General features: G+C 43.6%; 45 protein-coding genes and 6 pseudogenes (2 of these 51 only partly in view). 25 read left to right on the top strand and 26 right to left on the bottom strand.

What is annotated here, in order from left to right; all coding sequences use genetic code 11:
- The 4 genes in view from RAM70_RS16055 to RAM70_RS16040 are tightly spaced (at most 58 nt apart) and all read right to left on the bottom strand, a layout consistent with a single transcriptional unit that may run on beyond the window.
- Positions 1–3,294, bottom strand: partial view of a polyketide synthase gene (locus RAM70_RS16055; RefSeq protein WP_312674613.1) — the 5' portion only. The gene continues 2,619 nt to the left of window position 1, outside the view; 3,294 of the gene's 5,913 nt are visible here — the first part of the coding sequence; the start codon lies at positions 3,292–3,294; the stop codon falls past the left edge of the window.
- 23 nt (positions 3,295–3,317) lie between these two features.
- Positions 3,318–4,271 (bottom strand): CobW family GTP-binding protein, encoded by a 954-nt coding sequence (locus RAM70_RS16050; protein ID WP_045357535.1) that lies wholly within the window; start codon positions 4,269–4,271, stop codon positions 3,318–3,320.
- Positions 4,272–4,329: 58 nt separating this feature from the next.
- On the bottom strand, positions 4,330–5,214 hold the full coding sequence (locus RAM70_RS16045; RefSeq protein WP_045357532.1) for a class I SAM-dependent methyltransferase: 885 nt from the start codon (positions 5,212–5,214) through the stop codon (positions 4,330–4,332).
- Between the two features lie 27 nt (positions 5,215–5,241).
- Complete coding sequence (locus RAM70_RS16040) at positions 5,242–6,066, bottom strand: sulfatase-like hydrolase/transferase (RefSeq protein WP_242017260.1); 825 nt, start codon at positions 6,064–6,066, stop codon at positions 5,242–5,244.
- Between the two features lie 311 nt (positions 6,067–6,377).
- Between RAM70_RS16040 and RAM70_RS16035 the strand changes: the two genes are divergently transcribed.
- The 3 genes from RAM70_RS16035 (at position 6,378) to RAM70_RS16025 (ending at position 9,451) form a co-directional block, all read left to right on the top strand.
- Positions 6,378–7,310: a tetratricopeptide repeat protein gene (locus tag RAM70_RS16035; protein ID WP_045357528.1), complete on the top strand. Its 933-nt coding sequence runs from the start codon at positions 6,378–6,380 to the stop codon at positions 7,308–7,310.
- Between the two features lie 129 nt (positions 7,311–7,439).
- Positions 7,440–8,258, top strand: a complete 819-nt coding sequence (locus RAM70_RS16030; protein WP_190380233.1) for a hypothetical protein — start codon at positions 7,440–7,442, stop codon at positions 8,256–8,258.
- Positions 8,259–8,347: 89 nt separating this feature from the next.
- Positions 8,348–9,451 (top strand): aromatic ring-hydroxylating oxygenase subunit alpha, encoded by a 1,104-nt coding sequence (locus RAM70_RS16025; RefSeq protein ID WP_287998305.1) that lies wholly within the window; start codon positions 8,348–8,350, stop codon positions 9,449–9,451.
- Between the two features lie 226 nt (positions 9,452–9,677).
- Here the strand turns inward: RAM70_RS16025 and ureC are convergent, their stop codons facing one another.
- The 5 genes from ureC to acnB all read right to left on the bottom strand — a co-directional run bounded on the left by ureC (position 9,678) and on the right by acnB (position 17,173).
- Positions 9,678–11,387 (bottom strand): urease subunit alpha, encoded by a 1,710-nt coding sequence (gene ureC, locus RAM70_RS16020; protein ID WP_045357522.1) that lies wholly within the window; start codon positions 11,385–11,387, stop codon positions 9,678–9,680.
- A gap of 81 nt (positions 11,388–11,468) precedes the next feature.
- A complete protein-coding gene (locus RAM70_RS16015) occupies positions 11,469–12,365 on the bottom strand; it encodes a polyphosphate kinase 2 family protein (protein WP_045357519.1) in 897 nt (298 codons plus the stop codon).
- 200 nt (positions 12,366–12,565) lie between these two features.
- A complete protein-coding gene (locus RAM70_RS16010; RefSeq protein ID WP_312674604.1) occupies positions 12,566–13,279 on the bottom strand; it encodes a TOPRIM nucleotidyl transferase/hydrolase domain-containing protein in 714 nt (237 codons plus the stop codon).
- Entirely contained in the window at positions 13,279–14,493 is a 1,215-nt protein-coding gene (locus RAM70_RS16005) for an AAA family ATPase (RefSeq protein ID WP_312674602.1), read from the bottom strand. The genes RAM70_RS16010 and RAM70_RS16005 overlap by 1 nt, the downstream gene beginning before the upstream one ends.
- A gap of 70 nt (positions 14,494–14,563) precedes the next feature.
- The gene (acnB, locus tag RAM70_RS16000) at positions 14,564–17,173 is read right to left on the bottom strand and encodes a bifunctional aconitate hydratase 2/2-methylisocitrate dehydratase (protein WP_312674600.1); all 2,610 of its coding nucleotides are present in this window, start codon (positions 17,171–17,173) and stop codon (positions 14,564–14,566) included.
- 159 nt (positions 17,174–17,332) lie between these two features.
- Here acnB and deoC point away from each other — a divergent pair, with 159 nt between their 5' ends.
- The 3 genes from deoC (at position 17,333) to hisG (ending at position 19,861) form a co-directional block, all read left to right on the top strand.
- Positions 17,333–18,010 (top strand): deoxyribose-phosphate aldolase, encoded by a 678-nt coding sequence (deoC, locus tag RAM70_RS15995; protein ID WP_002797255.1) that lies wholly within the window; start codon positions 17,333–17,335, stop codon positions 18,008–18,010.
- A 220-nt stretch (positions 18,011–18,230) separates the two neighbouring features.
- Positions 18,231–19,007 carry an HAD family hydrolase gene (locus tag RAM70_RS15990; protein ID WP_045357501.1) on the top strand — a complete coding sequence of 259 codons (777 nt, stop codon included), beginning with the start codon at positions 18,231–18,233 and terminating at the stop codon, positions 19,005–19,007.
- Positions 19,008–19,213: 206 nt separating this feature from the next.
- Positions 19,214–19,861 (top strand): ATP phosphoribosyltransferase, encoded by a 648-nt coding sequence (gene hisG / locus RAM70_RS15985; protein WP_046661518.1) that lies wholly within the window; start codon positions 19,214–19,216, stop codon positions 19,859–19,861.
- Positions 19,862–20,137: 276 nt separating this feature from the next.
- Here hisG and chrA read toward each other — a convergent pair whose 3' ends face one another.
- Positions 20,138–21,295, bottom strand: a complete 1,158-nt coding sequence (gene chrA, locus RAM70_RS15980; protein ID WP_312674599.1) for a chromate efflux transporter — start codon at positions 21,293–21,295, stop codon at positions 20,138–20,140.
- Positions 21,296–21,660: 365 nt separating this feature from the next.
- On the opposite strand from chrA, the gene RAM70_RS15975 reads away from it, so the two are divergent.
- The 5 genes from RAM70_RS15975 to RAM70_RS15955 all read left to right on the top strand — a co-directional run bounded on the left by RAM70_RS15975 (position 21,661) and on the right by RAM70_RS15955 (position 28,518).
- Positions 21,661–22,776 (top strand): TIGR03032 family protein, encoded by a 1,116-nt coding sequence (locus RAM70_RS15975; protein ID WP_045357495.1) that lies wholly within the window; start codon positions 21,661–21,663, stop codon positions 22,774–22,776.
- An 85-nt stretch (positions 22,777–22,861) separates the two neighbouring features.
- Positions 22,862–24,130 carry an IS701 family transposase gene (locus RAM70_RS15970; RefSeq protein WP_312674597.1) on the top strand — a complete coding sequence of 423 codons (1,269 nt, stop codon included), beginning with the start codon at positions 22,862–22,864 and terminating at the stop codon, positions 24,128–24,130.
- A gap of 153 nt (positions 24,131–24,283) precedes the next feature.
- On the top strand, positions 24,284–27,673 hold the full coding sequence (locus RAM70_RS15965) for an ELWxxDGT repeat protein (protein ID WP_312674595.1): 3,390 nt from the start codon (positions 24,284–24,286) through the stop codon (positions 27,671–27,673).
- Positions 27,674–27,775: 102 nt separating this feature from the next.
- On the top strand, positions 27,776–28,195 hold the full coding sequence (locus tag RAM70_RS15960; RefSeq protein WP_045357470.1) for an element excision factor XisH family protein: 420 nt from the start codon (positions 27,776–27,778) through the stop codon (positions 28,193–28,195).
- Positions 28,180–28,518 carry a XisI protein gene (locus tag RAM70_RS15955; RefSeq protein WP_012268251.1) on the top strand — a complete coding sequence of 113 codons (339 nt, stop codon included), beginning with the start codon at positions 28,180–28,182 and terminating at the stop codon, positions 28,516–28,518. The genes RAM70_RS15960 and RAM70_RS15955 overlap by 16 nt, the downstream gene beginning before the upstream one ends.
- Positions 28,519–28,643: 125 nt before the next feature.
- On the opposite strand, the gene RAM70_RS15950 is transcribed toward RAM70_RS15955, so the two are convergent.
- The 7 genes from RAM70_RS15950 to RAM70_RS15920 form a co-directional block, all read right to left on the bottom strand.
- Positions 28,644–28,970: an HNH endonuclease gene (locus RAM70_RS15950; RefSeq protein ID WP_274518322.1), complete on the bottom strand. Its 327-nt coding sequence runs from the start codon at positions 28,968–28,970 to the stop codon at positions 28,644–28,646.
- A gap of 174 nt (positions 28,971–29,144) precedes the next feature.
- Positions 29,145–29,987 (bottom strand): BsaWI family type II restriction enzyme, encoded by an 843-nt coding sequence (locus RAM70_RS15945; RefSeq protein ID WP_045357464.1) that lies wholly within the window; start codon positions 29,985–29,987, stop codon positions 29,145–29,147.
- 12 nt (positions 29,988–29,999) lie between these two features.
- The gene (gene dcm, locus RAM70_RS15940; protein WP_045357462.1) at positions 30,000–31,016 is read right to left on the bottom strand and encodes a DNA (cytosine-5-)-methyltransferase; all 1,017 of its coding nucleotides are present in this window, start codon (positions 31,014–31,016) and stop codon (positions 30,000–30,002) included.
- A 161-nt stretch (positions 31,017–31,177) separates the two neighbouring features.
- Positions 31,178–32,263, bottom strand: a complete 1,086-nt coding sequence (gene ald, locus RAM70_RS15935) for an alanine dehydrogenase (RefSeq protein ID WP_288002706.1) — start codon at positions 32,261–32,263, stop codon at positions 31,178–31,180.
- Positions 32,264–32,475: 212 nt separating this feature from the next.
- Positions 32,476–32,778, bottom strand: a complete 303-nt coding sequence (locus tag RAM70_RS15930; RefSeq protein ID WP_002761852.1) for a DUF3181 family protein — start codon at positions 32,776–32,778, stop codon at positions 32,476–32,478.
- A complete protein-coding gene (locus RAM70_RS15925) occupies positions 32,771–33,025 on the bottom strand; it encodes a hypothetical protein (protein ID WP_002761850.1) in 255 nt (84 codons plus the stop codon). The genes RAM70_RS15930 and RAM70_RS15925 overlap by 8 nt, the downstream gene beginning before the upstream one ends.
- Positions 33,026–33,134: 109 nt before the next feature.
- The gene (locus tag RAM70_RS15920) at positions 33,135–35,003 is read right to left on the bottom strand and encodes a cation:proton antiporter (protein ID WP_045357460.1); all 1,869 of its coding nucleotides are present in this window, start codon (positions 35,001–35,003) and stop codon (positions 33,135–33,137) included.
- 254 nt (positions 35,004–35,257) lie between these two features.
- On the opposite strand from RAM70_RS15920, the pseudogene RAM70_RS15915 reads away from it, so the two are divergent.
- The 4 genes and pseudogenes from RAM70_RS15915 (at position 35,258) to RAM70_RS15900 (ending at position 37,891) form a co-directional block, all read left to right on the top strand.
- Positions 35,258–36,135 (top strand): annotated as a pseudogene (locus tag RAM70_RS15915) (IS630 transposase-related protein).
- Between the two features lie 354 nt (positions 36,136–36,489).
- Positions 36,490–36,945, top strand: coding sequence for a DUF2996 domain-containing protein (locus tag RAM70_RS15910; RefSeq protein ID WP_045357455.1), 456 nt, complete (start codon positions 36,490–36,492; stop codon positions 36,943–36,945).
- A gap of 79 nt (positions 36,946–37,024) precedes the next feature.
- Positions 37,025–37,381, top strand: a complete 357-nt coding sequence (locus RAM70_RS15905) for a DUF3110 domain-containing protein (protein ID WP_045357452.1) — start codon at positions 37,025–37,027, stop codon at positions 37,379–37,381.
- Between the two features lie 90 nt (positions 37,382–37,471).
- Positions 37,472–37,891, top strand: coding sequence for a YraN family protein (locus RAM70_RS15900; protein ID WP_312674589.1), 420 nt, complete (start codon positions 37,472–37,474; stop codon positions 37,889–37,891).
- A gap of 442 nt (positions 37,892–38,333) precedes the next feature.
- Here the strand turns inward: RAM70_RS15900 and RAM70_RS15895 are convergent, their stop codons facing one another.
- Positions 38,334–39,134: a tetratricopeptide repeat protein gene (locus RAM70_RS15895; RefSeq protein ID WP_045357448.1), complete on the bottom strand. Its 801-nt coding sequence runs from the start codon at positions 39,132–39,134 to the stop codon at positions 38,334–38,336.
- A gap of 274 nt (positions 39,135–39,408) precedes the next feature.
- Between RAM70_RS15895 and patR the strand changes: the two genes are divergently transcribed.
- The gene (patR, locus tag RAM70_RS15890; RefSeq protein ID WP_045357446.1) at positions 39,409–40,281 is read left to right on the top strand and encodes a heterocyst master regulator PatR; all 873 of its coding nucleotides are present in this window, start codon (positions 39,409–39,411) and stop codon (positions 40,279–40,281) included.
- Between the two features lie 37 nt (positions 40,282–40,318).
- On the opposite strand, the gene RAM70_RS15885 is transcribed toward patR, so the two are convergent.
- Positions 40,319–40,831 carry a hypothetical protein gene (locus tag RAM70_RS15885; protein WP_190381163.1) on the bottom strand — a complete coding sequence of 171 codons (513 nt, stop codon included), beginning with the start codon at positions 40,829–40,831 and terminating at the stop codon, positions 40,319–40,321.
- Between the two features lie 598 nt (positions 40,832–41,429).
- Here RAM70_RS15885 and RAM70_RS15880 point away from each other — a divergent pair.
- Positions 41,430–41,684, top strand: a pseudogene (locus RAM70_RS15880) (hypothetical protein); the annotation flags it as partial.
- Between the two features lie 2 nt (positions 41,685–41,686).
- Here RAM70_RS15880 and RAM70_RS15875 read toward each other — a convergent pair.
- Positions 41,687–42,034 (bottom strand): annotated as a pseudogene (locus RAM70_RS15875) (hypothetical protein); the annotation flags it as partial.
- A gap of 38 nt (positions 42,035–42,072) precedes the next feature.
- Between RAM70_RS15875 and RAM70_RS15870 the strand changes: the two are divergent.
- From RAM70_RS15870 to RAM70_RS15855, 4 genes and pseudogenes are all read left to right on the top strand, one after another.
- A pseudogene (locus RAM70_RS15870) lies at positions 42,073–42,465 on the top strand (hypothetical protein); the annotation flags it as partial.
- Between the two features lie 198 nt (positions 42,466–42,663).
- Positions 42,664–42,864, top strand: a pseudogene (locus RAM70_RS15865) (hypothetical protein); the annotation flags it as partial.
- A gap of 91 nt (positions 42,865–42,955) precedes the next feature.
- Entirely contained in the window at positions 42,956–43,972 is a 1,017-nt protein-coding gene (locus RAM70_RS15860; RefSeq protein ID WP_288016859.1) for an IS4 family transposase, read from the top strand.
- 55 nt (positions 43,973–44,027) lie between these two features.
- A pseudogene (locus RAM70_RS15855) lies at positions 44,028–44,378 on the top strand (lysylphosphatidylglycerol synthase domain-containing protein); the annotation flags it as partial.
- A 66-nt stretch (positions 44,379–44,444) separates the two neighbouring features.
- On the opposite strand, the gene RAM70_RS15850 reads toward RAM70_RS15855, so the two are convergent.
- Positions 44,445–44,681 (bottom strand): hypothetical protein, encoded by a 237-nt coding sequence (locus tag RAM70_RS15850; protein ID WP_080603301.1) that lies wholly within the window; start codon positions 44,679–44,681, stop codon positions 44,445–44,447.
- A 117-nt stretch (positions 44,682–44,798) separates the two neighbouring features.
- The gene (locus RAM70_RS15845) at positions 44,799–45,155 is read right to left on the bottom strand and encodes a hypothetical protein (RefSeq protein ID WP_045357439.1); all 357 of its coding nucleotides are present in this window, start codon (positions 45,153–45,155) and stop codon (positions 44,799–44,801) included.
- Between the two features lie 114 nt (positions 45,156–45,269).
- On the opposite strand from RAM70_RS15845, the gene RAM70_RS15840 reads away from it, so the two are divergent.
- Positions 45,270–48,593 (top strand): WD40 domain-containing protein, encoded by a 3,324-nt coding sequence (locus RAM70_RS15840; RefSeq protein ID WP_190381165.1) that lies wholly within the window; start codon positions 45,270–45,272, stop codon positions 48,591–48,593.
- Between the two features lie 120 nt (positions 48,594–48,713).
- Here RAM70_RS15840 and RAM70_RS15835 read toward each other — a convergent pair whose 3' ends face one another.
- The gene (locus RAM70_RS15835) at positions 48,714–49,544 is read right to left on the bottom strand and encodes a Ycf66 family protein (RefSeq protein WP_312674579.1); all 831 of its coding nucleotides are present in this window, start codon (positions 49,542–49,544) and stop codon (positions 48,714–48,716) included.
- A 486-nt stretch (positions 49,545–50,030) separates the two neighbouring features.
- Positions 50,031–50,981, bottom strand: coding sequence for an SGNH/GDSL hydrolase family protein (locus tag RAM70_RS15830; protein WP_045357432.1), 951 nt, complete (start codon positions 50,979–50,981; stop codon positions 50,031–50,033).
- Between the two features lie 266 nt (positions 50,982–51,247).
- Here RAM70_RS15830 and holA point away from each other — a divergent pair, with 266 nt between their 5' ends.
- Both holA and RAM70_RS15820 read left to right on the top strand, forming a co-directional pair.
- Positions 51,248–52,231, top strand: coding sequence for a DNA polymerase III subunit delta (holA, locus tag RAM70_RS15825; protein ID WP_045357429.1), 984 nt, complete (start codon positions 51,248–51,250; stop codon positions 52,229–52,231).
- A 63-nt stretch (positions 52,232–52,294) separates the two neighbouring features.
- The gene (locus RAM70_RS15820; protein WP_045357427.1) at positions 52,295–53,953 is read left to right on the top strand and encodes a CHAT domain-containing protein; all 1,659 of its coding nucleotides are present in this window, start codon (positions 52,295–52,297) and stop codon (positions 53,951–53,953) included.
- 254 nt (positions 53,954–54,207) lie between these two features.
- Here RAM70_RS15820 and corA read toward each other — a convergent pair whose 3' ends face one another.
- Positions 54,208–55,365: a magnesium/cobalt transporter CorA gene (gene corA, locus RAM70_RS15815; protein ID WP_312674572.1), complete on the bottom strand. Its 1,158-nt coding sequence runs from the start codon at positions 55,363–55,365 to the stop codon at positions 54,208–54,210.
- 114 nt (positions 55,366–55,479) lie between these two features.
- Positions 55,480–56,814: an RNA-guided endonuclease InsQ/TnpB family protein gene (locus RAM70_RS15810; RefSeq protein WP_312674570.1), complete on the bottom strand. Its 1,335-nt coding sequence runs from the start codon at positions 56,812–56,814 to the stop codon at positions 55,480–55,482.
- 257 nt (positions 56,815–57,071) lie between these two features.
- On the opposite strand from RAM70_RS15810, the gene pdxA reads away from it, so the two are divergent.
- Positions 57,072–57,671, top strand: the 5' portion of a protein-coding gene (gene pdxA, locus RAM70_RS15805; protein ID WP_312674568.1) for a 4-hydroxythreonine-4-phosphate dehydrogenase PdxA. Its footprint extends 429 nt past the window's final position; 600 of the gene's 1,029 nt are visible here — the first part of the coding sequence; its start codon is at positions 57,072–57,074; the stop codon falls past the right edge of the window.

The following is a 57,671-nucleotide window of genomic DNA, read 5'->3' as shown; positions in this document are numbered from 1 at the left end:
TGGATCCACAATCGGGTCTAAGGGTGTCTCAACCCCAAAGTGAGCGGGTAGGACTTTGTGATGTAGGGAGAGGGCTACTTTCATTAGTCCAACGACCCCAGCGGCACTTTTAGTATGTCCGAGCAAGGTTTTAATTGAGCCAATAGCGCAGGATTTTTGCTCTGCCCCAGAGGCTTGTAGAGAACTGGTAATTGTTTCTAATTCTGCTCGATCGCCGGCCACCGTCCCCGTGCCGTGGGCTTCATAGAGTCCTAGACTAGCGGGAGAAAATCCGGCTTTGTCGTAAGCTCTCTGTAGCGCTCGCTTTTGTCCTGCTGGCAGGGGAGCAGTTAAACCCAAGGCCTTACCGTCGCTGGAACCAGCGACCGCTTTGATAACTGCATAAATTCGGTCTCCATCCCGTTCCGCATCTGCCAGACGCTTGAGAACAACGATGGCAATACCTTCGCTGATGACAATCCCGTCGGCAGCTTTATCGAAGGAGCGGGGTTGACCTTGGGCAGAGAGGGCATGGGTCTTGCTAAAGCAAAAATAAGCAAAAGGGCTTTGCCCTGTGTCAATGCCCCCTGCAATACAGAGATTGCTTCGTCCCGTTTCCAATTCTGTCACTGCTAGGTCAATAGCAGCCAAGGAAGAAGCACAGGCCGCATCAACAGTGAAGTTAGAGCCTCCACAGTTAAAACGGTTGGCCACCCTGCCAGCTGCCACATTCAACAGTAAACCTGGAAAAGTTTCTTCCGTCCATTCTGGTAGACGATCCCAGATCTGTGGGGAGGGATTTTCAACCACCCTCGGCACTTCTGCTCGCGCTGCATACTGCCCGCCCAGATCTCCTATCCCTCCGCCCGCACCCAAGATGACTGAGGTACGTTCTCGGTCGAAATCTCCTCCCCCGTAACCCGCATCTTCTAAGGCTCTTCGCACAGCCTCCAAAGTCAATAGCTGTAGTGGTTCGATGGACTTGAGAGATACGGGAGGAATCCCAAAGCGCAGAGGATCGAAGGGAACCTCATCGATGAAACCACCCCATTTGGAATAGACCTTATCTCGTGTTTGTGGGTCAGCATCGTAGTACAAACGCCAGTCCCAACGGTGAGCGGGAATTTCGCCAATAGCTTTTACCCGGGAGAGGATGTTTTTCCAAAAAGTCTCCGGTGCGTCTGCTTTAGGAACGAGGGTCGCCATGCCAACGATGGCAATATCTGAGGGTCGGGTTGGAGCGGGGACTTTCTCTTCACCTGCTGGGGAAAGAGAAGTCAGGAGTTGGCCGCTGCCTTCAGCTACTTCTTGGTGCAAGCTACTGACGCTGATCACTTGATGGCGCATGGTTGCCACCTGACCGATCATGTACATCCCTTCGCTAACCTGTTGCTCTTGGTTGACCGAGACTATTTGGCCTGTCTCATTGCGCCGCAAACCTTTGGTAGCTATCCGTAACCGTCCTAGAGTCAGGTCTTCCAAAACGTTCTTAATTTCTTCGGCAGAACTGCCCCGGGCTGCCATTTGCCGGCGGGTGTCGTAGAATTCGCGGGCAAATGGGGTGACAGCGCAACGGCTGGCATGGCCCGGTCCGGTTTCTAAGTTGATGGTCGATTGGCAACTGAGGGCTTGGGCTTGAAACTCTGGCAGGATTGCTCCACAAGCCACTGCTTCCTCAGTAAAGAGGTAGGCACTGCCCATTAACACGCCAATTTTCATGCCCCTTACTGCCAAAGGAGTGGCCATGGCACTGATCATAGCGGCCGAGAGAGCGTCATGAATCCCACCGGCGAAGATGGCGTGAATTTGCTGCTCTGCTCCAGCTGGTACTTTCTCTAACAGGGTAGCGATCATGCTTTCCCAGAGGACAAAACTGCTCAGTGGCCCCACGTGTCCTCCGCATTCTCGCCCTTCAAAAATAAACCGCCGCGCCCCCTGTTCGAGGAACATTTTCAGGAGTGCTGGCACGGGAACATGGAGGTAGGTGGCAATTCCTTGGGCTTCCAACCTCGCTGCCTGATCCGGCCTGCCCCCGGCAATCAAGGCAAAAGGCGGCTTAATTTTCTGGACTTCTTGCAGTTGTTCTTCCCTAATTGCCTGTGGAACAAAGCCAAGGATGCCAATACCCCAAGGTAGCTCTCCGAGAAGGGCTTGGGTTTTCTGCAACAGTTCCCCGACCTGTTTTCCCCGCATCAGAGCCAAAGCCAAGAGGGGCAGTCCGCCTGAGCGAGCAACTGCATGGGCAAATTCTGCCGTATCGCTGACTCTAGTCATTGGCCCCTGGACAATAGGATATTTGGTGCCGTGGGAAACTGCCAAGGGAGTTTCCGCTTGTAGAGGTTTTAGCTCCTGGGCTGTCTGCACCTGTTCCTGACTGCCCTTGAGCAGGGCTTGCACAAATTTACCCGTGGTCTGGTAACGCTTGCGGAAATCAGCCGCTAACCCGCTCGCTTGTCCCATTGGCCAAGCTTGAGTAGCAGGATTTTCCCAGCCAATCAGGGAGGTGGCTCGTTGCTGCCAGATCTGGCCAGAAACTGAGGCTTCTTCTTGAATCTCTATCTGTCCCGCCATTTCTTGCAACTTGGCAACGGCAGCAAAACCGGGACGGGACAATACACGACAAGCGCGCCCCAACCTCTCGCCGATGGCGCTCGCTTCTTGCCCGTTTAAGTAACGTAAGTATTCTTGCCATTCTCCAGGCAGAGGAGATTCGGGCATCAGCCATAATTGATCGTCTAAGACGACGCCCGCCGCACCGGCAGCCCGACAGGCGGACGCGGTATGAATACCGATTCCTCCTTGCACATAGATGGGCAGGGAGGAGGTTTTCAATAATTTCTGAGTGAGGATGAAAGCGGGATCTTCCCCTACCCAACCGCCACTTTCCTGTCCTTTGGCTACCAATCCAGCCAGGAAAGGAAACAGAGAAGCTAAGAGAGGCAGTTGATTGGCATCGGTTATTTCCAGCAAAATTAGGCGATTTTCCCCAGAAAGAAGCTGTAATTTCTCTCTGAGCGTTTCAGCAGTTGCCTCTTGCCAGCCACTGAGAATCAACCAGTGAGATTCCAGTTCCAATCTAGCCAAAAGTTGGCTGCTCTGCTCGATCTGTGTTAAATTCAGTCTCAGTCCGGCTGCTCTAGGAGCATTTTTTAAAGCTAAAACCTGCTCTAGATTACTAATTGCTCGCTCTAGATTTTCTGGTTGACAAAATTCTCGATCGAGTATCCCGATTCCCCCAGCCCGAATGCTGGCGATGGCTAAACCAGGGTGTTCTAGCTCAATGGGACTCAGAGAAAAGCAGTTGAATTTATCCATCATAACCTCTAATTTTGATTAATTTAACTATCTTGACAAGCCTGTAATTGCTGGATGATAGCTGTTTGCTCTTGTTCTAAGTTGCGACCGATAAAAACCGCTTGCGTTGGCATTTTTCCGCAGATATCGGGGGCCACAACCTGAAAATCAAAACGACCGCAAATAAAATTAAACAGACAGGATGTTGCTCTATCATCTAAATTGAGAATTCCTTTGGCACGGTAAACTTTTGGGGAAAGTTCTCCGAGAAATTGCTTGAATTTATCCAAGTTCACCAATCGTTCTGTCTGATAAGAAAAAGAGGAAAAATCTTGATGGCTGTCGCGGAAACCATGAGCAGATTTGGTTACTTGAGTTTCCAGTAGCTTTGATTGCCTTCTGTAAAGATTAGCTCCTAGGGCGAACAATAATTTGGGATCGATATTGCTGTGAGTAGTTTTAAATAAGGGGGCTCTTTGATTCAATTGACGGAGATGGCTTTCGACTCGCTCAATTTCTAGTTCTGTCACTAAATCTGTCTTATTCAAGATCAGAAAATCTGCCGCCCTTACCTGCTCGTTGAGTACTTCTTCTTCGGCTGCCAACCGCAAAAACTCTGAAGCATCTACTAAGGTGATTACTGAATCGAGAATGACATCGAGATAATGGAGGCGCTGGATCAGGGGAAAGGGATTTGCCAGTCCAGTGGTTTCTATGACTATTAAATCGGGCTTTATTTGTTCTTGAATTTCCCGAAAGGCGTTGTGTAAAGAGAAGATGTCAACACTACAGCAGACGCAACCACTGTTCAATTCTACTACTTTATCTATACTTTCAAATCCTGATACTACTTTACCATCAATTCCCAAGTCGCCAATTTCATTCATGATAATCGCCACGCGCTTCTCTTGAAAGACTTTTTCTAGGGAATTTCTTAAAAGTGTAGTTTTGCCACTGCCTAAAAAGCCGGCGATTGCGTTGCAAGGTGTTTTAAGCATAAACCAATTTTCATAAATATCTAAGGTTATTAATAGTCAAAAATCACCTCTAGAAAGTTCAGTTTTTCACGGCTACTATCTCCAACCAAAGTCGGGGAATTTCTTTGATTTGTAGATTGTTTAAAGTAACTGCCGCCGCTTCTTGCAAAGCTTCACTAGCTATCTCTACCGGATAGCCACTTAAGGCGACTTCAGCAAACCCTGCATAGGCGCCAATGGTTTCCAAACTTCGCTGGGTCAGCATGACAGTACGCTGCTTATCCTGAATAATCTCTAAATGGTGACTATTGAGCAAATCCCGCCATTGAAGTGGAGAGAACCATTCATTGCCAAAAGCTCGATTCCCCTTACCGCGCTTTCTGCGAATGCCTTCTTGACCAGCTTGCTGCAATTGGAGCAGTTTCTCGGAGACGATAGCTAAGGCTTCTTTCATCCATTCAGTATAGATCGATTCTGTTCCCTCGGGATAGGTGCCGATAAAAAAGCAAGAATTAAAGGCAAAAATTCCGCCAGGACGCAAGACTCGACTGATACTTTGGATTAATTTCTCTTTGTCGGGAAGTAAATGGATGGCATTGCCCATCAGGACGAGATCCATGCTTGCCGGTTCTAAGTCAAAATCATCAGCACTACCGACTTTTAGAAGCACAGCACTTTGCCCGGATTTTAAAGCTGAATTAAGCGCGTCATGGTCTTGAACGAGCATCTTTTTTTCTTTAAATAATTCCCGCGCAATCTCGAGAGATTCTGTCGAAATATCTATGCCAACAATCCCTACCTCTGGTTTGATTTCTAGGAGCAATTCACTGAGAGTTCCTGTACCGCAAGCAAGATCGAGAACCTGGCTGACATTTTCTAAGGGCAAACTGTGTAGAAATTCTCGGTTTGCTTCTAGGTATTCGGGTTGCAGGGAAAATGGTTCATAAGAAGTAATGACTGGCATATAACAATTCCTTGTCTTGGTTTTATTTTAAATTTGGGGACATAATCCTTCTAAGAAGGGAACTTCAAAGCATTTTTCGTGCATCACAGGCCCGTGTCCGAAATAACCGTCTTCTCCAAACAACTCTCCATGATCTGCAGTGACAATAATGTGAGTGTTAGCAGGACATTTACGAAATAGCTCACCTAGCAAACCATCGACATACTCAACACAACGAATTTGCTGTTTGTGTAGCTGCTCCATTTCTGCTGAATTGAAAAATGACTTTTCGGCTTTTTTTTCTGTCTCGGTTTCAGTTTGCAGCAGATCGTCCATTCTCTTAAAAACTCCATGCACTCCAGATATATGGGGCAGTTCATCCTCTTCCAGCATATAAGGATAGTGGGTTTCTCCTAAGTTAAAAAAGTAAAACTGAGGTTGTTCGTCGGGAAATTCTACTTCCTCAACCATTTTGGCAAATTCATTGTGAGTGGGCATTAGTCGATAGTCATCAAAGTACTTATTAATACTCGTAAATTGGTTGAGAACAGGTAGAGAAACTCGGCCAATAGTTTTATAACCTTGGTTTTTTAAGACTTTCGGTAAGGAGAGTTGGGGAATAAAGGTTTTAAAGGACAAGTCTGGGATTCCTAAACGATCTACCCATTTAGCAAATTCTTGTTTATAAACTTCAGAGGCAAACACGCCCCGAGGACTTTTGTGAGGAACCATGCCCATCAACATAGCATAGTGGGAAGGGGATGTCCAAGAAGCATAGCTATACCGGCGTTCAGCCTTACCCAGCCGATCCATATTGGGAGTTGATGCCGCAGAGTAGCTGTCATGACGGCAGCTATCCATAACAATATACATGAGATGGTTAATCATGTGTATCTATATACAAAATGTTCCCCACCAATGTAGTTAAAAAATCCCGCAATGTCAAGAGATAACGGTTAGGCTTACCCTAAGCCTAACCTATTTAGTCGATTGTTGCTTAACAACTGAGATGGCAAATTCTCCTCAAATATGCCTGAATTCTGGGTAGGCAACTTACATCACATAAAGTTCATTTTGTTAATAATTGTTAAGATGCGATGACCTTGTTAATCTTGGGTATTGCATTACTCGGAAAAGAAGCGGTATAATCGGAAGGGAAATATTTGATGTGGAGGAATCCTTCAATGTCGTTTACGCCGCAAGTCAAGCGAGTTACCAAGCCTACTCAAAAAAGCCCATCAATTAAAACAGCGTCTCAACTAATGAAGGAAAAGCGCTATGATGAAGCTCGGGAGGCTTTTGAAGAAATCCTTGAAAAAGACCCAGGCTCTAAGCAAGCTCATCTTGGTATAGGCAGCATCTGTTTAAAACAAAAAGATTATGAAGGAGCTTTGATCCACTTCGGGTCGGCGAGGAGAATTGACCCAATGATGGCTAAAGCTGCTCTTGCCGTTGGCAATGTTTACTACAAGCAAAATGAACTGGACTCGGCCATTGAAGCTTTTAAAGATGCCCTTAATATCGACCCTACTACCCCTGCTGGTTATCTGGGGATGGGGAGGGTTTTATTAAAGCAAAAGAAATACCCTCAAGCTAAAGAGCAAGTTCAAAAAGCACTGGTCTTTAACCCTCAGTTAACTCCAGGGCGCTTGCTCATGTCTCAGATTTACCAAGAACAAGGAAATACAAAGGCAGCAATTGATGAAATCGAGTCTGCACTGAGGATGAATCCAACAGCTTGGAGTGCTTATCAAGCCCTAGGAAATATCTACCTAAAACAAAAACAATATAACCTCGCCCGCAAAAATTTTGAAGGTGCTCAGCAATTAAATCCTAAAATTCCTGTCGTTGCCAAAATGGGTTATATAGAGGCTTTAATTGCAAGCAATGCTCTCGATGAAGCAGCCGAGATTTTACGCGATCTGCCGAACAAAAAACCCATAGAAGCCAAAAAACAAAAATTATGGGGGGATCTTTATACTCGTCAAGGATTTACCAAAGAAGCGGCAGAAGCCTATCGAGCAGCCAATTTACTGGCGGCAGAACAAGGAGAGGTCGCCAGCGAACTTTCCACTTTAGATATGCTGATAGAAGAAGATGACGATAAATTAGGATAAATCCTCGAGACCTACAAAGAAAAAGCAACTCAGCAAATTGCCCAAACCCAATTTAGTAAAAATCCCTAAATCCCCAGACAGTATAGTCTTTAAAGACTATACTGTTAGTTCCCGCAAAAAAGCCAAATAATGTTTCTTGATTTTCAGAGAGCTTCTCTCAAAAAACAACAGATATTGATAGCTATTATCGTTACTTTATCTGTCTTTATAGCCGTGTTTCTAGCAATTCATGCCTCGCTCCAACTTCAGCAGCAGTCTAGTAATCTTCTCCCATCCCAACTGCCGTGGCAGATTTTCCTAGCGTTCCTTGTGGCTATTCTTGTAGGAGGATTTACTTTTGCTTTGGAATTAATAACAATTAATCAAATGGAGCGGGGTTTCAATCAGATTCAGCTTGAGTTGAGGGCATTAGGGAGTGGAGATTTTAATCCTTCCACTCATCTAGAGTCACTAGCTTTGCCCAAAGAGATGAGGGAAGTAGGGAGCTATTTCCCTCATCTGAAGTTAGCTCTCTCAACAAGCTTGAGCGAGCTACAACAAAAACTTGAGGAGCAAGGAACAATCCGAGAAAGCTTGCAAGCTGAACTGACGGGACTTGAGAATACTCTTGCAGAGCAGAAGCTCTCCAACGAAGGTTTGCAATCTCGACTAATTCGGATACAACAAGCACTTGAAGAGGCTCTCGAAGAAAATCAAGCACTAGCAAGAAAAGTGAGTCAAAAGAGAGCAGAAGTCGAGCAACCCGAAGGGGAAGTCGGAGATTTTATCGCTCAGATGCAAGGCGAATTTCAACAGGCACCTAAGTCGGTTGCTTCTCTGACTTCCAGTTCCCTAGAAGAGATTGTCCAGTATAAGGAGGAGCTTGAATATCGCATTACTTGGCTGCGGACGCTACTTGAAGATGCAGAAAAAGAACTCAAACTAATTTGTATTACCTATGAATTATAAAAACAAGCTTAATTTTTTCAGACTTGAGAAAGTCCATAAAGATTGAGGTTTATAATTAAAAACTAGAATCTTGAAGAGGAGAATTAACAATGAAAACCCTTGTGCCGATTTCTTGGTATTCCGATCCCGAGATTTTCAAGAAAGAGCAAATAGTTCTCTTTCAAAACCTTTGGAACTTTGTCGGATTGACCACCGATTTAGAAAATCATAATGACTATATTGCTAAAGATCTAGGAGGACAAGCTATTTTTGTCCAGAATTTTCGTGGAGAATTACGAGCGTTTGATAATATCTGTTCCCATCGTTTTAGTAAGATTCATCAAGAGGAAAAGGGGAATGGGCCAGTTAGATGTCCCTACCACGGATGGATTTATGACAGTGCTGGCATCCCGATTAACATTCCCTTACAGTCCCGCTTCGATTTTTCCGATTGTACACCGGAATCTTTCCAATTGAAACAATGGTTAGTTGATACTTGTGGCTCCTTTGTTTTTGTGAAAAAAAATGATGATGGTCTGACCCTCAAAGAGTATTTAGGAGGGATGTATAGTCGGTTATTAGATTTTTCAGAGTCAATGGGTGAGAAAGTTGACTGTCAAGAAATGATCATTAAAGCCAACTGGAAAATTATCGTTGAAAATACTTTAGATAGCTACCACATCTGGGATGTCCATCCCAACTCTCTGGGCAAGTATGGAGCAGTTGATGGGTATTATTGGAATGACGACTTCCATTCGACTTACCTCAGTAAAGCGAAAAAGCTAGATGCAAAAGTCAGAAAGTTTACCACAGCTTTTGCAGATCGAAAACTGAAGATAGATGGCTACCAGCATTATTTGATTTTCCCACTTTTAACCTTGTCCACTCTGTTTGGGATGTCTTTAAATATGCACGTTTTCACGCCTCTTAGTTCTACAGAAACCAAGGTTACCAACTATACCTTTATGGGAAAACTTGATAATGCCAGTCTGGAGAAAATTCTATTTGATATGAGTAGCAAAGCCTCAGCTAACTTAGTTACTCAAGTTTGGGATGAAGACAAACCTGTCTGCGAATCAGTCCAGCTAGGAATGGTTTCAATCGATAACTCAAGGGATTATAAGCAGGGAATTCTTAGCAGTGACGAGCGCCGTCTTCATACTTTTCAACAACCTTATCTTAAGCTGATGAATTTGGTGCCATCCGCTGCCTGAAAAATGTGACATCTTCCCACGTCATACGTCATAATTTTGATTTGGCGTGGGTTTCTTGCTCTTGACTTCGATTTTGAACGTTTTTGGCACAGTTTAAGATCAAATATGATAGTCTCGCCATTATAGTTCTCATTCAAGCAGAAGCCAAGACGGATTTTAACCGCCTATCCTCTTGCCTCCTGCATTCCAAAACGCCAAAAAAATAGGGTTTTAAAAAAACCAGAATTCAAAATAAGAAATAGCGTTGGGCCATGGGTAAAACCGTAGCAGGTTCACAGATTAATAATTCCCCGTCAGCACGCACTTCGTAGGTTTCGGGATTAACTTCCATGCGCGGTAAAGCGTCATTCAGCTTCATACTGGCCTTACTGATATTGCGCGTATTCGACACGGCCACGGCGGTTTTTTTCAGCTTTAACTTCTCAGGAATGCCCGCTTTCATAGCATATTTAGAAACAAATGTCAAGGAAGTTTTGGCGATCGCACCACCAAAAGAGGCAAACATGGGACGCATATAAACCGGTTGGGGTGTGGGAATACTGGCATTAGCGTCGCCCATTTGCGCCCAGGCGATTAAACCGCCTTTCAGGACAATTTCCGGTTTTACGCCAAAAAATGCCGGTTTCCAGAGAACCAAATCGGCTAATTTGCCCACCTCGATGGAACCGACATGATCGGATATACCATGAGTAATAGCAGGATTAATCGTATATTTAGCAATATATCGTCTTGCCCGCAGATTATCATTCTCTCCCGTTTCCCCGGTCAGTCTGCCCCGTTGTACCCGCATTTTGTGGGCAGTTTGCCAAGTGCGGATAATTACTTCTCCCACTCGTCCCATCGCTTGAGAATCGGAGGAAATGATGCTAAAAGCCCCTAAATCGTGGAGAATATCCTCGGCGGCAATAGTTTCGCGGCGGATGCGGGATTCAGCAAAAGCCACATCTTCGGGAATACTCCGGTCTAAATGATGACAAACCATCAACATATCGAGGTGTTCCTCTAAGGTATTCGTCGTATAGGGACGGGTGGGATTAGTAGAGGAGGGTAAAACGTTCATTTCCCCGCAAACCCTGATAATATCGGGAGCATGACCACCGCCGGCCCCTTCCGTGTGGTAGGTGTGAATGACGCGATTTTTAAAAGCGGCGATAGTGGCCTCGACAAAACCGGCCTCATTGAGAGTATCCGTATGAATCGCCACCTGCACATCGTACTTATCGGCCACGCTTAAACAGGTATCAATGGCTGCCGGAGTGGTTCCCCAATCTTCATGGAGTTTTAAGCCAATTACCCCCGCTTTTACCTGTTCCGCTAGTCCTTCCGGCTGACTGCTATTGCCTTTACCCAAAAAACCCAAATTCATCGGGAAAGCTTCGGCCGCCTCTAGCATTCGATAGATGTTCCATTCTCCCGGGGTGCAGGTGGTGGCATTAGTTCCCGTCGCAGGTCCGGTCCCGCCACCAATCATTGTGGTAATCCCAGACGCAATCGCTGTCTCAATTTGTTGGGGACAGATAAAATGAATATGGGCATCAATCCCCCCTGCCGTCAAAATCATCCCTTCCCCGGCTAATGCCTCGGTGGCAGGACCGATAATAATATCGACATTATCTTGAATGTGGGGATTGCCCGCTTTACCGATTTTATAAATTTTGCCGTCTTTAATGCCCACATCGGCTTTAACGATGCCCCACCAGTCGAGAATTAAGGCATTAGTAATCACTAGATCTACCGCCCCATCTTCCCTAGAAATGGGGGATTGGCCCATACCATCGCGAATTACTTTACCGCCGCCGAATTTTACCTCATCGCCGTAGCTGGTGAAATCTTTTTCGACTTCGATAAATAATTCCGTGTCTGCTAGGCGAACTTTATCTCCGACGGTGGGGCCGTAGGTTTCTGCATAGGTGCGGCGATCGATGCGATAATTCATAGGGGTAATTCTTGAAAATCGAGATTGATTATACGATCGATTTTCCGGCAATTATCGCTTTTTCGGGATTTTCTTCCATTTTTAATCTGGCTCATTTTCGAGGATTTCTTTGGCTTTCAGTAAAGCTTGGCGATGTTCTTCGGTGACGGTGGGATATCGTAAACCGAGGGATTCCAGGGTGTGATAAATAACCGCCCCCACAGCTAAACGGGTAAACCATTTGCGATCAGCCGGGATAATATACCAGGGGGCCCATTCGGTACTGGTATGATTGAATACCTCCTCGTAGGCTTTCATGTAATCACCCCAAAAAGCTCTTTCTTTGACATCATTTTCGGAAAACTTCCAGTTTTTTTCTGGGCGATCAATTCTTTCCAAAAATCGTTTTTTCTGTTCTCCTTTAGAAACATTGAGAAAGAATTTTAGGACAATAACCCCATTATTAACCAGATATTTTTCAAAATTATTAATCTCCTCAAAACGTCGCTGCCAAACTTTCTTGGTTCTATCTTCCGGGGGGAGTTTTTGCCGTTCCAATAAATTTTGATGGACGCGCACGACTAATAATTCTTCGTAGTAAGAACGATTAAAAATACCGATACGACCCCGCTCCGGTAAGGCTTTATAATATCGCCAGAGATAATCGTGATCTAGTTCTTCGGCCGAGGGAACTTTAAAGCTAAATACCTGACAGCCTTGGGGATTTAAACCCGACATAACGTGCCTGATCGTACCATCTTTACCCGCCGCATCCATGGCTTGCAGATTAATTAACAGGGCATAGGTATCCTGAGCATAAAGTTTATCTTGAAACTCGGCCATTTTTTCGATCCCCTGTTGCAGCAGCAGCGTGGCATCTTCTTTGGTAATGTAGTCTGGCTTAAACCCGGGATCGTAGTCTTTGTGCAGAGAAATTTCTTTACCCGGTGGCACGATTAAGGATTGTAAAAATGCTTGGCGATCAATTTTGCTGACCATGCTCTTCTCCTTGATTGTTTTGAACCCTAAGATTACATTGTAGCACTTTTGCTCGGAAAATATCTAAACCTTGAACTGGCGAGCCAGGGATGAAGTGGCAAAAGTATATTTAAATAGCTGTCAGTCCCTAAGCAAAATTAATTACACATCTAAGCTGTCAACCGTCTATCAGTTTTATGAGAAATGCTGTAGATGTATTTTTACTGTAAAAAAAGGTTAATTGCATCAATAAGCTGCTTGAGTTGTTTAATCTTTTCAACTAGATGCAAATATATAAACTCATAATTTAGGATACTAGCTATTTCTTCCACAGTCGTTTCGCTTTTATCATAGCTTCGTTGTATTAATTGATAAATACTGTCCAGCACTTGACTAGGATGTGGTATTTGTTCTACATCTAGGGCATTTAGATCGAAACCTAAATTGTCTAGAATAAACTTAGATGTTAAACAACTATCTATTTTAGTCAGAAAACTGTATTCACCTAAAAACCAAGCTTCAATTTCCATAATCACTAAAATCATCGAAATGGGAATTCCCTTGTTCTGAAGTAAAGGTTTTAAAAATCCTTTAATGCCATTTTCTACCTTAGTTCTATTTTCTAGAGTTTCGGGATATAAATCTCGTAAACCTAAAATTTTTTCATAACCATTATTAGTTAAACTAACATATTGTTTTTTTATATCGGAAAGTACATGAGAACCACATCCGCAATCATACAAAAGAATAAAGAAAGGAGCAACTTCGATAGAATTTGATTTTAGCTGTTGAATTTTGCGATTAGCTTTATCCCCGCGCACTTGATAAACTTCCACAGAAACTTTTTTGTATCCTGCAATTTCTTGAAGTAACCTGGTTATCAATATTCTTTCGGTCTGTCCTTCCACAAAAATCGCTAGTTTTTTCTGTAACATCAATCTATCACTTCCTCTGAATTAGGTTCCTGCAAGTAGTATTCACTAGCAAAAAAATCAAAGTTATTCAGTCCAATATGTTTAAACTGTTCAAATTGTTCGGGAGAATTAGCATAGTTATGTAATTTAGCGACTCCCGGTTGTCGTTCGATAACTGACCAATACTCAAGAGGAACACCATTCATGATATTCTCATCATTAGTGGTCATGATAAGTTGCACTAAGCCTGTTTTCGCCTTCTCAATTAAAAGTTTAATTATAGCTGAAGATCGTTGAAAATCCAAACCCTCCCCGATATCATCAATAATAATACAACTAGGCTGATCTGACAAAATAGCGTAATTAATCTGAATAAATAATGATAAAGCTCTGAACATTCCTTGAGATATTTCCGATTGTTCCGTGACAGACTTTAACCCATCTTCTTGCACATACAAAAACTTTGGTAAATTGTATGAATCCTCGTCTAAATTTTCAGGAGGCGAAATATTAGACTTGAAAAAACTCGGTACTTTAGTTTCTATCTTTGCAATTTGATAACCGATTCTATTCATATCGTCAATAATTCTTTGAGTGAATTCACTATGTTCTCGTTTTCCCAGCACAAATATTCCAACAACATAATCAGAATCTTTAGTATCTGTTTTAGCTTTTAATAATTCTGTTGTTGGCGGCAATTTAGCTAGGGTATATTTTCCCAGTTGTGTTCCAAATTCATAGAATCTTAGAGAGCTAGACCATTTATAAATATCTTCCAAGAAAGGATGCTGGATAGTATCTCGACGCTTGACTACTGCTAATTCTGTTTTAGGTGTTTGAAAGCGCATATACTGATTAAGTTCTTGGGCAAAAATTCTACCTTCTCCCGACTCATTTCTTTCTAAAAGTTGCTCGCTACCAATAATTAGCTTTTCTTGGAGAACTTCTCCATTTTCTAATTCTAGAAAATATTCTGTTTCACAATTTGTGGTGCGATCAAAAAATAAATGCCATGTATCCTTTCTAAACAGCCATGTATCCTTTCTAAACAATTGATCGATTTTGTCACTTCCAGATAATAGTTCTGATAGCTTATATATACTTTTGACAATTCTTGATTTTCCACTGGCATTTTTACCAACGATTAAATTAATATTGCCTAACTGACATCCATCAATAAGCCATTCATTAGGTTCGCCTCGGTTAGAAATATATTCAAACTGGTCTAATTTCATGATTTTAATCTCCTTGGTCACAAAAATCGTCAATAAGGTGAGCTTTTCATAGCTCACCCTCAACTTCATACTAACTCAAAACACCGGAAGGAATACCTAATATATCCTCAATTTTAGGTAAATCTTCTAGGGGAATTACCCGGCCTTCATCCTCAAAACCAGCGATTTCATTAAAGTTCAAATAGCGGTATAAATCGCTGGCAAAAGGATTAATTTTCTCGGTGACAATTGCCAGGTATTCCTCGACGGTGGGAATGCGTCCCAGCAGCGCACAAACCGCCGCTAATTCTGCGGAACCGAGATAGACTCGCGCATCTTTTCCCATGCGATTATTGAAGTTACGAGTCGAGGTTGAAAATACCGTCGCTCTGTCTTCAACCCGCGCTTGATTACCCATACAAAGGGAACATCCCGGCATCTCGGTACGCGCCCCAGAAGCGGCAAAAATGCCGTACATTCCCTCATCGCGCAATTGTTTTTCATCCATGCGGGTGGGGGGACAAATCCACAGTTTAGCCTTAGCAACTCCTGCTCCTTCTAATATCTTAGCGGCGGCGCGATAATGACCGATATTAGTCATACAAGAACCGATGAACACCTCATCAATTGTATCCCCGGCGCATTCCGACATTAACTTGATATTATCGGGGTCATTGGGTGCAGCAACAATTGGTTCTTTAATCTCGTTTAAGTTGACGGTGATAATATCCGCATATTCGGCATCCTTATCCGCCTCCATCAGGACAGGATTAGCTAACCATTGTTCCATTTTTGCTACCCGACGTAGGATAGTTTTGGCATCACTATAACCCCGGGCCGCCATATTTTTTAACAGGGCCACATTAGAGCGCAAATATTCCGCCACTGTCTCGGTACTTAACTTAATCGTACAACCGGCACAGGAACGTTCCGCCGTGGCATCGGTTAACTCAAAAGCCTGTTCTAATTTCAAATCCGGCAGCCCTTCCATCTCCATAATGCGACCGTTAAAAACATTTTTTTTGTTCTGTTTTTCCACGGTTAATTTGCCTTCTTGGATGGCAACGTAGGGAATAGCATTAACAATATCGCGCAGAGTTACACCGGGTTGTAATTCCCCCGTAAAACGCACTAAAACCGATTCCGGCATATCCAAAGGCATTACTCCCAAAGCGGCCGCAAATGCCACTAAACCCGACCCCGCAGGAAAGGAAATTCCCAGGGGAAAACGAGTATGAGAATCGCCTCCAGTCCCCACCGTATCCGGCAATAACATCCGATTTAACCAGGAGTGAATAATGCCATCTCCCGGACGTAAAGCGACCCCACCCCGGGTAGAGAAAAAGTCGGGTAATTGGTGATGAGTTTGAATATCAACCGGTTTCGGATAGGCTGCCGTGTGACAGAAACTCTGCATGACTAAATCGGCGCTAAAACCTAAACAGGCTAACTCTTTTAACTCGTCCCTGGTCATCGGGCCGGTGGTATCCTGAGACCCTACCGTAGTCATAATTGGGTCACAGGAAGTACCCGGCCGCACCCCGGGTAAACCGCAAGCTTTGCCGACCATTTTTTGCGCTAGGGTGTAACCTTTACCCGTGTCACTAGGCATAGTTGGACGAGTAAATAGGGTACTAGCCTCAAGTCCCAAGGCGTGACGGGTTTTATCGGTGAGACTGCGACCGATTAAGAGGGGAATACGACCGCCGGCCCGCACTTCATCCAGAATTGTCTCAGGTTTGAGGCTAAAGGTGCTAATAGTTGCGCCCGCTTCGTTGGTGATTTTGCCTTCGTAGGGATAGATTTTAATCACATCCCCCGTGTTCATTTGGCTAACATCGCATTCAAGCGGTAAAGCGCCGGAATCCTCAGCAGTGTTAAAGAAGATAGGGGCGATTTTACTGCCTAAAATATAGCCACCAGCACGTTTATTAGGCACAAAGGGAATATCATCGCCAATATGCCAGAGAACCGAGTTAATCGCCGATTTTCGGCTGGAACCAGTCCCGACCACATCCCCCACATAGGCGACCGGATGGCCTAATTTTTTCAATTCGGCAATGGTTTCTAAAGACCCCGGTTGACGGGTTTCTAACATTACCAAGGCATGGAGGGGAATATCGGGCCGGGTGGTGGCATGGGGAGCGGGAGATAGGTCATCTGTATTGGTTTCCCCGGGTACTTTGAAAACGGTGACGGTAATTTCTTTAGCAAGTTTCGGTTTAGCGATAAACCAAGCGCCATTGGCCCAAGCATCGATAACCTGTTTAGCATAGGGATTGGTGTCGGATAATTCCAAAACCTCGTTAAATGCGTCGAATACCAGCAGGGTTTTACTTAAAGCGCTGGCAGCAGCGGCGGCGATATTAATATCTCTGGATTTCAGCAGTTCAATCAGAGAATGAACGTTATAACCACCGACCATGGTTCCCAGTAAGCTAACCGCACCCTGGGGGGAGATAACGTTAGATTTTATTTCACCTTTGGCAATTCCTGTTAAAAATCCCGCTTTAACGTAGGCCGCTTCGTCAACTCCGGGGGGAACACGGTCACGCAGCAGGGTCAGCAATTCTCCCCTGAGTTCTTCGGGCGGATTTTTGAGTATTTCGCATAATTCCGCCGTTTGTTGGGCGTTGAGGGGAAGGGGAGGGATACCTAATTTCGCTCGGTCGGCAACGTGCTGATGATAGGCTTCTAACATAGGTCTATTGTCTCCTAGTCTTCACTTGTGACGGTTTCTTCCTAGGTTACTGGATTTTTGCTAGTCTCGGAATTTCTAGGTTAGCGAGAGATGACTTTGCTGTGTGACTTCCATAAAATGAGAAAATAGCGATCGATTGACTATATTGAGGCGTAGATAATGGCTATCACCGATTCTGATCTAGATTTAGCACAATATATCGACCATTCTCTCCTCATCCCCACCGCCACCAGTGAACAATTAGAGGCTTACTGTCAACAGGCCGAACAATATCGTTTTCCCACCGTCTGCGTTTATCCCGCTGCCGTTAAGCAAGCGGTGCAGTTACTCCACGGCAAAAAAACTTTAGTTTCTACCGTGATTGGTTTTCCCGCAGGGGCCACTACCTCCGCAGTTAAACGTTATGAGGCTTTAGAAGCCGTAGATAATGGTGCCAAGGAGTTAGATGTGGTTATTAATCTCGGTTGGCTAAAAGATGGGAAATCTGAGCAATTATTCCAAGAAATTGCTAGTATTTGTCAGGAAACCGGCCAGACGGTGAAAGCGATTCTGGAAACCTCGCAACTGACGGACACCGAGAAACGTTTAGCGGCGGAAATTTGCATGGATGCAGGAGTTAGTTATCTAAAAACCAGTACCGGCTGGTTTGGAGGTGCAACGGTTAGCGATGTGAAGTTTCTCAAGGAAATTAGCAAAGGCCGGGTAGGAATTAAAGCATCCGGCGGAATTCGCACCCTAGAACAAGCGATCGCTCTTATCCGGGCCGGGGCCACCCGTCTGGGAACTTCCCGCGGTGTCGATTTAGTCCGTCAGCAAAAAGCCGCTTTTGAGGAGTAATACTAAATCCTGTTTAAAAGGTATAGGAAAGTGGGGTGTGGGGTGTGGGGAAGTGGGGTGTGGGGTGTAGGGTGTAGGGTGTAGGGTGTGGGGTGTGGGGTGTGGGGTGTAGGGTGTGGGAAGTAGGGAAGTGGGAAGTAGGGAAGTGGGGGGATGGGGAGAATAAATAGAAATAATCTCCTGTCTCCTGAATCCTGTCTCCTTAATCCTGAAAGCTAAAATGATGACTGACAATATAGGTAAAAATAAGGAGGTTTATTTGCCGATAATTCGCTGTGGTAATCGAGAATTTAGAGATATTCAAGGGATTGTTTTTGATAAGGACGGTACGCTAGAGGATTCGCGAGCTTTCTGGTACGATCGAGCTATAGCCCGGATACAAGCCATTGAATCGCAAATCCCTGGTTTAGAGTCTTTATTAACTAAAACTTTCGGTATTGGGGCAAATAGTCTCAATCCTGCTGGTTTAATGGCAGTGGGCAGCCGCAGAGATAATCATATCGCCGCTGCCGGTTGTATTGCTTCCACCGGTCGGGATTGGTTAACGGCAATGGCGATCGCAAAAGTAGCCTTTCAAGCGGCCGATGAAAAGGTTCCCCCCCGCTTCAATCCCCTCTATCCCCAATGTTTAGAAGTAATTCGTTATCTGCACGCGGCCGGTTTACAATTGGCGATTCTTTCCTCCGATACCACAGCACGAGTTGAGCAATTTGTCAAGGAAAATCACCTATTAAATTATATTAAAATTGCCCGGGGATGCGATCGAGGTTTAAGTAAACCCGATCCCCTATTATTGCAAGAAACCTGTCAAGCTTTGGGGACCGCAGTGGACAAAACCCTGATGGTGGGGGACACTAGGGCCGATTGGGAAATGGCTAAACAGGCAAAATCAGCGGCGGCGATCGCAATTAGTTGGCAACCGGAAACCCATCAAGATTTACAATTAGCTGATGTGGTCATTAGAGAACTTACTGCCATCTCGGTTATCAGCTTCTGAAGGCAAGAGGCAACAGGCACTCATGCAACAGCAAGAATCTGGCAATTCTCCTACCTAAAAAGATGGATAGTTATCAGTTATGATTTTAGCTGTCGGGAGACTCCGAGACAGGTTTTAGGTGTTGGGGTTTTGGCGTTTTGGGGTTTTAGTTCAATTTCCCCACTACCCAATTCATAATTCATAATTCATAATTCATAATTCCCTCTATGCTAACAATTGCCTTACCGAAGGGTGCTTTACTAAACGAAAGTATCCAAATATTTCAGAAAATTGGCTTAGATTTTAGTGCCTTTCTTGACTCAAAAAATCGCCAATTACAGATTACCGACCCCACTAACCAAGCGAAAGCCTTATTAGTCAGAGCCACAGATGTCCCCGTTTATGTAGAATACGGTCAGGCACAATTAGGCATCGCCGGTTATGATGTTTTATTGGAAAAATCTCCCGATGTGGCTAATTTAATTGACTTAAAATTTGGTTACTGTCGGATGTCGGTAGCTGTCCCTGCTGATAGTCCCTATCAAAGTCCCTTAGATATTCCCCATCACGGTAAAGTCGCCTCAAAATTTGTCAATTGTGCTAAGGATTATTTTCGTCGTTTAGATATTCCGGTCGAGATTATACCTCTCTACGGTTCCGTAGAATTAGGCCCGATTACGGGGATGTCAGAAGCGATAGTTGACCTAGTTTCCACCGGTCGAACTTTACGCGAAAATGGTTTAGTAGAAATTGCCGAATTATTTGCTAGTAGCGCTCGATTAATCGCCCATCCCCTCAGCTATCGACTAAATCGCGATCAGATTTATAACTGGGTAGAAAAGCTCAGTTTAACAAATCAGCACCCCCCTTATTAAGGGGGGATCAAGGGTAGGGTTGATTCATGAATCAACCCTACCTTGAATCAACCCTACCTTGAATCAACCCTACCTTAAATCAACCCTACTTTAAATCAACCCTACTTTAAATCAACCCTACTTTAAATCAACCCTACTTTAAATCAACCCTACTTTAAATCAACCCTACCTTGAATCAACCCTACCTTAAATCAACCCTACCTTGAATCAACCCTAGGGATCAAGGGGGGAGCAAAGGCAAAATCTATTTAATTATAACCATTTACTTATTTCCCCCTAACCTAATTGTTTCAATAGCAAACCAATAAGCGCACCAGCAAGAATTAACCAAGTAGAATTAACCTGAAAACGTAGTAAAAGAATAGCGGAGATAAGAGATAGAATGATAGCCAATAAATTAAAAGGTAAATTACCGTAGGGTTGTAACCAAGTAGCCAGGGATAAATTAAAAATTACTGCCACCATTAAAGCCACGGCACTAGCATTAATCGCGTCTAAAAAAGCCCCTGCCCAAGCCGATTCTCTCAATTTAGGAATAAGAGGATTAAGTAATAAAACAAAGATAAAAGAAGGAAAAAAAATCGCTAGAGTTGCCACAATTGCCCCCGATACTCCTAATATTTGATAACCGATAAAAGTGGCTGTAGATAACACTGGACCGGGGGTAAATTGACCCACAGCAATAGCATCTAATAATTGTTGCTGGGTTAACCATCCTCTCCCCTGCACTAAATCCCCCTCTAAAAAGGCAACTAACACATAACCACTACCAAATAAAACACTACCCACCTTGAGGAAAAATAGCCCTAATCCTGTTAATGTCGGTGGGATATTGCTAGGAGTAGCAACCGCCGTCGCACCGCCTATTCCTGCCACAATCAGGGGAAAAGTAGCGAATTTTTTTAGGATAAACATCCCGATAATTCCGCCTAACAGTAAAGCGATAATTTCATTTAAACCTAAAATTAATAATCCGATAACTCCCAATCCGATGAAGAGTAATTGACGGGTTTTCAGTGCCTTTTTGCCTAAGCGCCAGAGTGCCTGAAAAATCACCGCAATTACTACCGGTTTAATGCCGGCAAAAATCGGGGCCACATCGGGTAAAGTCCCGTAGGTAGTATAAATCCAAGCTAGAAAACCCGTAATTAACACCGCAGGAGTAATAAAACAAACCCCCGTGATTATTAAACCCGCTAAACCACCAAAAATATAACCGATATGAATAGCCATTTCCGTGGAATTAGGACCAGGAATCAGATTAGTGGCCCCCACCAAATCGAGAAATCGCTCCTTAGTCATCCAACCGCGACGCTTAACCACTTCTTCCTCCATTAAAGCGATATGGGCAGCCGGACCACCAAAACCGATAATGCCGATTTTGAGAAATAAAAGGGCAAGTTGCGAGAGATTGGGAGGCGATGAAGTCAGCATTTTCTGATTACCAATAGTTTTTCCAGAATCAAGTTTATATCCAAAAGAATAAGCTTAAGCTAAATTCTTGGCTAGATCTGGTCAATTCCATAATTGCAAAAGTGTTTTACACAAACTCAATCATAAGTATTTAATGCTCCCGTTCAAGTAAATTTGATACAAAAAAAGTTAAGAAAACTTTACAAGTAATATTGATTAGTTTGTTTATAATGAACCCCATTAATACCAACTGAAACCCATCACCACCCCCCTTATTAAGGGGGGCAAGGGGGGCAAGGGGGGATTAATTAGAACCCCTTAGTCAACAAATCATAAACAATAATCAATTATCACCATCGACTCTAATCTATAGCCAAAAAAACTCTATGGACAGCTTGCCGCCCAAGACTAACCAGTTTTCAGATACTCAAGAGCCAGCAGCGAGTCCAACTCAGCGCCAAGCGGTGCCGGTCAATTATGAGTACAGCCTCAATCTGCCGGAATTACTCAACCAGCTTGACTTGTCGGTGTTGATTTCCACCTACCAAGCGGGAAGAGTGGCCAGCATTGGCACTTATCAAGGACAAATGCGGGTGAGTTTCGCCCATTTTGACCAAGCGATGGGTTTAACCCGAACTGCTACCGGAATTGCTGTGGGCGCTCGTCAGGCAATTTGGCATTTACCCGCTAATCGAGAGATTGCCCCCCAGATTAAACCAGAAGGAGAACAGGATATCGCTTTTTTAGCTCGTTCCTCTCACCTCACCGGCCCGATTATGGGTCATGATTTGGCCTTTGGCAGTAATCGCCTTTGGGTGGTCAATACCTTATTTAACTGTCTGGCAACCATCGAAGGAAATTGGAGTTTTCTCCCCCAGTGGAAACCGCCTTTTATTACCGAGTTAGTCCCCGGAGACCGATGTCACCTCAATGGCTTGGCTATGGCTGAAAATAGCGGCACTCCCGTATATGTGACGGCATTGGGGGAAACCAACGAGGAAAGCCTCTGGCGAGAGAATAAAGCTCAAGGGGGATGCTTAATTGATGTGCCGAGGGGAGAGGTGATTCTCCGGGGTTTAGCCATGCCCCATTCTCCCCGTCTTTACCAGGGTAATCTCTATTTCCTCAATTCCGGTTATGGAACCTTGAACCGTTGGCATCCCCAAACTGGCAGCACGGAAATCGTGGCGGAATTGCCCGGTTTTACCCGGGGTTTGGACTGTTGGGAAGGTCACGCCTTTGTCGGGTTGTCCCAAATTCGGGAAACGGCAATTTTTGGCGGTTTACCCCTGGATGAGCGACGCAATCAATTGCGGTGCGGGTTGGCTATTATCAATCTAGCTACCGGTCAACTGGTGGCAACTTTTTGGTTTAATAGCGGCGTGGAGGAGGTTTTCGCCGTCTCCGTCCTCCCGGGCTACCGCAACCCAGCGCTAATTGGACCAGATACCGACCTCGACGGCACTCAATCGGTGTGGATGGTGCCTTCTTTGCCAGCTTAAGTACCTAATGGGACTTAAACGCTCAACAAAGGTTTAATCGAGTATAATCGTTACAGAATAAGCACTTTACGTTGAAAAATCAGCGATGAAAGAGACAACCCCAGCCGCGATGCCCCCGTGCTTTGACCGATGGTGTCGGCGGTTTGACAATTGCTTCAAAAACGAAGCGCAAAAAAACGGCTTCAGACAATATTTAGGAGGATTATTAGGGGAAAGTGAGAGGAAAAACCTGACTCAAATGGCCAATAATGCCGTCGGAGTAGTTTATAACCGATTACATCACTTTTTGACCGAATCGCCCTGGTCAGACCGTCAGGTAAATGAATGTCGCTTGCAAGTGATGAACCAATGCCGCCAGACGCAAATCCCCCGAGGATTTACGCTGATTGTCGATGACTCAGGACATCGAAAAAGTGGCAATCTGACCGCCGGAGTTGGGAGGCAGTACTCGGGAGAAATTGGCAAGACAGACAACGGAATAGTCGCCGTCACTACTCATCTCTACGACGGCAAAAAAAGTGTCCCCCTAGACATTGAAATTTATCAACCGGCTAGTTCCTTAGCCGAGGGGAAAGAAGACAAAGAATTTAAGAAGAAACCAGAGATAGCGATAGATTTAATTGACCGGAGCTTAACCAGAGGCTATCGACCGAAAATCGGGTTAATAGATGCTGGTTATGGCAATAACACGAGTTTTCTAAAAGCCCTGGAAGAAAGAAAGCTAAAATACTTAGGAGGAGTAGCCAAAAATCGAAAAGTAATTATTGAAAAAGAAGGGGGTGTGGAAGAAACAATCCAGCTTGAGCAACTAGCAAAAAGCTTATCAGAAGGGGATTTTGAGAAAATAACTATTCAGCTAGAGCGAGAAAAAACGGTTTGGGTAGCAGTATTCAGTGCGAAAATATCTAGCCGAGAAGGAGAAAGGAACTTTGCTATCGTCATCAAGGCAAGTTCAATTGAAAAAGCTACAGAGGTGGACTATTTCATGACCAATGTAGTTGAGGCAGATACAGTAACAGCGTCGTGGATAGTGAGGACTTACACCGAAAGAAATTGGGTGGAAGTATTCTACCGAGAAGCCAAAGGATGGTTAGGGTTAAGAGAATATCAAGTCAGGGATAAACGAAGCTTACTTCGTCATTTTATCTTGGGGTTTTGTGCCTATACATTTATCTTGTGGCATAAGTTAACTGGGGGATTGCAAAGGCGGTGGGCGAATCGACCTTTAAACACTTTTGTGGAAGCCTTGGAAGCTTTTCGGACAGCGATGTCTTTCCGTTTCTTTGAGTGGCTGACCGAGAATCGGGATGTGTTTGCCGCTTACAAAGCCAGTTTAGGCTTTGTTTGGGCTTGAAATTTGTTTAAGTCCCACTAAGCAAAATTAATTACACAAATCTAACCCCCCCCTTGCCTCTTGCCTCTTGCATGAGTGCCTTTCTTCACTAGGAAATTTATTTTGCACGACTACTTAACTGTTTAATTTTCACCCTTTATTGAGGAAAAAATCATGTCAACTCCTTTTTTAGTTAAGGATATCTTCCCCGGTTTCTATAGCTCCTTCCCCCAAAATCTAACGGCGGTGGGCAATACCCTGTTCTTCAATGCCTTTGACGGCGTGAACGGTCTTGAATTATGGAAAAGCGACGGCACGGCGGCCGGTAGGGTTCTGGTGGCCGACATCCGCTTCGGCGCCTCTGGCTCCTACCCCCGCAATCTGACGGTGGTGGACAGCACCCTGTACTTCCGGGCCAATGACGGCGTGAACAATGATGAATTGTGGGCCTTAAATGTGAGTACGCTCGCAATTCCCACCCTCGCCATTGCCGCCACCAGTGCCAACCAAACCGAGGGCAACAGTGGCAGTAAAGCCTTCACCTTCACCGTCACTCGTGCGGTTAATACCACCGGAAGCAATAACGTCAACTGGGCAGTTACCGGCAGCGGAACCAATCCCGCCAATGCCACTGATTTTGTCGGGTCCGTGTTACCCAGTGGGGTAGTGAGTTTTGCGGCGGGGGAAACCTCAAAAGTAATTACCGTTAACGTCCAGGGAGATACAACGGTAGAACTGAACGAAACCTTTACTGTCACCCTCTCTAATCCCACCAACGGCGCTACTATTACCACCGCTACTGCTACGGGAACTATTCAAAATGATGATGTAGCAATTCCCACCCTCGCCATTGCCGCCACCAGTGCCAACCAAACCGAGGGCAACAGTGGCAGTAAAGCCTTCACCTTCACCGTCACTCGTGCGGTTAATACCACCGGAAGCAATAACGTCAACTGGGCAGTTACCGGCAGCGGAACCAATCCCGCCAATGCCACTGATTTTGTCGGGTCCGTGTTACCCAGTGGGGTAGTGAGTTTTGCGGCGGGGGAAACCTCAAAAGTAATTACCGTTAACGTCCAGGGAGATACAACGGTAGAACTGAACGAAACCTTTACTGTCACCCTCTCTAATCCCACCAACGGCGCTACTCTCGGCACTCCATCTACGGCAACCGTGACTATTGTTGACGACGACTCCGTTCCTTTTTTAGTTAAAGATATCTTCCCCGGTTTATCTGGTTCCTCCCCCGGCTATCTAACGGTGGTGGGCAACACCCTGTTCTTTCGGGCCAATGACGGCGTTAACGGCACTGAACTGTGGAAGAGCGACGGCACGGCGGCGGGTACGGTTTTGGTCAAAGACATCCGCCTCGGTTCGGGGGGCTCCGACCCCGGCTTTCTGACGGCAGTGGGCAACACCCTGTTCTTCCGGTCCTTGGACGGCGTGAACGGTCAGGAATTATGGAAGAGCGACGGCACGGCGGCGGGTACGGTTTTGGTCAAAGACATCCGCCTCGGTTCGGGGGGCTCCAGCCCCTACTATCTAACGGCGGTGGGCAACACCCTGTTCTTCCGGTCCTTGGACGGCTTTAACGGTCAGGAATTATGGAAGAGCGACGGCACGGCGGCCGGTACGGTTCTGGTCAAAGATATCCGCCCCGGTTCGGGGGGCTCCGACCCCGGCTTTCTGACGGCAGTGGGCAACACCCTGTTCTTCCGGTCCTTGGACGGCGTGAACGGTCAGGAATTATGGAAGAGCGACGGCACGGCGGCCGGTACGGTTCTGGTCAAAGATATCCGCCCCGGTTCGGGGGGCTCCTACCCCCGCTATCTAACGGCAGTGGGCAACACCCTGTTCTTCCGGTCCTTGGACGGCGTTAACGGCACTGAACTGTGGAAGAGCGACGGCACGGCGGCCGGTACGGTTCTGGTCAAAGATATCCGCCCCGGTTCGGGGGGCTCCTACCCCCGCTATCTAACGGCAGCGGGCAACACCCTCTTCTTCCGGGCCAATGACGGCGTGAACGGTTATGAATTGTGGAAAAGCGACGGCACGGCGGCCGGTACGGTTCTGGTCAAAGATATCCGCCCCGGTGCCTCTAGCTCCAACCTCCGCAATCTGACGGCGGTGGGCAACACCCTGTACTTCACTGCCGATGACGGCGTGAACGGTTATGAATTGTGGAAAAGCGACGGCACGGCGGCCGGTACGGTTCTGGTCAAAGATATCCGCCCCGGTGCCTCTAGCTCCAACCCCCAAAACCTGAGAGTAGTGGGCAGCACCCTGTACTTCACTGCCGATGACGGCGTGAACGGTGAGGAATTGTGGAAGAGCGACGGCACGGCGGCCGGTACGGTTCTGGTCAAAGATATCCGCCCCGGTGCCTCTAGCTCCAACCCCCAAAACCTGAGAGTAGTGGGCAGCACCCTGTACTTCACTGCCGATGACGGCGTGAACGGTCGGGAGTTATGGGCCGTGAGTACCCCCGCAATCCCCACCCTCGCCATTGCCGCCACCAATGCCAACCAAACCGAGGGCAACAGTGGCAGTAAAGCCTTCACCTTCACCGTCACTCGTGCGGATAACACCACCGGAAGCAATAACGTCAACTGGGCAGTTACCGGCAGCGGAACCAATCCCGCCAATGCCACTGATTTTGTCGGAGGAGTGTTACCATCAGGAACCGTGAGTTTTGCAGCGGGGGAAACCTCAAAAGTAATTACTGTTAACGTTCAGGGAGATACAACGGTAGAACTGAACGAAACCTTTACTGTCACCCTCTCCAATGCCACCAACGGCGCTACTATTACCACCGCTACTGCTACGGGAACTATCAATAATGATGACTTTATCGGTATTTCTGGTCCGGACACCCTTGCGGGAACCTCTGGAGCAGATGCCCTGACTGGATTAGATGGTAACGATACTTATACGGTAAATGATGCCGGGGATTTGGTCATTGAAGCTCTCAACCAGGGAACCGATACCGTGCAAGCTTCCATTTCCTATACCCTTCCTGACAACGTGGAAAATCTCCTTCTCACTGGTACTGGTAATTTTAATGGCACGGGTAATGGCTTAAATAACCAGATTACAGGGAATAGTGGCAATAATAGCCTCAATGGTGCTGCTGGAATCGATACTTTAACCGGTGGGGTGGGGACAGACATCTTCATCTTCCAATTTAGTCAGTCCACCTCGACAGCCCTAGACCGAGTTACGGATTTTGCCATTGGTACTGATAAAATTGACCTGCTTAGTCAAGCTGGTGCGGCCATTAATGCCCCGGTCGCTTTTACCCGGGCCGCAGATAGCACCACGACCAATATTAACACCATTGTTACTAACGTCTTTACCGATGCTAATGGGGCAACAGCCGGAAATCAAGCTCTCGGAATTAACAGTGCTGTTTTAGTGCGGGACAATAGTTCTTCTACTTACCTAATTATCAACGACGGTACGGCGGGTTTCCAAAGTGCTAATGATTTGGTGATTAATCTGACTGGGTTAACGGGTACTTTCCCGGCGCTCGGCACTATTGCGGTCAATAGTTTCTTTGTCTAAATTAATGGGGGGGGATTAATTCTCCCCTTTTAATATTTTTCTCTGTTTAGAACAGAAAAATTGGCTATACTGGTGATGAGAGTATTTATCGTCTGAATTTTTGTGTCTGCAAGAGATATTTACCACGACACTGTAAAACTTGCTTTAGAGAAGGACGGGTGGGCAATCACTCACGATCCTTTTCCACTTCAAATTGGCAAGAAGCGTTTATCCGCTGATTTGGGAGCAGAACGCTTAATCAGTGCGGAGAAAGAATTGCGGAAAATTGTCGTTGAAGTGAAAAGCTTTGTAGGACAGTCTGACGTAAAGGATTTACAGCAAGCTTTAGGGCAGTACGTCTTGTATCGTCAAATCCTTAACGAGATGAAGGTTGAGCGAGTTCTTTATCTGGCCATATCTCAGCCAACTTTTAACAGTGTTTTTAGTATAGAATTAGGGCAGGTATTGCTAAAGAACCAGATTGTGAAACTAATTGTCTTTGATGATGAAAGTGAGGTAATCATGCAATGGATACCCGATTAAAATATCAAGGTATTATTAAGACTGTTCTCCAGAATCATGCTAACTATCGTGCTACCTTACCTGATGGCTACACTTCTCAGGTTATATTTGATGATGAACGAGGACATTATCTAGTTTTAGATTTCGGTTGGAGTGGTAATAAGTATCTCCATGCAACACCAATTCACCTTAGCTTGGTTGTCGATAAAGTCTGGATTCAATGTGATGAAACGGAGGAAGGTATAGCTACTGATTTGATGGAGGCAGGTATTCCCAAAGAAGATATAGTACTCGGCTTTCGTTATCCTAAAGTACGCAAATATACGGGATTTGCTGTGGCTTAGTGACCAGAAATGTTGAATCTGTACATAAAACTTTATACACAAGCTGAAATTGCAAAAGTGGTTTAGACAAACTCAATTATAAACAAAGTAATTCAATTGATAATTTAATTGACCTTATACTATTTTTAGCCCTGAAATATATGATAGCGATGATAGTTTTTAAAATCCAAATCTGGTGAAAAGCGAGCGGGAACATTTAAAGTTTTACCGCGATAGTTGATAAAATTTAGTTCTAACGTCTCGCTACCTTGATCCTGAGCCTTTTTTTCGATCTCATGGCCAATAATTAATCTTAAATCCTCATCGAAACTAATTAAACCTCGATCGAAAGCAGTATCATGAGTACGAGCTAGGCACAAGCCATTATGAGGGTTTAAACGCTGTTCAGGAAATTGACTCCAGGGTAATATATGACTAGCTGTTAGTAAGAGAGGAATGGGATTTCCTGTAATACAGCAACGATAGTTATATAGGGCTAAAATTGTCTTTCTAAAAAAGTTTTGTCCGATTCTAACTTTTCTGATTGCCTCAGTTTCTGTTTTGATCTTTTCCGAAAAATCAAGTCTAGTAAAATCCTCTTGCTGCTCGTTGATAACTCCTAAAATAACCTGTAATTTTTCCTGACTTTACAGTTTAAAAAAGTCCCTAACAAAATCTACTAATTCTGATAAAGGACTAATAAAATCTTGGGATTTTTGTCTGTTTAAATCTGTCTCTTTTTCATTATCTAGTTTTTTGGCCAAAAATGCTTTATCAAAAAATTTTAACATTCCTCGTTGCTGAGGATTGTTAATTTCGTTGTAAAAATTAACTGTAACAAAACAGATAAGAGGAATTTCTGGAACATTATAGTTAATGCCGTATTTTTCCTTAATTTTAGAGCCATGATCATTAGCTATTTCTAACAAAAGTTTCCATTTATAGGTTTGCGATGCTCTTTCTCGCAAAGAAGTTTTTAAGGATAAAATTATACATTTAGGATAGGGTATTTCTTGATTATTACCATCACTTATCTTTGCAGAAGTATGGTAAGAATAAATGATCAAATCACAATCTGGTTTTTGTTGTTCTCCATCACCCAATTTAATAGTGGATATATTTTCAAATCCTCGAACAGCAGATTTTTTATTAGTTATATAAATATGTTGATCAATATTATTAATTTCCTTATTTTTGAGAAAAATATAGATAACCGCATAGGGAAATATGTTTCCTACCACAGCTTTGGCAGTTTGTTTTTCATCTTTTATCAATCCCTGAAGCTTTCTTTGTTTAATAATTTTTTCTACTTCATCTTTTGAGCCTTGAATAACTTCATAGAGATAATTGAAAGCATTTTGATATATCTCTACATCTTGAATTGCTAAAATAGCGTCTATTTTCGAGATCACCGGTTGCATATAATAAGCATTCTTAATTGTCTCGATTAATTCATTTTCCTGAGCATTAAAACTATAGATATCACTCATAAATCTTTAGGACTAAAAAACTAGGGCAAGTTCTAATTGTTTGATCATTGGATTTTTGCGAGATGAATCAAGCAAATTTTTCTGATCTAAAATAGGATTATTCAGACTTAGCAATATCTCCCTTCCTATTGCCTCTACTACAGGAGGTACAACCGCATTACCAAACTGTTTATAAGCTTGATTATCAGATACAGGAATAATGAATTTTTCAGGAAATCCCATCAATCTTGCACATTCTCTTGGTGTTAGACGACGGGGATTTTTTCCCTGTTGAGGGATCAAAATTTCGGAACCATCTTTATAATATCTAGCACTCAAAGTTCTGGCAATACCCTCTAAATTAACCAATCCATAACCGAAACCATTCCCTTTTTCTTTATGTTTATCAGCATACTTCTGTAAGTAATCCCAGAGATGATCTGTTAAAGTATATTTACTATCAACTTCCCCTTCAAGAATATCTTTAATTTTAGGATGAATATCTGGTATTTCTGGAAACATAAATCGGCTAGGTTTCTCAAACCCAACAATAAAAATTCTTTTTCTGTTCTGGGGAACAAGAGAACGAGCATCTATGACCTGATAATAAATATGATAATTTAAATCCTCTGATAGGGTATTTTTAATCACTTCAAATGTTTTACCCTTGTCATGACTCTGTAAATTTTTGACATTTTCTAAAATGAATGCTTTCGGTCTTTTTTCTCGAATAATTCTGACAACCTCGAAAAAAAGTGTTCCTTGAGTGGGATGATCAAATCCATGGCGAGTACCTAACGCATTGTGTTTAGTTACTCCAGCTATGCTAAAAGGCTGACAGGGAAACCCAGCCGTCAATATATCATGATCTGGTATTGTTAAAGCGGGAATTAAAGTAATATCTCCTTCGGGACTATCGTTAAAATTAGCTTCATAGGTTTTTTGAGAAAATTTATTCCACTCCGATGAAAAAACACACTGACAACCCAGATTTTCAAAAGCTATTCTAAAGCCTCCAATGCCGGCAAATAAATCGATAAATTTGACCATTTTACCTTAATATTTTCCTAGGGATGATATTCCCTGATTATAACCAACAAGATAGCTAAAGTACAAGTGAATTAACCACCTTAATCCTGTTTTAATTGTTAAGATAGATACGACTGATTTTCCTAGCAGCCCAAAATAATTCAGTCGCACCTTTTTGACATTCAAATCAAATCGGGAAAAACTTCGCGCACTGCTGGATGAATTAACCGATGATTGGCGACATTTAACCCCTTAGCGAGGGAAACATCTTGATCCAAGGCTTTTAACCCATGGTCGGCTAATTTAATAACGTAGGGTAGGGTACTATTATTTAAAGCTTGGGTTGCCGTCCAGGGTACTGCTCCAGGCATATTAGGCACTCCATAATGTACTACTCCCGACTCCAGGTAAGTCGGTTGACTGTGGGAAGTGGCCCGCAGAGTTTCCACGCAGCCCCCTTGGTCCACTGCCACATCGACAATTACGGAACCAGGGTTCATTTTGGCGACTAAAGAGCGAGAAACTAGAGTTGGCGCTCGTTTTCCTAAGACTAACACCGCTCCAATCAATAAATCGGCCTTAGGAACCACATTTTCTAATTGTGCCGGGCTACTATAAAGCAATTCTACCCGCGAACCGAATAAAGTTTCTAAATAGGCCAAGCGCTCGACGTTAATATCTAAAATAGTTACTTTTGCCCCCATACCGATGGCAATTCTGGCCGCTTCCGTACCCACCACACCACCGCCAAGGATAACCACTTGTCCAGGACTCACCCCGGGGAAACCCCCCAGTAAAACTCCCCTACCTCCCTGTTGTTTTTCCAGATAGCGGGCCCCAAATTGCACCGAAAGACGACCGGCAATAACACTCATGGGAGTTAAGAGAGGCAAGCGACCATCGGCAAGCTCGACCGTTTCATAAGCGATCGCAGTTGTTCCCGACTCGATTAATGCTTCCGTTAAATAGCGCTCGGCCGCTAGGTGTAAATAGGTGAATAGGAGAGCTTCCTTGTTTAAAAAGCCGTATTCTGCCTTAAGCGGCTCTTTTACCTTAACAATTAGCGGTTTATCCCAAACTTGGGCCGCTTTTTCCACAATTTTGCCCCCGGCTTTTTGGTAATCCTCATCGCTGAATCCGGCGCCCAACCCGGCGGCCGTTTCCACAAATACCCTATGACCGCGATCATTGAGTACACGCACACTACTAGGACTCAAACCGACGCGAAACTCCTGATCTTTAATCTCTTTGGGGACACCTATTTCCATGGTTTGCTTCTGGGGGACTATTTCTAATACCATTTTTCTTTATTCTTGGCAGGTATCTTCTACCCTTGCCCCCCGATGTCGGGGGGTTGGGGGGGTGGGGGGTTAGGGGTGAGGGCGATTAACCATCTCTGCCATTACTTATGAAAAATGGTATAACTACTTTAGCCTGTTAGTCCTAGTCTGCGAGTTATCAGGCATAGTATTGGGGAATTTTAGCGACTTTTTTGGTATTCTTCCAGCAAATCGATTAAATCTATCTGACATTTGCTGGGTAACAAATCCGCTAGAGAAACTTGCAGATGACCTCCTCCGAGGGTGACTTTAATCTCCCGCAGGATAGACATGACTGCATTCTCGCTTAAGCTGTCGTTTTCGAGCAAAGGGAAGACTTTTTCGGCAACGACGCTGTGTAAATGTGCTTCCCGGAGATAGAGATGCCATTTAGCCACGTCAATGTAGATATTGTCGCCGATTTGGGCCGCCAGATTTTCGATGTCCTGAGTTGTGTTAGCCATGGGATGTTACCGAGTAGTTAGCGATCGCCGCTATATAAATCAAATGTCCCACCAATAGAATAGCCCAAATTCCCGTGAACAGATTTAACCAAGTCCAATCGGAAAATTTAATGATATGAAAAAACCACAACCCTGAATTAATCGCTAAAAAACCCGCTACATGAACGGCGAAATTCATGCGATCATCTAAACGTCGGAAAGCGGGATCGTTTTTGCGATCGGGTTGACGGGGCCAACGGGGAGGCATAAGCAGTGATCAGTTGTCAATTATCAGTTATCAGTGTACCGTTTTTTTTGGCTAAGTTTAAGTTGCCAGAGTGCCTATCCTCACCAAGAAGTTAATTTTGTCCTATCACTTATCTACTGGTGGCGATTTCCACTTCGGGTAAGATTTCTAAAGATAAACGGGTTCTGACAGTGCCGGAAAGACGTTTAAGCAGTTGTGGGCGTAAATCGCGCAGAATATAGATTAATTCGTCTCCTGTGCGCCATTCTTCCCTTTCTGTGACTACCTGTAGGGAATTATCGCGACGCAATAGTAGGGGCAGCAGTTCGCCATTTTCAATTAATTTAGTCAATCTGGTTTGTTGTTCGCTCAAATCATCGGCTTTAAAGATAGTTTTACCCAATTTAATCTGATTATCGTCTAAATACTGATTCCATTCCTTGACCGAAAAACTAGGGAGAAAAACCTGATTAACCTTATTTTTATCTGGGTTAGGGGTTCCCGCAAAGGCAGCCAACAACCGGGGAGGATGAAATTCCTCGCTGGCTCTTTGGGCTAAAACCAGATTAACCTCGCTATTATTAGTCAAAACCAGAAAAGTCCCCATGGATTCGATGCCCGCTTCTTGCAGTATTTTTGTATCAAGTGCGCTACTCTGCAGCACCGTCAAACCGTCTTCTTTTGCTTGCTGACAGGCCCTGGCATCCGTATCGATTAAAACCACGTTTTCTCCTTGTTCTTGGAATAAACAGCCGATTAAGCGACCTAGGGGATTACAACCGACGATTACTGCCCCTGTTGCCGCAGAAGAAGTGATTTTTAGCCCTTTTGCCACCCACCGCGCCGTTAATCCCTGAATAAAAACGGTCATTAAAATTGTTAAAAAGACTAAAGCTTTGATCGCTTCACCGCCATTAATACCGGCACGGGTGAGTAAAATGGCAAATAAAGAAGCTACGGAGGCAGAGACGATTCCTCTAGGGGCAACCCAAGCGATAAATAGCTTATGTCGCCAATTTAGGTCACTTTTTAGGGTACACAGAGCCACACTCAGGGGACGTACCACCAGCATCAAGACTAACACCGTCAGGACGCTGCCCCAACCCAAAGCGATCACACTGGCGATCGAAAGATCCGCCGCTAGTAAAATAAACAGTACCGACACGCAAAGAGTCGTTAATTGACCCTTAAAACGTCTTAATAACCGCTCATCGGGAACTGCCGCCGCTTTTAGCACAATTCCCGCCATTACCACCGCCATTAACCCCGATTCACTGCGACTAAATTGCGATAAACCAAATAACCCCCAGACTCCCGCTAAAACCACGAGATTCTTTAACTCAAAAGTCAAAAAATTGCAAGTTTTTATAATAAAACTTAACAATCCGCCTCCAGCAATGCCGATCGCCGCCCCGATGCCTAAACGTAGGGTTAAACCGGTGATAATTTCCATGGGGCGGGCATGACTATCAATAATCGTATTTAGCACCACTACGGCTAAAATTGCGCCCACAGGGTCGATTAATACCCCTTCCCCTTCCAGAAGCGTCGCCACCCGTCGATCTACGGCGACTTGCTTCAGCAAAGGCCCGATCACCGTCGGACCGGTTACTACCACTAAAGAAGCGTAAAGAAAAGCGATCGGCCAGGGAAATTCCCCCAACCAGTGGGCTGCCATACCGCCACCGATGAGAGTGATGGAAGTACCGAGGGTGACAAGATTGCGTAAACTGCCAGAAACTCGCCCTAATTCTCGTCCGCTTAAGCTTAAACCGCCTTCAAATAGGATAATCGCCACAGAGAGAGCAACAAGGACTTCTAAGCCAATTCCCAGACTTTGGGGCTGTAAAATTTCCCAACCATCGGACCCTAAAGCAATCCCAAAAATGAGCAGGAAAACAATACTGGGAACTTTCAGGTATTCGGCGATGACTTGGGCTGTAATCCCCGCCACCACAGTGATGACAATTTGCAGAGTAAGGGCGAAAGATGGATCCATGTTTAGCGATCGGTTATCGGCTATCGAGGCGGGGTTATGGTTGGGGTTTAATGATTCTAATTATAGTTTTGATTCCCGCTCCGGCCCGGTCGGGAGGAAATACCCGCTCAATCTTGTAGAGTATTGACATCCTCACCGCGCTCTCTGCGGCGGTGATTCCGGGTAGATCAAACAAGCTATAATCATTTCAAATAAGTATGATACAAGTAAAAAATAGGGTAAAATAAGGAGAAACAAGCAACCCATACAGAAAAATGTCCTATAGCCTAGACTTGAGAAAAAAAAGTAATTGATTATGTAGAGAATGGAGGAAGCATAACCAAAGCCGCCGCTCTATTTAATATAGGAAGAGCCACAATATATAGATGGCGTTCGTAGCGAAAAACTGGAAGCAACAAAGGTAAAACACCGTCAGAGAAAGCTGGACTGGAAAGCACTGTCAAAAGATGTCCAAGAAAATCCCGATGCAAGATTAAGAGACAGAGCCGAGAAGTTTGGAGTCAGACCAAGGGCTATTTGCTAGGCCTTAAAGAAAATGAAAGTCACCAGAAAAAAGAAGTAACTTCGTTATAGAGAAAGAAACTGAGAAGAAAGAATAAAATACTACAGATTGCTGAGGAAATTGATTAAAATATATGGAAGTGAAAGCCTTGTATTTATTGATGAGTCAGGGTTTGAAGGATTTCAAGCCTGTTTTTATGCCCGATGCACAAAAATGGAAGAAAGTCTGGGGAGATAGACAAGGAAAACGAGGAAAAAGAGAGAACCTTGTCGCTGGGAGAAGAAAGGGAAAAAAAGACTTTATTGCACCGATGGTATTGACGAGAAGCCTGAATGCCGAAGGTTTTGAAGGGTGGTTATCTTTATATTTATTGCCCTCTCGCGCCCATAACATCAGTATTAATTATGGATAAGGCACCAATTCATCGGAAGACAGTCATTAGACAACGGCTCGGCTGATCTCGCCGAACGCCTGGTAGAGGAAGCAGGTCATCAGGTAGTGTTTTTGCCAAAATATTCTCCTGATTTAAATGATATCGAACATGATTTTAGTGCATTAAAGAGAGCCAGAATCTATGCTCCTTTGGGTACACCCCTTGATGAAATTATTCGTACTTATTGTGTTACTTAGTGTCTCGTTCTTATTTGAAATAACTAGATCAAGATCTGGGGGCAGATTATTACGAACAACAGTATCGTCAACGGCTAATCAACAATCTCTCGAACAAGGCGCAAGCTCTTGGTTTTCAACTGGTTGAGGCTTCCTCAGCCTGAGTTTAGATTCGGTTGAGTTATCAGTGAGGGATTGGTTGGAGAGATGGGTGTTAGGGGTTAGGGGTTGGGGGTTGGGGTTGGGGAGAAGGGAGAGGGGAGAAAAAAGCGTTCGACAAAAGCTCACGCCGAAGTCTGACGGCTAAAAAGCTGATAACTGATAACCCACGAGAAAATATAATTGTAGCTACCTACCCATTCCTGATTAATTCCTATGGCAGAAGAAACCACCACCCCCGCAACTCCAGCAGCAGCAAAACCGGCTCAACCTGCGGCTGCTAAAAAACCCAAGGAGCCTACCGTCGAGGAAAAACCCTTTGCTGAATTTATTGAGCAGCATTTTCAGCCGGCACTGGCGGCAGCTTTGCAAAAGCTGGGTATAACTGATATAAAGCTGTCCTTTAAACAGGATAAAATTTCCGTGCAGGGCTTTTCTAGCTCTCCCTGTTGGCAGTTAACTGGCAATTGGCTCGATGGAATGCGTCAATTTAGCATTTATTTTTGGGAAGAAGACATCAATGGTAAAAAGGCTTTTTCGCAAGCTGAGGGCGGCGCTCAACCTAGTACCCTTGAATCATTTATGATCGATGAAAGGAAAGTTAGTCTTGATTTACTGTTGTTTTACACCCTGCAACGGCTTAACGGTCAAAAGTGGTTGACGAGAAACTAAAATTGCTGAGGATTAGCGATCGAGAAGGGGGGTAAAATGAGTATAGACGACCACCGCTTATCGATCGCTAATAGTAATTATGCGTGTATTTGTACTACTTTTTAACGCAGGCACAGAAAACGAAGGTATCCACACGATTCAAATGGGAGCTATCAATAAGGTGTTGATGTTTGAATCAGAAGATGATGCCACCCGCTATGCGCTGCTGTTAGAGGCACAGGATTTTCCGACTCCCACGGTAGAGAAAATTGATTCCGAGGAAGTGGCAGAATTTTGTCGCGGAGCCGGCTATCAAGCGGAAATGATTGAAGCGGGTATGTTGGTAATTCCCCCCGAAAGCAATGCCGAGGAGTTGGATTGGCAAAAAGAGGAGTTTTCCGAGATTCCCGATGCGGAGTTAGACAGCATCCGTCGTCGTCTAGAAGGACTTTTGTAATCCAGTGATTCAGTGAACAGTAATCAGTAGTTTGGAGTCAGAAGACAGGATAGTAAATCAATATTGTTCACTGATAACTGATAACTGAATATGACAACCGTGGGGGAATTGGGCGAAAATTTGGTGGCGGATTGGTTGCAATTACAGCAATGGCATATCCTCCAGCGTCGTTGGCGTAGTGCTGGCGGTGAAATCGATTTAATCGTCTTGTCTAAATCCCAAGCGACTCTCGCTTTCGTCGAGGTGAAAACCCGCAGTGCTGGCAATTGGGATTTAGGGGGCAAATTAGCGATCGATGACCGTAAACAAGGGAAAATTTACGGAGCTGCCCAGATATTTCTCGCCTTTTATCCCCAATGGTCTGATTTAAGCTGTCGCTTCGATGTGGCGTTAGTTAGTTGTCAAAAAAGTTCTCTATTAGCTTTACCTGAGTTTTCCCTTGATTATCCCTGTCAGCTACGGGCAGGTTATCAATTGCAGTTACAGGAATATCTCGTGGCGGTTTTCTAAAAACACAATAGGCCCGCCTAGGGAGGCGGGCTTCATCTTGTACAAACGATATGGACTCCTAAAAAATTAACGGACTCAATATAATAGAGGTTTACGGAACCCACAACAGTCTATCTGTCAACTATCAAGATTTCTCAGTTTACCGACTCAGGTGCTGATTACGGATCACTCCATCTGTCCTATATCGAGCAACAGAGGCGAAACCATACTTTACTTTACAAACTTCGAGAATCTGCGTCCGATTTAGCTGTTGCGTTGAGCTAGAGCAGGTGGCACAGGCTCTAGGTCTTTTTGCCTGAAAGGAAGTTGAGTCGCTTCCCTTGTGCCTTATGTTTTTAATATAACACCTTTGTCGGGACTCGATCGAGCTTGTGATTAAAGTTTACACTTATTGATTTTTAGTAAAAATTGCCGTTACAAAACTATGGGGTGTGGGGTGTGATTACTGATTACTGATTAGGGACTGAATTTCCTCTTTGTAGGCAAAAGGAGCGCGACTGAGAGCATCTTGAAAGAGGGGTTGAGCCTCTTGATTTTTACCCTGTTCTTTCAGTACGATCGCCGCCGCTAAAATCGGTCGGAAATCGTTCACATCCATCTGTTGAGCTTGTTTATAGGCTTTTAAAGCTTCCGGATAATTTTGCTGCTCGAAATAGATTTTGCCTAAAAGTAACTGAACGGAAACGATATCGATTAAACTAGCAGGATTATTAGGATCGGCAGCAGCTTTTAAAGCGCGATCAATCGTGTCTTTGACCAGACTAATCGCCTCGATATGGCGGTTTTGGCTGAGAAATAAATTAGTTAATCCAGTTAAGGCCCGTAGATCTTGGGGATGGGAGGCTAAAAGGGCGCGATAACTGCCCGTGGCTCCTGAATAATCCTCTATTTGCTGTTTCGCTTCTGCCAAAAGTAGTAGATAATCGGATTGTTGGGGGTTAAGTTGCGCTAATTTTTCTAAAGGTTCGATCGCTTGCTTTAAATCGCCCTGCTGTAAGCGAGTATCTAATAATCCCCGCAAAGCCGTCTGATTATCGGGTTCACGCTCTAAAACCATCTGATAACCCAGGGCTTGACTGGCTAATTTCTCTTGTTCCACTGCGGACAGATGACTCTGGTCCGAGGAGTGCTGACTCTGGAGAATAGAAGTCAATAGCGGCATGATCGAGAAAGACAGCAAAGCAAATAACATCAGGACGAGACCGATGGACAGCCAACGACGTTGAGAGAGAGAAGCTTTCATAGACTGGGGTGCGAGGGGACAGACAGGAAAATGTTATGGAAATCTAGAGATTTGATTAGGGGATCGATCGAATTCGCCGCTCTTTATTGAGTACAATGGGCAAACAGTCAAGACTCAAAAGGGTTTTGACTAGGTTGACAGTCAAAAGATCATGGTTCTTAATATATTAGATGCCAGTAGAGTCGCCCTAGAGGGTTATTGTAACCCCCCAGATCGCGCTTTTGACTTGCTTGATTACTAATTTACTATGTGTCTCCGCCGCTAGGAGTGTGATATGAATCGTACTGGGAATCGGTTTACCGAATCACCGAAAACCCCCCCGACTCCTGAAGTGGAAATTCAGGAAGTCCCCCTTGAATCCCCCCATACTGAGGCTGATTTAGCCGTAGAGTCAGCCACCCCCGCAGAAGTCAAACGTCAACAACCGATCCCCCCTCCCAGTCATCTGCGGCAGTATCGGGCGATCGGTCTCGTCTATGGCCATTATCAGCGATCGGAGGAACAATTAACTAAAGGCAATATTTTAACTGCCGATGGTACTCTGATCGATTCTGTGATTCTCGGTCGGGTGATCAGTTTGGTCAAAAATCATCTCGATCTGGAAAAACCCCATCTGTGGGTGGTTTATCCGCGCACCCGTCAGGAAAATGATGCCCTTCATGTTCAGATTGTCGGTGTTTGGGAGCCAGCAACCCTGAAAAAAGAGGATGATCGAGAGATAGAACCTCTCCTCGCTTCTACCCCAGGTTATTTCTCGATTCGAGGCGAAGTCATCTTTACCGAACGGGAAAATCAAGCGGTAGTGGTCAAAATCCGACAAATGCCTAAAACTGAAGCGGAAAAACCCAAGTTTTTTAAACTAAAATTGCGCGGTACTTTACCCAGTAAACCGGTCAGTCGTTTTTGGGATTTTCAGGTACAACTTAAAGGGGATGCCTTAACTATTTTGGAAGGTTTAGACCTAGGTTTTGCCAGCAAGAAAAAACCGACGGGTAAGGGAGGTTTTAAAAAGCCTTTTGATAAAAATCGTCGTCCCTCGGCCGATAGATATTCTCGACCGGAAGGGGAAGGAGAAAAGCGACCTTTTCCCCCCGGACAATCCCCTATCCCTCGGCCTTCCCGACCCAAACCCGTATCGGAAAACTAATTTTTTTCTAAGGATGGGTGAGAAACCCATCCCTAGTCTAGGACTTGGTTTTGGGAGTTACTTGATAGTTAGTATTGGGAATATAAGCGCGAATGTTATAACTATAATCTGTTCCCAAAATCTCGGCGATAAAAACCGCTAACTCAGTGCCTAAAATCGCTTCATCGGCAGAATTGAAAGATTTATAATCTTCTATTAACCATTCTTGACCACCATTAACTAAAGTACATCTAAATGTACCAAGAGATTCGGCAATTTCTGGATTTTCTGTATAGTTTCTCGTTTTTACTTTCCCCGCACTATCTGCCCTCAAACACAATTGATTAAGTTCTGCATAAAATTTGGCAGGAATTTTGTCTAAATCACCCCCTTTAGTCACCCAACGCATAAAAAGATGGAAAGACCAAGGAAGATTGAGGTAAACTAGATAAGATAAATAAGATAAACCCAGAATAATTGTTAAATATAAGGAGGAAATCAGGAATTTATTATATTTCTTTTTTTGGTAGCGATTTAAATGTTTAGCTAAATCTAGCTTTGATTTTCTCATGAATTTTAATTAGGGTTTGCTGAAAAAGTTTGTTGGTGGGGTTAGGAGTCAGGCTTCGGCCGTGAGACTTCGGACGTTCGGCGAGACTTCGGACGTTCGGCGAGCTCAGTCGAGCCGCGTGAGCTTTTGTCGAACGCTCAGTCGAGCGGACGGTGAGGCTTCGACGGTGAGACTTCGGACGTTCGGCGAGCTCAGTCGAGCCGCGTGAGCTTTTGTCGAACGCTCAGGCTTCGACGGTGAGACTTCGGACGTTCGGCGAGCTCAGTCGAGCCGCGTGAGCTTTTGTCGAACGCTCAGGCTTCGACGGTGAGATCAGCCGAACCGCCGAACCGCCGAACCGCCTGTCGAACCGCCGCGTGAGCTTTTGTCGGGCGCTCAGGCGAACGGGGTCGGTCGTCAGGAGTCGGTCGTCAGGAGGGGAAGTCAGAATAACAGAATGGCCTCGCGCACTGGTATCTGGAAAGTGCAAGGGTTTTGAGTCTCTATTTCGATTTCTCAACGTTTGTTTCTTGCACTTTTTGGGCTAAAAAAGTCCCAAAACCGTTTTCTATTAAGGCTTCCAGTAATTTTCAGTCAGAAGTAATTCGTCAAGAATAAGATGTATAAAAAAATCCTGCGTTTTGCTCCGATTGTCCTGTCCTTGAGTTTGTTTATTCTAGCGGTCTGGGCAATTAGTCAAGAATTTAAACACTACACTTTTGCCCAACTGTTGGCTAGTTTAAATCATCTTACCACAAGTCATAAGCTAGAAGCTATTTTTTGGATGGCTTTGGGTTATTTGTCGATGACGGGTTATGATCGCCTAGGTTTTTATTATATCAATCATCTCTTAGCTTTAGGCACTATTATCCGCATTTCTATTAACCATTCTTGACCACCATTAATCAATGTACATTTAAATGGACCAAGAGATTCAGCAATTTCTGTATGGTTTCTCGTTTTTACGTCCCCCGCACTATCAGCCACCAAACATAATTGATTAAGTTCTGAATAAAATGTGGCAGGAATTTTGTCTATGTCCACATCACCCCCTTTAGTCACCCAAGGGATAAAAAGACGGAAAGTCCAAGGAAGATTGGTGTAAACTAGATAAGATAAACCCAGAATAATTGTTAAAGATAAGGAGGGGATCAGGAATTTATTATATTTTCTTTTTGGGGATCGGTTTAAATGTTTAGCTAAATCTAGTTTTGATTTTCTCATTAATTTTAATTAGTCAGAAGTAATTCGTAAAAAGTAAGATGTATAAAAAAATCTGGCGTTTTGTTCCGATTATCCTGTCCTTGAGTTTATTTATTCTAGCGGTCTGGGCAATTAGTCAAGAATTTAAACACTACACTTTTGCCCAACTCTTGGCTAGTTTGGATCATATTACCACAAGTCGTAAGCTAGAAGCTATTTTTTGGATGGCTTTGGGTTATTTGTCGATGACGGGTTATGATCGCCTAGGTTTTTATTATATCAAGCATCCCTTAGCTTTAGGCACTATTATCCGCACTGCTTTTATCAGTTATGCCCTTGGTAATACCATTGGTTTAACCTTATTTTCTGGGACGGCGATCCGTTATCGTTTCTATACTCCTGCGGGGGTGGGGGTGGTGGACATTGCCAAAGTTATTACTTTTACCCATTTATAGCGGTAAGCGCTTGAGTGAGATACAGACCAAGCTTTGCCTAGCATGGTTTATAGCTTGTGACACTGTACCTAATACGACTGCACACCGCTATAAGCTAGTGAGGTACACATATTTTTCTTCCCTTTTGACTTTTGCCTCTTGCCTTTTGCCTAAAACCCATAACTTTTGTACCTCAGCAGACTGAAAAACGCTATAAGCTTTTGGTTAGGAATGTTAGGGATTGGTGGTTTAAGTTTCCTCCTCGATCCCCAAAGGATTCCTCAACTGTTAAAATTACCTTTTTTAAGTACCAAACCTTTAGGAGTAATTTTTTTATTGCTGGTTACGGGATATTTTTTGTTGACTATCACCTATAAAAAATCCATAAGAATCGGCAAAGAAAATATCTATTTACCCAGAAGTGTTGAACGTTGAGAAAAGTCAGAAAAAAAATGCTATTATAGATAGAATCTAGACAACTTATTCCCCTCACAATAGGGAGTTTGCCCTGATGACGAATTTTTCAAAACTCATAAAAGAGCTTCTCAAACCACTGCCTAAAAATGACTACCCCGCTTTAGATACTTTTACATTTTTGTCCTGTTGGATTGGTTTTGCTTTAGATAAAAGCATCGTCAGTATGAGGGACTTATGCAGTAGAATGGTACTTCAAGGAATTAATGTAAATTTATCCACATTTTCTAAGGCAAGCAAAATTAGAGAAACAAGTCCATTTGAGAAAGTCATTGTCGAATTAAATAAGCGTTTAGTTGCCAAAAAAGGAATAGAGAATGCGCGAGCTTTATTTCCTATTGACTCAACAATAATTAGCTTAACCAGTAAATTACTATGGTCCCAGGGATGGCATCAAGTAAAACTATTCTCTGGTCTTAATAGTATCACAACAGAGGTGGTCGGAATACTCATCCATTTTGGTCAAGGTCATGACTCAAAAGAAGGAGGAAAAACGATAGAAGCAATTCCTGTAAATGGAGTTGGAGCAATGGATAGAGGATTTGCGTCTAATCAAAGAATCACCGAATTATTAGAGAGTAGTGACAAGCATTTTGTCTTGAGAGTGAAAAATAATATTAGCCTAGAGATGCTCGAAAATGGCAAGTGTAAACTCGGAAAAGATAAAAGACAAATAGAAGTAAGAGTAGTCGCTTTTTGCGACCTAGAAAGTCAAACAGAATTTCGGCTGGCGACAGATTTACCTCTAGAAGGAGAAGGAGCAGTTAGTAATGAAGAAGTTGCCGAAATTTACATCCAAAGATGGCAAATAGAACTGCTGTGGAAATTTTTAAAAATGCATCTAAAGTTGGATAATCTAATCACTAAAAACGAGAACGGAATCCGCCTACAGATCTATAGTTGCATTATCGCTTATCTGATTCTACAGCTAATAGATATTGAAGAAGGATTTGGGAAAAGCTTATTAGACAAACTGCGCTATTTACAGAGTTTCATGTGTCAACATATTAGCTATGTACACTGGTTCCGGAGGATTGTCTATTCAATTTAAAATTTGATGTTATAGGGGTATTATGCTTGTCAATGTAAAGTTTTATTACAGGATTCAACGTTTCTGCTATTTACCCTCTTGTAATCTTTCTCTAGCTTTGATTTTGTTGACTTTTATTGATTGGATATTAGCCGCTAGAGTTCTATATCTTCTTCTCCCGGGCAGCTACAATACTTCGTTTTTAGGATTTTTCGGTCTCTATGTATTTGCCATGACGGCAGGGGTATTAAGCAACGTGCCGGGGGGAATAGGTGTTTTTGAGTTTATCATGCTGAGATTGCGCCCCGAATATGTATCTAATGCCGAGCTTTTAGGTTCTTTAATCGCCTATCGAGCTATTTATTATTTGCTGCCTTTAATTGTCGCTTTTGTCTGGTTGTTGGGTTACGAGGCGCGCAGAAAATAATGCCCGCAAATTAGCTTAAACGGACAAAAAAAAGTCCCCATGCCGTCATAGCTGGGGAGCATCAATCTAGTAGGCTAAAGTTTCTAAAGTTTCCCGTAGATAGGAACAAATGCGAGCATCAGCATCGTCTCTATTTTTACCTGATTCTAGTTGTTCTTGCTGCCAACGCCGAAAACCGGAACTAGCGGCGATGGCTTGTTTTAAATGCTCCCAAGTGTGATGATCTTTGTGAAGTGGGGTGTCAGAAAATGTGGTGGAGTTGCCCATCTTTACCTCTGGTGGTAGGGTTGCACTTTTTAACATAACTTAAAAATGGCTGGAAATTCTGATAACTGGGACACAATTAGGCAGAAAAAGGTGTTGCCTAGCGGGAAAGCTGCGGGGATGCCAACACCTTTTTTGAGGAAATATAGCCGATTTTTAGGAGATTTTGCTGGTTTCTGCCGCTTCTTCCGCCTCCACTTCCGCATTTAAAGCTGCGGGGGGAATGGGGATAGGAAATACCGACGGCAGCTTAGCGGCGGCATCTTCAGGAGGCTGCCCGGAGTGAAAACGACGGTAGCTTAAAACACCAGCTACGGTGATTGCTCCTGTAGCGGCGGCAACCCCTAAAATAAGTTTGTTAGCATCGACAGGGAAGGTGGTATTGCTGCCAAAAATGCCTTTAGCTTTAGCGAAAGCACAAGCGGAGGCACTGCCAGCATCAAGAGTACCTAAAACAATACCACTGACGAGGGTGGCACTAACGGCGATGGAGGTGAAAAAAGTTTTCTTCATAATTGCCTTGGGGATAGGTTGTCAATAGCGATTATCCTTGCATTATAGATATCTCCATCACAATTGTCTATTTTATTTCCGTTGGTGACATTGAAATAATTTTGTTTAAGGATAATGAATTATCAATATCGTGTTGGGGGTAGTCTTGCCTATAACCATCCTACCTATATCGAGAGAAATGCCGATCGAGAACTGTTAACGGCGTTAAAAAATGGTCAATTTTGCTACGTTTTTAACTGTCGTCAGATGGGCAAATCCAGTTTAAGGGTACGAGTGACCCATATTTTACAGCAATCGGGCATGGATTGTGCGGCGGTAGATATAACCAGTATTGGTAGTAATGATAATTTATCCCAATGGTATAACGGCGTGATCACCCGTTTGTTTTTAGGATTTAATCTGACGGGAAAAATTAATCTTAAATCCTGGTTGCGCGAGCGAGAGGATTTACCCCCCGTGCAGCGTTTGGGACAATTTATTGAGGAAGTTTTATTAGTTTATTGTCGGGGAGAGAAAATATATATTTTTATCGACGAGATCGATAAAATTCTCAGTTTACAGTTTTCTCTAGATGACTTTTTTTCCCTGATTCGTTATTGTTATAACCAAAGGGCGGAAAATTCCCAGTATGAAAGAATTACTTTCGCTTTATTCGGTGTTGCTACCCCAGCAGATTTAATTCGCGAAAAGACCCAAACATCTTTTAATATCGGCCAAGCGATCGAATTAACAGGATTTAATCTTGCAGAAATTGCTCCTTTAGCCGCGGGATTATCCGGTCAAAGTAATTATCAACCCGACTGGTTAGAAAAAGTTATTTTTTGGACGGGAGGACAGCCATTTTTAACCCAGAAAATTTGTCAGCTATTGCGGGAAACTAATTTAGATATTGAGACGCTGATCAAAGAGAAAATTATTAATAATTGGGAATCTCAAGATGAACCAGTTCATCTGCGAACTATTGCCGATCGCTTGTTAAGAAATCAAGACAAAGCGGGTCGTTTGTTAGGTATCTATCAACAAATTTTAGAAAAGGGGGCAATCGCGTACGATGATAGCCCAGAACAAAGGGAATTAAGGTTATCGGGGTTAGTGGTTAAAAAGGATAATCAATTAGTAGTTTATAATCCTATTTATCGAGAAATATTTAATTTTAATTGGGTGGAAAAACAATTAGAGCAATTGCGTCCCTACTCAGAAGCGATCGCCGCATGGCAACAGTCTAATTATACCGATGAATCGCGGCTTTTACGCGGAAAAGCTTTAAATAATGCCCTCGATTGGTCTCAGGGGAAAAGCTTAAGTAATCTTGATTATCAGTTTTTAACTGCTAGTCAAAATCTCGATAAAAGAGAGGCGGAAATTAGCCTAGAAACCCAGAGGCAAGCTAATAAAATTCTAGCAATCGCTCACCAAAAAGCCACCAAGAGAATTCAAATTGGCTCGGTAATTTTAATTGCTTCTCTTTTGGGTTCTCTCTTAGCTTTTATTCAGGTAAAACAAGCGTGGCAGCAAGTAGAAACCGCTCAATTGGGTATTCAACTACAGCGCAATGGTGACAGTTATTGGCAACAATTTCAATTTGAAGAACTAGAATCTTTAATTGCGGCCATGCAAGCAGTAAATAGTTTAAAAAATATCGTTACTGATGGGCAAATCTTGGGTAAATATCCTGCTACCAGTCCAATTATTACCCTACAACAAATTTTAGATCGCATTCAAGAAAAAAACCAACTGCAAGGACACCGGGGAACTATTTATAGTGTTAGTTTTAGTCCAGATGGTCAAAAAATCGCCACTGCTTCTCAGGATGGGACGGTAAAAATTTGGAATAAAAAAGGTGAGAATATTCAAACTTTGACAGGTCATCAAGGGGCAGTTTATAGTGTTAGTTTTAGTCCAGATGGTCAAAAAATCGCCACCGCTTCCGAAGATAAAACCGCCAAAATTTGGAACTTGCAAGGGCAAAATTTAGTCACCTATTCTGACCATCAAGAATCAGTTTATAGTGTTAGTTTTAGTCCCGATGGTCAAAAAATTGTGACTACTTCCAGGGATAAAACCGCTAGATTATGGAATTTATCAGGTCAAACTTTACAGGTATTTAAGGGACATAAAAGATCGATAGATGCAGCTAGTTTTAGTCCCGATGGTCAAAAAATTGCCACCGCTTCCCGGGATGGTACGATTAAAATCTGGGATTTATCAGGTCAAATTATCTTGAGTTTGGGTAAAGAAAATATTGAGGCTTTTTATAGTGTTAATTTTAGTCCTGACGGTAAAAAATTTGCCGGAGCAGCGGCAGATAAAACTGCTAAAATCTGGGATTTACAGGGAAATTTAATAGCTAGTTTACAGGGACATCAAGATTTTGTCAACAGTGTTAATTTTAGCCCTGATGGCCAGTTTATAATTACCGCATCTAGTGACGGTAGTGCTAAAATTTGGGGAATGCAAGGGGAAGAAATAACCACTCTTAGAGGACATCAAGAATCAGTTTTTACTGCTGTATTTAGTCAAGATGGAAAAGAGGTGGTAACTGGATCGAGTGATGAAACGGCTAAAATTTGGCAGCTGAACAATTTAAATCAAGCTAAGGCCGATAATACCAGTGTTAGCATTAATTCTCAGGGCAATATTATCGCTATTGCTAACAAAGATGGTCAGATTACTTTACTCAATTACCAGGGGAAAAAAATTAGAGAATTTGCCACAAAAATGCGCTCAATCTATAGTATAGCTTTTCATCCCGATGGTAATCAGATGGCGATTACAGGAAGAAATGGAAAAGTCCAAATCTGGAGTCAAAAAGGAACAATGCTTCAAGAATTTACTGCCAGTCAAGTACCGATTTATAGTCTTGCTTTTAATGGAGAGGGAACAGCAATAATCACGGGAACAAGCGAGGGAAAAGTTCAATACTGGCATTTAAGTAATTATCGGCCTCAATTAATTAATTCCTGGAGAGCCGATGATAATATTATCTATGATTTGGTGTTTTCTCCCGATCAACAAAAAATTGCTACGGCTGCCCGGGGAAAGATTAAAATTTGGGATTTGCAGGGTAATATTTTAAAGGAGATTAAAACCGATTCTTTTCCCGTTTATGGAGTTAGTTTTAGTCCCGATGGTGAAAAAATCGCCGCTATTTCAAGGGATGGTACAGCTAGACGCTGGGACATGGACGGAAATTTGCGCTCGGAGTTTAAAATAGAAGAAGATATCGTCTATGGGATCGCTTTTAGTCCTGATGGTCGAGAGATTGTGATTATTGCTAGGGATGGTCAAAAGCATCGATGGCCTTTAGAAACGGAATATAATTATTTACAAAAATTGCTCGATCAAGGTTGTCTTTGGTTAGGAGATTATCTCGAAAATCGTCCCGAAAAACGAGAAGCTTTATCCCTGTGTACTAGGAAAATAAAACCATCGAATTAAATTAATTCTTCGAGTCATATTGTCAACTTGGTTTGACTGGGTGGGGGGGCAAAGGTTAAATTAATTAGTTAATTTCTTCGGTAATTATTGCCTAACCCACCCGCTAAATAATCTTAACTTTTAATCCGATGGGGGGGGATTTTCTGCGCTTGGCGAGCGAGTTTCTGGGGGAGTATCTTTTTCGATAGTTTCTTCTGGGGGCAAATCTTCCTCGGTAACTTCAATAATCACCGTTTCGCTAACAGCAATAGTTTCGACGTCAACAGTTGCGACAGGTTCAGTCGGGGGAATTTCTGGGGCATTTTCGGAAGAGTTGATCTCTTCCGTTGCCAAATCAAAATCATCGAAATCATCGAAATCATCGAAAGTTTCCCCATCATCAATAATTTCTGCGGCTTTTTCCCCAATTTCTGTCACTGATTCTGTAATAGTTTCCCCGATAGCTGCCGCTTTTTCGGCAACGGGGGCAACCGTTTCTTGAGCTTTTTCCCCAATTTCTGTGACCGATTCTGTAGTAGTTTCCCCGATAGCTGCCGCTGTTTCGGCAACGGGGGCAACCGTTTCTTTAACCGTTTCTTTGACTTTTGCTGCTACTTTCTCAGCTTTAGCTTTAGTTTTGGGGGATTGAGAGGAAGTAACTTTCCCCAGACGATTGCCTAACCAACCGACAATAGTAAATAATTTAACCGGTTTGTCGGGATAAAAAAGTGCTTGTCTGAGTTTGAGAGTTTGCCAAGCGAAAGCAATAAATAAAATGGCTGCGGCAGCTTGTCCGAGGAGGATAGCGCCTGTAATCCTTCCCGCGCACAACCAGAGGACAAGAGCATAGAATAATCCTACCGCACTCCAGAGAAAATCATCTTGACGGTGGCGATCGGGGGCGATAAAAGCGGTGGTGAGGAGGTACAGACTACTCAATCCCACAACGACCGCTAGGATATAGGGCAACATTTGCGATTCTCCTTTGACATTTCCTTTTTTATTGTGCGTTATTTGGGGTCGATCGAGTCTATTTTTTGATTAATTTTGGAAATTCTCAAGTCAGATCGTCTTTACCTGTGTTTATGAATAGTCATCGTTAATATTAGGAAATTCTGGGTTTATCCTCTAAACAAGCTTTCGTAGCAAACAATTAAGTTTTGAGATTTAACAAGCAAAGAGGAATTAGGAACCCTTGATCAACCCACAGACAAACTGCTATCTTTAGTAATTAGTGCCGATGAGAAATATTTGATTATTGTTAGGGCTGACAAAACTATAAAAATCTGGCAGAATAAAGCGTTTCTCCCCTAGATGAGCTGCGTTTTTGCGACTGAAATCCTTACTGGGGCAAATTTTTATTTATACTTCACCTTGACGAGAAACGCTGAAACTAGGATAAAATAGGAAAATTAAGACAAGTATTCCGAGGATTCTGCCTAATTTATTTAATCCTAACTAACGTTTTTTAATTAAACTCAATCCCGCAGCAATTAAGCCTAAACCCAATAATCCCCAAGTGCTACTAGGTTCGGGAATTCCTAAGGCTTTCAGTGCCAATTGACCGATTAATTGATGACTGCGGGTGGTGGGATGAATATTATCCCAAAAAAGGTATTCATTCGGATTAGGACAAACTTGGATAGGTTGCACGGGAATTCCGTCTTGAATGGTACTTAAACAAGCTTGATCAACATTAGTAAATCCGTACTCAATGGGACGATTGCGAGCATCGGCAAACAGGGAAAAAATGTCAAGGGAAGTAATTTCAATACTGGGGAGATTTTGCGATAAACTACTCAAAGTGAAGGCCAGTAAGCCGTTATGAGATTGGGTGATTAGACTAAGATTGCTGGAGTTAGGAGTTGATAAGGTGGCGGGTAATTGCCCTAAATCTGGTAAATTGGGAATGAGAAAATTTCTAGCACCAGCATTGTAAAGATCAATAATATAATCGCCGATATTGTCAACGGAATCACTCACATTGATTGGCTGATTACCAAGATAATCATTCGCACCACCAAAGACAATATACAAAGCATCAGAGTCCACGGCTGGATTTGTCAACAAGAAACCGCCTACTTGTTGTTCAATGCCGGGCAAGCCGGGATCTACTGTGTTAGCATTGCCAGTAGTGGCACCAGCGATAGCAAAATTTGTCTGTAGAGTGGGGGTGAGTCCTAGGGATGTTTGCAGATATTCTACCCAAACTATACCATTAGAAAATCTTTGGTCGTAGGGAGGCTGGGGGGCAATTCCTCCAGAGGCAATAAAAAATCGCCCAGCATCGGAGAGACTATCCCCAAAAACAAATGCCTGGCTAAAGGCATTGGCTGCGGTGGGGACGCAAAAGGAAAGAATGACAAAACCTGTAACAGACAGAGATTTTTTCAGGTGGTTATTGAACATAAAATAGATGGGATTCTACCCTAGATCAATTAGCGTGTTCTGCACAAATTAACATATTTTGGCTCAAAAAGCTTTTTTTGTAAGATATTTTTAACAAATCCGCTCAAGGGTTTTTAAAGTTAAGAATTTAACTTTTGCTATGATTGACTTAACCCCGACAGCTAGTTGATAGCAGAACAGTAGCTGGGGGTCTAGAGATGAGGCCAAATCCCGTCACACTTCCTCTTGATGAGCAACGTTGTCTTAAATTATCAAAATCGAAACTTATGCCGACAATATTTTATTGGGGAGAAGATGAATTTGCTATTAACCAAGCAGTGAAAAATCTGCAAGTAAAACTTCTCGATCCCAATTGGATACAGTTTAATTATGATAAAATCAACGGCGATCGCCATGAAGCAATTATCGAGGCCTTCAATCAAGCGATGACTCCAGTTTTCGGCATGGGAAATCGTTTAGTTTGGTTAGCGGATACGGTTATTTGTCAACAATGTTCCGAGGATATTCTCAAGGAATTACAGCGCACTTTGCCCAATTTACCCGAAAATTCCTATCTGTTATTAACCAGTACCAAAAAACCCGACTCCCGCTTAAAATCGAGCAAGTTTATCCAAAATCAGGCAGAGGTTAAAGAATTTGAACTAATTCCACCTTGGAAAGTCGAGGAAATTGCCCAAAGAGTTAGGGAAATTGCCAAAGAAGTGGGAGTAAAATTAACTCCCGATGCGATCGAACTCTTAGCAGAAGCGGTGGGAAATAACAGCCGCTTGCTGTGGATGGAGTTAGAAAAACTGCGTTTATTTAAAAATAATTCGGCGGGAACTATTGACAAAAAGGACATTTTAAGCTTAGTCAATGCCAGCAATCAAAGCAGCCTACAGTTAGCCAGTGCGATTTTAAAACGGGAGACAGGCAAGTCCCTAGAATTAGTCAATGAATTATTAAATCGTAACGAGAACCCCTTGGCTATCACCGCCACCCTAGGGGGTCAATTTCGCACTTGGGCAATAGTGAAATTAAAAATTGAAGAAGGAGAAAAAGACGAGAAAAATATCGCCGCCGCCGCCGAAATTGCCAACCCCAAGCGACTATATTTCATTCGCAAAGAGATACAATCCTTTTCTTCTAAACAACTTCTCGCCACCTTGCCCATACTTCTCGAATTAGAATATCGTCTCAAGCGGGGTGCAGAACCTTTGGCGACTTTGCAAACCAAAATTATCGAACTTTGTTGTTTATTGGTGACTTAATACTCTTCCTTGCTTTTCAGAAATCCTCTAGAATAGGATTATATAGACTTCTAAATAACCACAATGACCGATGATGCCATCCCTAGTCTAAACTTAGCGATCTCTAGTTTAGCCACGAGTAATCATTTCGCCCGTTGGGTGACGAAAGCACCCCTACCGGGGGGATATGTGCATCATGACTGTGAATGGACCGAGAGTCTAACCACGGAATGGATGGCATGGCAGGAAATGTTCTGTCTGGAAAAAATGCCGACCTTGCCGATGTTAGAGCAATTAGAAGGAAATTATCGACCTAAACTGACTCTTTCGGGAGAAGGCGGCAGTTATAGCGGTCAATTAATGCAGAAACTAGGTATTAGTCTCTGGGAATGGTTATTTCAAGCATCAATCAGTCAAAGTTTCGCCCAAAGTCAGGGAATCGCCCTCGGCAAAAATCAGCCCCTGCGAATTCGCTTGGAATGTCGCAATCCCTATTTAATTCTGCTGCCCTGGGAAATTATGCAGCAAGCGGGTAAACAGGCCATATCTCTACATCCGAATATACTCTTTAGCCGGACCACCAGCGATGTGGACCCACTGCCACCGATAAAAACGAGTAATAGTCTCAATATTCTCTTAGTTATCGGCGAAAAACAGATTAAAACCGCCGCTAGTTCCCTCAACCTCACCGCCATTAATACGGGTGGAGAAACTAATTCCGACCAGGCACTGGAATCCGAGGCCGCCAATCTTATCCGGGCCATCTCCCCTGGGGGCAGTGGTTCCCTCCCTCAGAATTGGGGAGTGAAAGTCAAAGTCAATACCCTAATTCGACCGGGGTCCGAAGAACTGACCAGGTCCTTGGATACGGGTAAATATCAAGCTTTTTTCTACGCTGGTCACGGAATGGCCGCCCCCAATGGCGGTTCCCTATTTCTGCGGACAGGGGAACAGGTAAACGGGACGGAGTTAGCCCAAGCTTTGGTCAGAAATCAGGTCATTTTAACGGTTTTTAATGCCTGTTGGGGTGCTTATCCCGCTAAATCGGGTCAGGAGATGATTCCCCGCAGCAGTCTGGCGGAAGTCTTGATTCACCACGGCGTTCCCGCAGTTTTGGCCATGCGAGATGCGATCGCCGATCGAGAGGCCTTGAGTTTTATCGAAGTTTTTACCCGCACCCTCTTCGGGTTCAAAGACAAAGAAGCGCAGATGTCCAACTTGTTTCCCGGTCCGAGAGTCCCTATCGATCAGGCCGTTCGCATCGCCAGGCAGCAGTTATTAACCCTCTACAAGTACAATCAGCCCGCTTGGACTTTGCCGATTCTCTATATGCACCCGGAATTCGACGGGCAATTGCTGCAAACCCTTGATGAGACTCAATCACCGACGGTTATGCCCAATATCTCCAGAACCATGCCCGCCGCTTTCTTATACTATCTCGATCGTCCCGAAAGAAAATGGTCAATCCGTGGTGGTGGCATGAATATAGGACGGGACATGGAAAATGATCTACAGATTACTGAAAAATGGGTTAGTAAAAACCATTGTCGGATAATTTGCCGTAAAAATGCCGATCATCCAGACTATCAATACTTTCTCGAAGATTTCTCCCGTTTTGGTACTTTTATCTACCAAGATGGCCACTGGAAGCAGGTACATAACCAAGAAGTTCCCCTAGAGTCCGGTTTACAGATTCGCTTCGGCAGTTACCAAGGCCAAATCCTCGCATTTGTGGTGGAATAATTAGGGTTTGCTGAAAAAGTTTGTCGTCGGGGTGGGGTGTGGGGTGTGGGGTGTGGGGTGTGGGGTGTGGGGTGTGGGGTGTGGGGTGTGGGGTGTGGGGTGATGGGAAGTGGGGTGTGGGGTGTGGGGTGTGGGGTGTGGGGTGTGGGGTGTGGGGAAGTGGGGTGTGGGGTGTGGGGAGAACAAATAAAATAATCTCCTGTCTCCTGTCTCCTGTCTCCTGTCTCCTGTCTCCTGTCGACCGCCTTCGTTAACTAAGTTTTTGCTTCCTCTTTCAGGGAATAAATTGGTTTAAACCAACCTTTGCGCCAGAAGTAGAAAATCAAGCCTCCCGCTACGGCTAACATAACTAACCAGACCAGGAAATAACTCCATTCTCCTTTTAATTCTGGCATATTCTCGAAGTTCATGCCATAGACACCAACGATAAAAGTTAAGGGAATAAAAATCGTCGAAATTACGGTTAAAAACTTCATAATTTCGTTTAATTTATTGCCCATAGTGGACATATAAACATCCATCAAACTCGCCGCTAATTCTCGATAAGCTTCGATAATTTCCAGAATTTGAATGACGTGGTCGTAGGAATCCCGAAAATAAATTTGTACCTCATCGCTGACTATACCATGATGGTCACGCATCAGTAAATGTAGGACATTTCGCATCGGCCAAATTAAGCGACGCAGTGCCAATAATTCCCGACGGACATCATAGATTTCCTGCATTGTATCTCGATCGGGATTACTAATAATCGCATCTTCCAACGCTTCAATCCGATCTTCGTAGTGTTCTACCACGGGAAAATAACCATCGATAATCGTATCTAATAATAAATAGGTTAAATAATCCGCCCCCGATTTCCGTACTCGTCCCTGGGAAGCGCGAATTCGATCTCTGACTATCTCAAAACAGTCCTGTAATTCCTCCTCTTGAAAACTTAAAAGATAGCGTTTTCCCAAGACAAAACTCACCTGTTCCGTATCAAAACCGCTTTCATCTTCTTTCAGTCGCACCATCTGAGAAATCACTAACAATTGATTGTTATAATCTTCTAACTTGGGTCGCTGCGGCACATTAACCACATCTTCTAATAATAAAGGATGCAGATTAAAAATTTCCCCTACTTGTTTTAAAACCGTCTCACTACCTAACCCTTGAATATCCATCCAAGACACGGTATTTGTGCCAATATAGGGGGCGCAAGCATTGGGGGTAATATCCACCTTGCGAATGGCGTTATCTTCATCGTAGTCGATTAAAATAATCCGCGAGGGTTTGGCATCCGGTTCGATAATTAATGTCCCCGGTTCACTACCCGGTTCATCATAAAAATAATCGAAGTAGTCTTCTTCCTCGTCTCCATCGGTATCGGGACGATTGTTGACGAATATATCGGGTTGTAGTTGGGTCATAAGCTTACAACAATCTGGCTAGTTTGGGCAATAAGAAAACAGAAAAGTTAAAAAATTTAATTTGCCTAAAGTTACTATCTATCGCCATGAGATTACATTGACATACTCCCACCGTCAAGCTACGCTGTGACGGGGGATTCTTTCCACATCGCTGTTAGAAATTCCTTGTTCAACGAGACAACTTAGATTCTCAATGTCTCCACTGAAAACCCAGAGGTCGGACTCTCCCAAGGCGTTTGGGTCGGTTTCTGTTTGCCCAACAGTACCGTTGACACTTCGACTTCGCTCAGTGTCAATGCCGAGCGAAGTCGAGGCATTGAGATGATTTCCCAAATATTGCAACCCTTTTTTAAGAATATTTATTGCTGCATTATGATCCCTATCTAAGACTGTTTTACAATTGGGACATTGATGAGTTCTAGTGCTTAAGGTTTTTTGAACTCTCGTCCCACAAACTGAACAATCTTGGCTAGTGAAATGAGGAGGAACAGCAACACAAACAATCCGATAAATCTTGGCAAAATAATTCAACCATTCAGTGAATTGATACCAAGAAGCATCACTAATCGACTTGGCAAGTTTACGGTTTTTGACTAAGTTTCTTACCTTTAAAGCCTCATAGACTACCAGATCATTAGACTGGACCAACGCCAAAGCATCTTTAATTGCTTTGTCTTTACGTTGTCTTGACACTTTAAGGTGAAGCTTGGTAACCTTTACCCGTTGCTTGTGATAGTTTTTAGACTGTTTTTTTCCTTGACGAAACTTTTTGGATAACCGTCTTTGTGCTTTTTTAAGTCTTTTTTCTGACTTGCTTAAATAACGTGGATTCTCTACAGTATTCCCTTGAGCATCGGTATAAAATTCCTTTAACCCTAAGTCAATTCCTGTTATTTGTCCCGTTGGTTTATGGTATTCTTGCCGTTCTACGTCAATCAAAAACTGGCAATAATAACCATCGGCACGTCTAACAACTCTTACCCGTTTAATCTGTTGCTCTGAATAATAAACTAAGGTTTTTTGATTACACCATAAATCAAATTCTCCTGCTTTAAAACCATCGGTAAATTTAATTTTACGTCGATCATCAGATAGTTTGTAGCCTGTTAGTTTATACTCAACCGAACGGCTATGCTTTTTAAACCGAGGAAAACCCTTTTTCCCCGGTATCTTAGCATGACAATTCTGGTAAAACCTATTAATTGATTGCCAGGCTCTATCAGCAGCCGATTGACGAGCTTGAGAGTTTAATTTATTAACCCATGGTGTCTCTTTATTGTTAGCTAGTACCGCACAAAGCTTTTGAAGATCATTCCGGGTTGTCCCCTTATTGTCCATCCAATAACGAACACAAGAGTTACGCACAAACTGAGATGTTCTAATTGCTTCATCAAGCCGGTGATATTGTTCTGGTGTCCCGTTTTTTAGCTTGGCTTCTACGACTAGCATTGATTAATCCTCGACCCTGGATCAATTAAGTATAACACAGTTTACCTACAAATGGTAGAATTAAAATCGTGCTTCGCAGTCAATATCCTGGTCGGATTTCATCCCCCGCAAAGGTTGATGTCTTGTCGAAAAATTTAGCGGGGGCATTCATCCGACATTTTAGGTAAACTGAAGATTGTTTACTGATTTATTCCCTCCTGATAATTGTCAACGATGAGATTAATCGGGAGAATTAGCAATATTGACGGCCAAAATTTATGGAATCCGCCTCTTTTATTCCCCGTCTAGTTATCCCCGTCGGTGATCCCGCCGGAATCGGCCCTGAAGTGGTGTTAAAAGCGATCGCCGATTACCCAATCTCGTCCGGTTGTCAGATTACTCTAATCGGCACCAGAACGCTTCTCGAAAAAGCCTATCACGATCCCCATCCTCTCGAGCGCTTTTCTCTGATCGATTTGCCCTACAATCAAGAAAAAATCGTTTGCGGGCGTGGGGATGCCCATAGTGGTGAAATTAGCTTTCTTTACCTGCAAGAAGCCATAAAACGCACCCTCAAGGGCGAATTTGACGGTATTGTCACCGGTCCGATCGCTAAATCCTGTTGGCAGTTGGCCGGTTATGATTTCCCCGGTCAAACCGAGGTTTTAGCTACCATGGCAGGAATTAACCGTTATGGGATGCTATTCGTCGCTAAATCCCCTCACACCGGCTATAACTTACGCACTCTCCTCGCCACTACCCATATCCCCCTGCGAGAAGTTCCCGATACTCTTAACCCCGATCTGATGACCCGAAAACTAGACCTATTGATCGAGTCTTTAAAGCTAGATTTTGGCATCGATCGCCCAAAAATCGCC

Origin of the sequence: Microcystis wesenbergii NRERC-220 (assembly GCF_032027425.1) — a bacterium.
In the GTDB taxonomy this organism is placed as follows: domain Bacteria; phylum Cyanobacteriota; class Cyanobacteriia; order Cyanobacteriales; family Microcystaceae; genus Microcystis; species Microcystis wesenbergii_A.
Note: the sequence above shows the minus strand (reverse complement) of the source record. Positions and strands in the feature narration are given on the sequence as shown.

Bases quoted from the DNA above. Each gene is read 5' to 3' on its own strand.
- RAM70_RS16050 (WP_045357535.1), bottom strand. From the start codon at position 4,271: ATGCTTAAAACACCTTGCAACGCAATCGCCGGCTTTTTAGGCAGTGGC.
- holA (WP_045357429.1), top strand. From the start codon at position 51,248: ATGCCGACAATATTTTATTGGGGAGAAGATGAATTTGCTATTAACCAA.
- RAM70_RS16030 (WP_190380233.1), top strand. From the start codon at position 7,440: ATGTTTCTTGATTTTCAGAGAGCTTCTCTCAAAAAACAACAGATATTG.
- RAM70_RS15895 (WP_045357448.1), bottom strand. From the start codon at position 39,134: ATGAAAGCTTCTCTCTCTCAACGTCGTTGGCTGTCCATCGGTCTCGTC.
- chrA (WP_312674599.1), bottom strand. From the start codon at position 21,295: ATGCTGACTTCATCGCCTCCCAATCTCTCGCAACTTGCCCTTTTATTT.
- RAM70_RS15850 (WP_080603301.1), bottom strand. From the start codon at position 44,681: ATGTTAAAAAGTGCAACCCTACCACCAGAGGTAAAGATGGGCAACTCC.
- RAM70_RS16025 (WP_287998305.1), top strand. From the start codon at position 8,348: ATGAAAACCCTTGTGCCGATTTCTTGGTATTCCGATCCCGAGATTTTC.
- RAM70_RS15955 (WP_012268251.1), top strand. From the start codon at position 28,180: ATGGATACCCGATTAAAATATCAAGGTATTATTAAGACTGTTCTCCAG.
- patR (WP_045357446.1), top strand. From the start codon at position 39,409: ATGAATCGTACTGGGAATCGGTTTACCGAATCACCGAAAACCCCCCCG.
- RAM70_RS15965 (WP_312674595.1), top strand. From the start codon at position 24,284: ATGTCAACTCCTTTTTTAGTTAAGGATATCTTCCCCGGTTTCTATAGC.
- deoC (WP_002797255.1), top strand. From the start codon at position 17,333: ATGGCTATCACCGATTCTGATCTAGATTTAGCACAATATATCGACCAT.
- acnB (WP_312674600.1), bottom strand. From the start codon at position 17,173: ATGTTAGAAGCCTATCATCAGCACGTTGCCGACCGAGCGAAATTAGGT.
- RAM70_RS15905 (WP_045357452.1), top strand. From the start codon at position 37,025: ATGCGTGTATTTGTACTACTTTTTAACGCAGGCACAGAAAACGAAGGT.
- RAM70_RS15930 (WP_002761852.1), bottom strand. From the start codon at position 32,778: ATGGCTAACACAACTCAGGACATCGAAAATCTGGCGGCCCAAATCGGC.
- dcm (WP_045357462.1), bottom strand. From the start codon at position 31,016: ATGGTCAAATTTATCGATTTATTTGCCGGCATTGGAGGCTTTAGAATA.
- ald (WP_288002706.1), bottom strand. From the start codon at position 32,263: ATGGAAATAGGTGTCCCCAAAGAGATTAAAGATCAGGAGTTTCGCGTC.
- RAM70_RS15810 (WP_312674570.1), bottom strand. From the start codon at position 56,814: ATGCTAGTCGTAGAAGCCAAGCTAAAAAACGGGACACCAGAACAATAT.
- RAM70_RS15910 (WP_045357455.1), top strand. From the start codon at position 36,490: ATGGCAGAAGAAACCACCACCCCCGCAACTCCAGCAGCAGCAAAACCG.
- RAM70_RS16035 (WP_045357528.1), top strand. From the start codon at position 6,378: ATGTCGTTTACGCCGCAAGTCAAGCGAGTTACCAAGCCTACTCAAAAA.
- corA (WP_312674572.1), bottom strand. From the start codon at position 55,365: ATGACCCAACTACAACCCGATATATTCGTCAACAATCGTCCCGATACC.
- hisG (WP_046661518.1), top strand. From the start codon at position 19,214: ATGCTAACAATTGCCTTACCGAAGGGTGCTTTACTAAACGAAAGTATC.
- RAM70_RS15835 (WP_312674579.1), bottom strand. From the start codon at position 49,544: ATGTTGCCCTATATCCTAGCGGTCGTTGTGGGATTGAGTAGTCTGTAC.
- RAM70_RS15885 (WP_190381163.1), bottom strand. From the start codon at position 40,831: ATGAGAAAATCAAAGCTAGATTTAGCTAAACATTTAAATCGCTACCAA.
- RAM70_RS15900 (WP_312674589.1), top strand. From the start codon at position 37,472: ATGACAACCGTGGGGGAATTGGGCGAAAATTTGGTGGCGGATTGGTTG.
- RAM70_RS15840 (WP_190381165.1), top strand. From the start codon at position 45,270: ATGAATTATCAATATCGTGTTGGGGGTAGTCTTGCCTATAACCATCCT.
- RAM70_RS15845 (WP_045357439.1), bottom strand. From the start codon at position 45,155: ATGAAGAAAACTTTTTTCACCTCCATCGCCGTTAGTGCCACCCTCGTC.
- RAM70_RS15920 (WP_045357460.1), bottom strand. From the start codon at position 35,003: ATGGATCCATCTTTCGCCCTTACTCTGCAAATTGTCATCACTGTGGTG.
- RAM70_RS15975 (WP_045357495.1), top strand. From the start codon at position 21,661: ATGGACAGCTTGCCGCCCAAGACTAACCAGTTTTCAGATACTCAAGAG.
- RAM70_RS16005 (WP_312674602.1), bottom strand. From the start codon at position 14,493: ATGAAATTAGACCAGTTTGAATATATTTCTAACCGAGGCGAACCTAAT.
- RAM70_RS15970 (WP_312674597.1), top strand. From the start codon at position 22,862: ATGAAAGAGACAACCCCAGCCGCGATGCCCCCGTGCTTTGACCGATGG.
- RAM70_RS16040 (WP_242017260.1), bottom strand. From the start codon at position 6,066: ATGTATATTGTTATGGATAGCTGCCGTCATGACAGCTACTCTGCGGCA.
- RAM70_RS15945 (WP_045357464.1), bottom strand. From the start codon at position 29,987: ATGAGTGATATCTATAGTTTTAATGCTCAGGAAAATGAATTAATCGAG.
- RAM70_RS15925 (WP_002761850.1), bottom strand. From the start codon at position 33,025: ATGCCTCCCCGTTGGCCCCGTCAACCCGATCGCAAAAACGATCCCGCT.
- RAM70_RS15830 (WP_045357432.1), bottom strand. From the start codon at position 50,981: ATGTTCAATAACCACCTGAAAAAATCTCTGTCTGTTACAGGTTTTGTC.
- RAM70_RS16045 (WP_045357532.1), bottom strand. From the start codon at position 5,214: ATGCCAGTCATTACTTCTTATGAACCATTTTCCCTGCAACCCGAATAC.
- RAM70_RS16015 (WP_045357519.1), bottom strand. From the start codon at position 12,365: ATGGTCAGCAAAATTGATCGCCAAGCATTTTTACAATCCTTAATCGTG.
- ureC (WP_045357522.1), bottom strand. From the start codon at position 11,387: ATGAATTATCGCATCGATCGCCGCACCTATGCAGAAACCTACGGCCCC.
- RAM70_RS16010 (WP_312674604.1), bottom strand. From the start codon at position 13,279: ATGTTACAGAAAAAACTAGCGATTTTTGTGGAAGGACAGACCGAAAGA.
- RAM70_RS15990 (WP_045357501.1), top strand. From the start codon at position 18,231: ATGATGACTGACAATATAGGTAAAAATAAGGAGGTTTATTTGCCGATA.
- RAM70_RS15820 (WP_045357427.1), top strand. From the start codon at position 52,295: ATGACCGATGATGCCATCCCTAGTCTAAACTTAGCGATCTCTAGTTTA.